The organism is Corynebacterium sp. ES2730-CONJ (genome assembly GCF_024834055.1).
GTDB lineage: Bacteria > Actinomycetota > Actinomycetes > Mycobacteriales > Mycobacteriaceae > Corynebacterium.
In genome coordinates, this window is record NZ_JANUXZ010000002.1 from 230,687 (window position 1) to 288,357 (window position 57,671).

Sequence of the window (57,671 nt, forward strand, 5' to 3'; positions counted from 1 at the left end):
GGAAGATGGTACTCACCTGCTAATTTCTGTCGCAGTGTACGATTTAATCCGAGGGAATTTTTCGTTCCACGAGCTGGTATATGGCTAATGTGCGGCGCTACACATCTCAAAGATTGGAATTTTCACAAGATTGACCAACACCAAGCTGGTACCAGCAGGTATAAGGTTATGGCAAGGCTCCAAAAACTCGCGCGATCAGCATTAGCCTTATTCTGTTAGGATTGTTGCGAGAGCTGGGAACAACAACTTTGTCGCCACAAGGGGCCGAGCCTTTAAACTTGTGGCCCAGCTTAATAGTAGCAGCAATGTTGCTGAGGGATAATTAGTTTTAACCAGGGGAAAAACGGATCCTGATACTTTATAAGGCTGGCTACTTGCAAGATCTCGGCTTTTAAAAAACTCAGAGTGATAGTGCTCGGTGGGAGACTTTTATTACCAGCCTCGGTTCACGTTATCCGTTAACCACACCGAACGGGGTTCGTTCCGTGTGAACCTTTAAAGCACTGTCGCAAACTCGTTTGTGACGCGCCTACTAACACCTTCTGAGCCAAGTAGGAAGAAGAAGCCAATTTGAAGAGAACACCCATTCGAACAAGAGCCAGATATCCTAAAAAATGTGCAGCACAGCGGAAATTTCGCCTAGTTGCTTTATCTAACTAATAAATCAGTAGATGCCAAGGTACTAACGAATTTTCTGAAATCTTCTTTAAACATTGAGATTGCCGGTGGACGGTGAAGGAGATATCTTGCGGGTGAGAAGGAGGGCGCCTCAGCACCATGCCGATTACACTACCGACCGTCAGCCATTTCAATGCTAAGGTCTAACTTAAATAACCTGACAACGGGGCTTTCCCTAAAAATAGACTGCAAAATTGGCCACCTAACAAAGGAGACCAGCGGCGGAGTTGAGCTATATGCCCACACTACGACCATTTCGTAGGCAGACTCGGGAATAGAACTATAATTATTGGGGCCTACTTCAGTAGGCTCGAGCTCAAGTGCCGTTGGAATGGTTTAAAGGCCCATTGCTGGCAACAAGTAACACCACACTAAACATCGAACCAGGGACACGGGGCGAGTACTCTATCCGTTAACAAGAGTAGTCCCAGTTATATTCCAAAAGTCCGACGATGCTATTTTGGGAAAATTTGATCCCTCCCAGTCACCTTCGTCAAGAGCAAAATGGAAAGTTGTTCGTCTCACGGTTAGCTATAGGGCCTACTCTAGACTACTTCCAGGTTACGGTAACTTCGTAGTCTTCCTTGTCTGTATGAAGGAGCAGGGATTTAATATGAGTATCGAGGAGCTGCTCAACGCGCTCCCCGGCGCGCTTGAGGATGCCATGCTCAATGGCCTGAGTTTCTGCCGCTTTACCTTCGACAGTAAGGAAGCGGGTCATATCGTCCACGCTGAGCTGGTTGAGGGGATTGTAGCTTTGATCGTAAACAATCACACTGTCGGGGTCGATCTTGGAGTCGATGATCTCTACGCGCGGTACTTTCAGCGTGACCTTCTTCGTGTTTTCACTCATATCAATAGCGATCTGGCTGAAGTCTTTGACCCCCGCTTTAACGGTGCCGTCGTAGGTAATGAGAAAATTCTTGCCCGTAAGTGGAACCGTCAGGCCGTAGATCTGGTGGCCTTCATCTGCAAATTTGCCCACATTGGTAAAGGTATATTCCTCCACAGCTAATTCCGCTATATCTTTGAAAGATGCGGCGATGCCGGTAGACGTTATGGTGGGTTCTTTTTGTCTGAATACCTGGCTTTGTGCATAAAAGAAGGCGGAACCCACAATAAGGAGCAATGTTAAAAGTGCTAAGCCGAGACCTATGAAAAAGCGGCGCATATGAATCCCCGATATTCTTTCTTTTTCTTGTGCGCCATAGCAGACGCGAATAAGGACACAGTACTGGCACAGTATTATTGAGACTGCAGTTAAACTTGAATTCCATATTACATACGCTTTATATCCGATTTCGACCTACGATAATCGACCATAAAATGAGCGGGCCTTAATGTGCGAGATCTTAAAGTGCCAGTGATGCTGCTCCTTGCACGCCATCTGGTGTGCCCCTTGCTTGCTAGCTCCTATGTGAGGCGAGGAACCACGATTGGGCGTCCACTCTCGGGATCTTTCACCAACCTGCAGTCCAGTTCATATACGCGCTTAATGAGCTCTTCGGTCACCACGTCTTCAACGGGTCCAGTGGCTTGAATTGCTCCGTCTTTCATCACAATTAAATGTGTGGCGTAGCGAAAAGCCAAGGTTAGTTCATGGAGGACCATGACTACCGTCACACCGTGGCGCTGCAAATCGCGAGCGAGGTTGAGCACTTCCACCTGGTGGGTGATATCCAGATAGGTGGTGGGTTCGTCAAGGAGCACTATGGGAGTGTCCTGGGCGAGCACTAAAGCAAGCCAGACTCGCTGGCGCTGACCACCAGAGAGTTCGTCGATACGCTTCTCGCGTAAATCGAGAACGTGGGCACGGCGCATCGCACTTTCTACCGCTTTTTCGTCAGCTTTGGTCCAGCGACCTAGGATATCTTGGTGCGGATAACGTCCACGTGCAATCAGATCGGCCACCACGATCCCATCGGGGGCCACTGGGCTCTGCGGCAGAAGACCCATCTTCCTGGCCACCTCTTTAGCCCCCAAGGAATAAATATCTGCTCCTTCTAGAAGGATGGATCCTTGGGAGGGGATGACGCGCACCAGCGAGCGCAACAGGGTGGACTTACCGCATGCATTGGGGCCAACGATAACGGTCAGTTCACCACGGGGAATAGTTAAAGTGAGATGAGAAATAATGGAATGAGATCCGTAACCAACGGATAGCTCACGCACTTGGAGGGCGCTATCCTTTGCGCTCGGTTGCCCTTCCTCGAAGATTTGCTGTTGATAATTCACGCTCATTGCCTCTTTATATAGATCGCCACTCTCATGGATAATTCTTTTGTCATCGTGCCGTCTGCCTAGGTGCGCCATTGTTGCACCAACAGCCAGATAAGATAGACCCCACCCAATAGTCCTGTGACGACTCCCACGGGTAATTGGGTGGGGGCAAAGAGCCGCTGGGCCAACAAATCGGAGACCATCACGAGGACAGCGCCCATGAGTGCAGCATTACCCATGCCCACCCCAGAACTGCGACTCATGCGCCGAGAGATCTGCGGGGCCGCGAGGGCGACAAAGGAAATGGGGCCAGCCACCGCAACAGCAAGCGCGGTTAAAAGGACACCCACCGCAATTAGTTGATTGCGTCGCACTTCCACCCGCACACCTAGCCCTGTTGCTAGTTCATCTCCACTGATGATGATGCTCAAGGGCCGGCTTAAGAAAAATGCTATGGGAATCAAGGTACCCATAGCTAGCGCAGCAACGCTCACATCGGACCAGGTTGTGGCGTTAAACGAACCCGCCAACCACTGCGCAGCAGTTTGAGCAGCGCTCAGGGAGGCCTTAACGATCATAAGTCCATTGAGGGCTTGCAGAATCGAGGCCATACCAATACCAACAAGGACCAGCCGAATGGCAGAGAGTTTTTTATGCTGCCTAGCAAGCAGATACACAATGCTTGCGGTGGCAACTCCACCCATCGCGGCTCCTACGGCAATCGCGGCCGGGGAGGCCGCAAAGAGAGTGATCATCAAAACCGCACCGGTAGCGGAGCCCACAGTAAAGCCGATGATATCGGGACTACCTAGGGGGTTGCCAGAGAGCTGCTGGAAAATACATCCCGACACTCCCAGACCTGCACCCACTAAAGTGGCGGCAATCACACGTGGCAAACGTTGATCGCGGACGAAGAATTGTCCCAACGGATCCTCGCTCATGCCCACGAGGTTAGCGACCGTTTCACTATAACTCATGGGGTATTCCCCCAAGCTCAGCGCGCCTATCATAGCGGTGGCAATCACCGCAGCAAAGATGGTGCCGACAATTACGGATCGTTTCTCTAACCGAATACCCTTAAGGGTATAAAACCGGGCATCGGATCGAGTTGGTGCTATCGCTGGCGTACTCATGAGAATGTCTCCAGATTCTTGCCCCGTACAATATAAAGGAATACTGGGCCACCGACGAGTGCGGACATAATTCCAGTTTGGATCTCCAAGGGGGCCACGACCAGACGCGCTGCGATATCGGCAAAGAGTAAGAATACTGGTGCCGCCACGACGCAGGTTGGGATCACAAGACGTTGATCCGCCCCACAGATAGCGCGTGCCATATATGGAACTGCGAGGCCAACAAACATAATGGGGCCGACCGCGGCTGTTGCGGCTCCACATAGGAAGGTCACAGAGATCACGACGAGAGTTCGAGTAAGCCCCACCTTTACACCGAGAGCTTTACCAGTTTCTTCCCCGAGGCTGAGAGCGTTCAGCGACGGTGCGACGAGCAAAGCAAGGAATAGGCCGAGAGCGATCATCCAGCTGATTGTGAGCAGCACATCCACCCCCCGCCCTTCAACGGATCCCGCTGCCCAGAACCGAAATTCATTAAAGGCATTCTGGTTGCTCAATAAGATCATTTGAACAAAGGCAGAAATAGCCATCGATATGGCCACACCAGCTAGTGTCAACCGGGCGGGGCTGACTGAGGCGCGCCCTACCCCACCGAGAACGTAGACACCGATACTGGCTAGTACCGCACCGATGAGTGAAAGCCAGATATAGCTGCCAATCCCTTGAATACCCAAAAATGCTACCCCGGTGACCACGGCCAGGGAGGCACCGGCATTGATGCCCAAGATGCCTGGATCAGCGAGCGGATTGCGGGTTAAGGCTTGCATGAGTGCTCCGGCCACACCGAGTGCTGCACCCACGAGCATCACCACGAGAGTGCGCGGAATTCGTTGATCGATCACAACGGTACGACTGATGGTATCTCCGCGCCCTGATAGCGCCTCGATGACTGCACTTAAGCTCAGAGGATTGGAACCCAGCGCTAAGGAAGCAAAAACCATGAGGACTAGCGCAGCAACGAGGAGCAGAAAACTCAGTCGCCGCCTATGCCTCGTCATAGATATCGCCATATAGCCATAGAGGGGAACGAGATCGCATATTTATTGACGCCTTTGAACCACGAGCCACGCATTAATTGCAGTCATGCCAACAAGGAGGATCGCCAGGCCAACAAAGAATCCCACATATGGGGCCGATGGAGAGCTGCCATTCGCTGCAGCTTGTGCCACATTTTGTTGCTGCTGCTTTTTCTTATCGAAGATTCCGGTGTTGGCAGGTGCTGAGGCTGCGGAGCCGGCGGCATGAGTATCTCCCGAAAACTCAGGGCGCGCAGCGGAATTATCCAGGTTCTGTGGGGCCTGGGCAGCTTGATTAGGCGAAGCCGCTTGAGCGGGGGCATCGACGTACTCGTCGACATAGACTACTTCTTCTCGAGGCTGCGCAGCTTGGCGATTACGTCCACCTGGTTGGGCGGATGCGCGATCTGAATTTCTTGATTGCCCCACGCGCCCCCGGGCGCTTTGGGTGGGGGTGGACTGAGTATTTTGATTAGTAGCGGGTGTCTCTACGGTGGCGGTGACTGTGAAGTAGGAATTGCCCACGCTGGTATAACCTAGGTTTTTCGTTCCTTCGGTGGCTAGATAGCGTAGGTAGTGCTCTCCGGGGGGCAGATCACATGGCACTGAGATGGATCCTGAGGCGGTACCGCTACTATCGATCTTTTGTCGTGCGATCACACCTTGACCTTGGACGCTCGCATCACCGCCGAAACCACGCCCGTCATCGATCTTGATATTGACCACTTCACCTGCGGGGTACCCGTTGACTTGGTAGCTCAGCGTCCCGCACTGTTCCACCACAGAGGGGGAAACCGAGGAGGATGTCCCTGGCGTATCAGGTCCTGCACCTCCTGGCGGGATCGCAAGAGCAGTAGGCAGGGCCACGGATACGATACCGCCTGTAACAGCAAGCACACTTACGCCCCAGCGCACTAGGCGGATACGAGATGAGGTGGCACAGTGGGGTACAACAGGAAAGATTGAATTCATAAGATATGTACACGTCCTTTTCGGCTCCAAGTTGATAGGTGAATTGCGATGGTTAGGCATGTTTTCTGCCCGCAGTCAATGAAACTCCAGCTGCAGTCAAAGCAGTGACGATGAGCGAGGCGAGGATTAACACCCAGTCGGTGGGGCCCATGAGCCCGTTAGCTTTAATGACTGGGCGAATGGTATCTGCTTGCGCATTCTGAGGAGCTAGGCCTTGTTGCTGAGCTTCAAGACTTGCAGAAGAACCAAGCCCGAGATCGAGCCATCCAACCAGATTCCCGCCGCGATCGCTGAGGCTGATGGCATAGTCACCATCGGGCAACCCGCTGGTATCCAGATAGACAGTTCCTGACTGATCTACCTGTACCCAGCCGGCGTCGATAGGTTCTTGGCCTGGAAGATCGGGGTAGACATAGAGATTCGCCCACTGTCCCGTCCATAAATCTGGAACCTTGATGGCTAGTTGCTCCCCCTCAACAGTGCCGGTGACATTGCCGGCATTCGAGAAATTCAATTCACCGATGCTTGTTACAGGTGGATCTACTGGTGATATTGGGCGGCTGTCGTAGCTCGGACCTTGTACCCTGTTCGTTGCCGTTGTGGGGGCCACTAAGCTACGGCGACGCACGATTCGGCGAGTAATGATCTCCTGCTCAGTTTCATCTGCACCAGCCGTATCACCCTGTGTGGCTTGATCCTCGTTATTATCTTGTTCATTGGGGGCAAGGAATTGAGTGTCGATGGTTTTTTCCAAGGTGGTCAGGCTGTTATTGAGAAGTCCTAATTCCCTAGCGATAACTCCATAAGCACTGGTTGGGGCGGTGGTTGTTGTCGTGGAGCTGATCGCTTTGAACTCATAGTCAACCCAGCCAATAAGCTCACCGCGCTGACCACGATTGCCATTTTGTACCACAAATTTCAACGGTCCCTCGGGAATGTCCTCGTTATTAGGCAGCAGTACACTCCTGGTATCGCTGAGTCTAAACCACTGATCTTTCCACGGAATTCTGGGGGAACCATCGGGGAGGTAGGTGGAAATATACACCCAATCCCCAGGCTGTCCCTCAGGTATCTCGATAATGAGGTCGGTATCGAAGGGGCGAATAGACACCCCGGCGCGATTAGCGGGTATCAGATCGGCCTTGTAATCAATAGGATCAGGGACTCCGTTGGGGCTGTACTCACCGTTGATAAAAGTCAGCGGAATGGACCGAGATATATCGCCACTTTGGAGAGAACCTGATAATACGTTGAGGGTGTGTTCCCCCTCGCTGAGCGGAGTGGGGGTTCCCCACTGCCCGCGGGTGTCTTCAGGCAGCCGCACGCGGTGTGAGAAGCTGCCGTCTGCGTCATTTGTGACAACGATATCCCATACAGTGAGGTTGGGGTGCACCGCAAATTCTTCGAAGTGTTTGATGCCACCGAAGTTAAATTTGATAACAACACGAGCTCCGCCGCCGTTGGGCAATGTATTGCAAAAACCGCGCCCTTCGACCAGCAGCGTATTATTCTCGTCGGGAAATTCCGAGACTATAGCCTCCGGTGAGGCGACAGGTGACTGGCAGGTGGGCTTATCAGATGGTGGTGCAATCCACTGCTGCCCCTCAACCCGAAGCGACGGGGTGACCACGGTTCGGGAAGTATCTCCCTCGACGAGACCAGAAGCGAAGTTAATCGTGAGCATCTGACCCGGGCTGAGATTGAGGGGAAGAGTTTGGGTGACATCAAAAGAACCATCCGGGTCGGCTACGAATTGCCAGAAGATCGTTCGATCTTTGACACCACTTTTGGGGTGGGAGAAGACATCGTCTGGGTCCGGATTGCCGGTATCTGAGCCACCGCGCTGGTACTGGGCAACTACTCCGTCTTTCAGATAATTCAATTTCACCGTAATAGTGGAACCGGTCCCTGCTTGGTTGGTCCACCCTGAACCCTTGATGCGTAGTTTGTCGCCAGATGTGGCATCTCTTTGTACGCTGAGCTGAGCATCATCGACGTCAATATCGATGTACTCGCTCTCGGCCTCGGCATCACTTACTGGCGTAGCCGTGGTTGATTCTTCATTGGCATAGGCCCATTGTGCTGGCGCGATGAGAGCAATAAGCCCCATGCTAAGCCCTACGCTAAGCCCTACGCTAAGCCTCAGTGCTGCGCTGCGGTAGATGGAAGTGTGAGTCATTATGGTCATGACATTTCTACTCTCTTAGACGAGTTTTTCTACGATATCGTCGATCAGGCGATTCATCAGGATCGGGCCGCCTGCGGATGTCCATACGGAGCCATCCACTGGGATGATATGGTCTTGCTGAAAAGCCTCGAGGGCACTAAAACCCGGAATATCTTTAGCTGCTGTAATGGCTTTTACGGCCTCTTCTACCCCAGCGCTACCGCCTGCTTGGGGGTTGTTAACGGCAGAGCCTCCGAGGGTGCCAAAGAATATATAGTCTGCGTCAATATCATGGAGATTCTCCAAGGAAACGGGGTCGGAGTGACCACGCCCTTCGCGATCTTGATTGGGTGGGCGTCGCAGTCCAACGTCCTCGAGGGCTCGACCAGCAGGGAGTTCCTTTAAGATCATGGAGGCGCTATTGCCCTGCCAGCGCACAACGCTAAAGGTGGAATCCGCGTAGGCGTCGAGTTCCTTAGATACTTTTTCAGTTTTTTTATCGTAGGCTGTGATCAATTTCTCGCCTTCATCGCTGAGGTTCATGGCGTCTGCAGTGATGCGGAGATTATCGCGCCAATCACCCCCCGCCCAACCGGTATAAACCACTGGGGCGATTTTGTTGAGGGCTGCAATCACAGGCGGATTGTTATTAATGCTGGTGCCGTCGACGAAAATAATATCGGGTTGAGCCGTGGCAATGGCTTCGAAGTTGGGTTGGGCAACATTTCCCAACAGCGGTACGTCACCTGCTATCTCAATAAGATAGTTGGGCAAGGTTGCTTGCCCGCGGCCTGCCACCGCCCCGACCGGGGTGATACCCAGGGCGAGGAGGTTATCTAAAGTAGGTTCAGATAGTGCTACCACGCGCTGAGGGGAAAGCGGTACGACAACGTTTTGACCATCGATATCGGTGATAGTGCGATTGGAGGATTGCGTATCCTGCGGCACGTCTTGAGATGAGCACGCTACTAATCCTGGGATCAGAAGGGCTGCGAGCCCCGCTAAGAGGTGGGGACGAAGCATGGATGGCAAGGCGTTCATGGATTCCTTTTTCATAAGCAGGTTGAGAGGGTACACATGATGCGGTCATCATGTAGGCGTAGGTCTTTATCTGCTGGAGAAGAAGACAGCACGAGGGGAATAGGGCCGCAACCCCATTCCCCTAGTGGATCAGTAATCCCGTACCTAGGTCTTCCTTTGATGAGAAGGAAAACCTAGGTAGGAATTTACGATCGCTTGGTGTTTTAGAAAGGCAGGCGGATGCCTAACTGCATCGCAAGGGTGCGTAAACCACCGAGGATCACGGCGAGTATTCCTAGCGATCCGACTATTGAGAGCACGATAGTCGCCCACTCAGGCAGACCGCTTTCGCTAGAGGTCCCATCGTTTCCGCTGGGGGATTGCGGTGGGGTTTGCTCCTTGAGCTTTAAAGCGTAGAAGCCGTCCTGCCGATCGTCGCCGACACCCGCGCGGGCCTTATTTGTCACATAGACGGTACCGTCGGGGCCGACATTCACATGGTTAGCTAAAGGCCCAACTGGAATCTTTGCAACGATATCCTTGGTTGCGGGATCAATAGCAATGAGGTTGCCATCACCACGGTTGGCCACATAAACGCGCTTGTCCACAGGGTTATAAGCGACACCAAGTCCGGTCGCACCAGTACGGATAGTCTGCTTCTTATTTCCGGTGTCCGCATCGAGAATCGTAGTCTCACCGGTTTTCTGGGATGAAATATATAGCTCGTTGCGTTCTGGATCGAGAGCCACTCCGGTTCCGCCAATTAAACCGTCAACCGTGAAGAGCTCAACGCCGTTAGTTTTCACGTTGATCTTTGCCACATGGTTGGAGTTTCGGGCAACGGTATAGAGATAACCCTTAGCCGAATCGAGTTCGAGATCCATCGCGAGTTTGAAATCCTCGGTCAAGGAAATCTCTACTGGATCTAGCTCGAGGTTTGGATCAGCGACCAAGACTTTGCCGTGGTCTCGATCTGCCAGGGAGAAGTACACCTTGCCGGTAGTTTCATCCACAATGGCATCGCGGGGATGCTGTGCGGTACCTACAGGCCATTGCTTTTTAAGTTCCAGTGTTGTTCCGTCATAGGCGGCAATGGCATCCTGGCGGGAGTTTGCAGCCCACAGCAGGTTATTTTCGGTATCGAGGGCGATACCAAAAGCAGCGAAGATACCATTTTCGTCATCGCGGTGAGCAATTTCGACTTCGTCCTTCTTGCTGAGATCCTGAGCATCCAGGCGGTAGAAGACGGAGTCATCAGTGCGGTTAGATCCATTAACGATCACTGTATCGGTACGAGAATCATAGACTGACTGGTAGAGACCAGTGGGGAGCATTACTGACTGCTGTTCGTAGTCACTAACATTGAGAGCCGCACTAGGGGCATTGATATTAGTGCCAGCCGAAATAGTGGTTTCGATTCCAGACGAGCTGTAGGTAACAGTTACTGGCTCCCCGAATGGGGCATCGGCGGGGACCATCACATTGTCTATCGCCACTTGGCCGCGATCATCAGCGCTAACAGGAGCACTCAACCAGTTAGCACCATCGGTGCCCACGCGTACGACCTCAGCTCCAAGTGGCAGGTTGGCCACGCTGACAGTCACAGGTGCGCCCTGCGGCGCTCCGTCGCTAACTTCAGCATATGCGGTAGTGACAAGTGTGAGTTCTTTGCTCATGCTGCCAGCGGTGACGACGATTTTGTGAACGCCAGCTAGCGCCTTAGGTTCCGTCATACGCAGGCTAGCTTTGAGAACTCCATCATCGCCCACGGTGAAGGTGCCGAGTGAGAAAGCATCTTCGCCTATGGTGACAGTTGCTTCTTCACCGGCGGTGAAACCGGGTACTTCCATCTTGATGCGGAGCAGGCCAGCTGGTCCATGGCGGTTGTCGGCGGCGTTACCTCGAACTGAAGTGATTTCGGGAGAAGATGTGGGGGCTTCAATGACCTTTGTCATGCAAATGCCATCATCTACGCCGGTGTTATTGACATCGAAGGTGAGGTGAGCAGAAATAGCGGTACCACCATCGGTGCCTCCGAGGACCGAAATGACATGCTGGCCATTTTCCAGGTTCCCAGGTAGGACGACGGAAACATCGAGGTTGCCATCGGCGAACATATCAGCGGGTATTTCTAAAGTATCGGAGCGCCCTTGAAAGCCTTGAAGTCCGGAAGCTTGTGATTGCGCAGCAAGGTCCCACTGTTTATCATTGCTGTCGATTTTCAGCACTAGGAATCCACCAGGGCGAGGGACAACGTCCGTTGCGGTGATACGGACAATATCGCCTGCGCGGAAGTTTTTCGTATCAGCGCCGACAATTTTCAGATCGGTTCCTATGATGCCGCGAGAAGCGCGCGGTTGGACGCTAGCGCACTCAGCATCGTTAGCGAAGGCAGGGGTGCTTGAGACGACTCCGAGACCGGAGCCGAGGAGAGCGGCACTCATGAGTCCTGCCAGAGCGCGTTGGGTGCCACTTATTCTTATTTTATTCATTGAAGTTTTATTCATTGAAGAAAAATTCCTTTGTTTGTAGATACCAAAATTTGTCAGGCGACTTATATAGGTTCAAGAAAATAGCGATCCCACCGTTGTCACCGATAAGTTGTAACTTATATTCAATCTTTCGATTGATATAACCAGTCCTTCGTTGCAAATCCTAAGGTAAGCCACAGCGCAAATCAACGCTTTTTCCCACTTCAAGCCAGCTTTTATAGGTAGATTCGGATACAGGTATCACATGGGAGGTAAATCTATCCTTAGCTAAACCTCTAATTAATGAGGTCACCCTTAGTGGAATGTGGCATGAGAGCTCGAACAGCTCCCAAATGTTAGATACGTCATATAATTTGGACTTGTTTATATGTCCATGCCGGTACGGGGGCGGGATCTACCCCCGTACCCAGTCAGCGAACTAGATGATGACAAGAGCTAGCAGCCTCAGAATGGCAACCGAATACCGAACTGCATCGCTAGATTGCGCAGGCCGCCTATGATCAATCCAAAGATACCCAGGATACTTGTGATGGAGATCAGAACTGTGGCCCACATTGGCAGCGGATCAGAACTCGACATGTCATCGCCTCGTTGCTCCTTTAGCTTGAAGGCGAAGAGTCTATCTTTGGCCTCTGGATCAGCTTGGCTTGCCTTATTGACCGCATAGACAGTGCCGTCAGCGCCGACCGAGATATGGTTCGTATTCATACCGGCGTCCAGACGGGCCACAACCGTATCGGTCTCCGTATCAATCGCTACTACCGTACCTGCCTTGCGGTGAGCCACGTAGATGCGACCATCGCTCGGATTGTAGCGGGCATTCAACGCTGATGCTCCAGTAGGAATCTCGGTAATGAAGTCCATGGTATCGGCGTCGAATACCACGGTATTACCGGTTCCCTGCGCGGTGATATAAAGCTTATTGTGTACCGGATCCAACGCGACACCCGATGCGGATTCCACTAGATCTGAATCCATGCTCTTTGTCGTCACCTGCTTATTCGCCGAGGCGATATCGATCTTGGCAATATTCGGGTTGACCCTCGAAGTGGTATACAGCAAGCCCTTGTCAGCATTAAGAGCAAGTGACATTGTGATGGCAAAATCTGGGCCGAGATCAATGGCTACGGGAGCATCAGCCTCGAGATCATAGATATGCACAGCGCCGGTGGCACGAGAAACCATGGAAACATAAGCCAAACCTGTTTTCTCATCGATAACAACATCGCGTGGATGCGCGGTACTCCCCTCGCTCCACGTCTTCACCAGACTGAGATCGCTTTGGCGATAGACACTGACGGTATCTTGCAGTGTATTGCTCACCCAGACGAGACCACGCTCATTATCTAACCCAACACCAAAGGCTCCACGCACGCTCTCACCTGTGGAATCACGATCTTGAATATCAAGAGTTTGCTCTATCGTGAAGGTCTTAGCATCAATCTTGTAGATCGAAGAATCCTCTCTGCGATTTGCCCGCGTGACAAATAGCTTGCCAGTCTTATCGTTGATGGCACTCTGGTATAAGCCCTTCCCTAGTTCCATCGACTGAGAATCATAGAGTTCCGTGGCTATGAGATCACGAGGGGCATTGACCCGCTCACCGGTGTCAACCGTGTAGTCGCGACCAGCTATGGAGTAGGTGGCCCGCACCTTCTCACGGAATGGTGCGTCGGCAGGAACCATCACTCCAGTTTGCTCCGCTATTCCACCCACGGCGCTTACCGGGGCGCTCAACCAGTTCTGCCCCTCCACGCCAACACCCGTAAGTTCAGTACCATCGGGGAGATTGACTACTCGCACAGTAGCTTGGGAGCCTTGAGCGGCATTCTCACTAATCATGGCATAACCAGTGGTCAGCAGACGGAGCTCCTTTGTGGTCGTACCATCGCTCACAGTAAGCATATGCGCTCCTGCAAGAGCACTGCCCACGGGTAGAGTCACGGTAGTTTTTAATACACCAGCAGGATCAACCACGAGATCATCGGGCAGAGTCAGCGCTTGGGTACCGATACTCATCGTGGGTGTGGCGCCTGCCATCATCCCCTCGACGACGAGGGAAACGCGGATCTCGCCGGCCTTGGCACGTCGAGAGTCCGTGGCATACCCGGTTACACTTTTAATCTCAGGAGATTGGATGGTGAGGGTGCCACACAAACCGTCGTCAGCTGCGGTGTTATCCACAAAGAAGGGGACAGAATAAGACAGTCGTTCGCCCCCTTGCCCTCCACCTAAGACGGTCAGGAAGTTTTGGCCATTAGGAAGATCCTGCGGAAGGACAACGTGGATATCCAATTCGCCATTAGCAAATAGATCGGACGGAACTATTAAGTTCGGGGATTCCGTTTCTGTTCCCGAAATTTCGAGGTTTGATCCCTGAGCCTGATCGGCGCGAACCCAATTATTAGCACCTTTATTAATTTTGATAACCAAAGGGTTTTCAGCGCTGCGAGGGGCGACCCCGCTGGCGGTTAGATGGATGGTATCTCCCGAACGGAAATTTTTGACATCAGCATTGTCAATGGTGAGGGTCATATCCTCGGGAGCCATATTGCCGGGCGCCTGCACAGAAGCGCAAACCTCGGTGGCAAATGCGGGAGTCGTAGCAACGACGCCGAGCCCAGAGGCCACCACGGTTATACTCATGAGTCCAGCGAGAGCGCGCTGGTGAGCTTTGGGGGCGAGAAGATTCTTCATATAATCACTTTCCGTTTTTTATTTGATCCATACCTGCAAGTGCAGACCGCTAATCTGTTATCTATTAAGGGGCCACATAGCTCGACTTGGGGGGAATAGATTTTCAGCATCACCGTGAGCAGGCCATGGAAACCAGAGGGTGTATCTGAGCATTTGGGGAGATCTGATATCAAGCTCGATATCACCTCCATATACGTAGAAAATCTGTAGAAAATCTTGGGGAGCCAGATGCAGAAGTCAACCTTTTGACTGATTTCTCAACCGTACTCTCGCTTGATGAGCTTAAGCCGGCCCCACTGGGCTCTCAACGGGGCAAATCCGCACTTGAGGCGATAATGGCACCTCGCGCTGAATGACGTAAAAGGTGACCAGTCTTTTTGTAAACGCCTAATTGATATGGTTAGCCAAAGCTTTTCAGAAGCCGGATAACCTCACGCGCCCCGATTGATTCTCAAAAAGTTGAATACCTCACAAAAACTCGGGGGTAAAAAAGCAGCACACCCACTAAATGGGCAGTCCATACCCATGACTATCCCTGGCCACCGGCTTGCAATCGAGTAATCATCGGATGATTCAGCCAGAAGGTGGAAAATAATTAGCCTCGATCGCATCGTCGTGCTTTAATGGGTACATCATTTTGGTTAGGCTTAGTTAACAAAAAGTTGTACTACGTTCTAGCTTAAGGCTTCGGCTGGAATGTAGACCTGATCACAAATCGGCTGCACCGGCGACGGCAAAAAGATGAATAGACGCCTGACACTGTCATTTTCTTTGCACACCGTACTTTTGAATTCCCTTAATCCCCTTAATCAGCATTCCTTTAATCAGCGAAAAGAACTCCACAGCTATGCATTCCCCATCACAACATCTCTGTGTCACCGGAGCAGCCGGAGGAATAGGACGTGCCGTCATCGCGCATGCCACTGCTCGCTACCGGGCGATCACCGCCATCGACCAAGACACCGTGGATATCCGCGATGAAGCACGGGTACGTCAGGTCGTTGCCCGCGCCGAAAATCAACACGGCCCAATCGATGCACTCATCCACGTTGCTGGCGTCATGCAGCCCGATCGCTGCTTAGAAGAAGACCATAGCTTCTTTGGCAACCAGAATTTTGAGGTCAATATAGGAGGCACCATCGCTGTAGTCTCACCCATAGCCCAGGCCATGTGCGCCCGGCGGCGCGGAAGCATTGTTGTGGTTTCCTCTAATGCCGCAACGACTCCACGCATCGGGATGGCCAGCTACGGGGCGTCAAAGGCAGCCGTGACAGCCTGGACTCGCACCTTAGGGCTCGAATGCGCTCGCTACGATGTCCGCTGCAATATCGTCTCCCCAGGGTCTACACTCACGCCCATGCTCACCGGTATGTGGCCAGATGGCGTTGATGCAAGCGAGCGCGTCATTGCCGGCACCGCTAGTGAGTATCGCCTCGGAATTCCGCTGCAGAAACTCGCCCAACCTGATGATATTGCCCATGCGTGCCTCTTCCTCGTCTCCCCTGAATCAGCTCATATCACGATGCACGATCTGCGTATCGACGGGGGCGCAACTCTCGACAGCTAGGCTCTACCGGTATCTTGCGATTGGACACTTTAATGGCTATCCCCCAGATTTCTCCTTACGGTCTGCCCCAACCGCCAGCTGTGCGCGCCGCAGATTGGCAACTCAATGTGTATCGAGCGGCCTTGCTGATTCACGATATGCAAAATTATTTTATCCGCGCCTATCACCCTGATCAGGAGCCCATCCGCACCGTCATAGCCAATATCGCAGCCCTCGCCGATCGAGCTCGTTCCCTTGACATCCCCGTCTTTTATTCGGCGCAACCCCCTCGGCAACACCCCCACCAGCGGGGTCTTCTTAACGAGGTGTGGGGAGTTGGAATGCAGACCGCTCATGATGCGGAGATCATCGCCCCCTTGGCGCCAGAAGCAGGAGATCATGTGATTGAAAAATGGCGCTACTCGGCTTTCGAACGGACCTGCCTAGCTGGAGCACTCTCGTACAGTGGGCGCGATCAACTCATCATTACTGGAGTCTACGGGCATATGGGATGCCAAGTCAGTGCCGGCGATGCCTTTATGAAAGATATTCAGCCGTTCCTTATCAGTGACGCCATAGCTGACTTCACCCGCGACGAGCATGAACAAGCACTATTATGGGTGGCCAAGCGGTGCGGCGTTGTTCTTCCTACCCGCCACGTGTTCAAACAATTAGATCCTGCGGGAGGAGAATAATATGCGCAGCTTTATTTTTATTTCACCAGAAGAAAACCTCAGCGCCCACGGGATTGCTCAGAAATTCTCCACCGTGCACGATGGAATTGACTACCTCAATAATGGCGGAGAAATTGTTCTAGGAGCTCTTTCCTTCCACCCTGATCGCACACCCTATCTTTTTGCTCCGGACAGTTTTCAGTTCTCTTCTACCACCCCTACCCTTACTGAGCAGGAATCACTCACCGTCGTATCCGTGACAGATTCTCCTAGCCCTAGCCAGCACTATGAATCAATCAACCGCGCTATTGGTGATATTAAAGCAGGGAAGGTTGACAAGATTGTGCTCTCCCGCGCGCAGCGTTACCGCCTCCTTCACGAACCGCACCCCGAGGCCATCCTGGCGCGATATATGCACAGTGCCGGCACCGGCTACGGCTATCTCAGCGCAGTAGGCAACGGCGAGTACTTCGTAGGACCCAGCCCAGAAATTCTCCTCCTCAAGCGCGGTAAAAGTTTCATCTCCTTGCCCTTGGCTGGCACTGCCCCGCGCAGTGAGGACTCTACAATCGATAACCAGCGTGCGGAGTTATTAAAAAACTCGCATAAGGATCATATTGAGCACGCCTATGTTACCGAAGGGCTCCGAGAGATTCTCGCTCCGCTAAGCCGCACGTTGGATATTCCACGCCACCCTTCACTCATTCGCACCACGCATACGTGGCATTTGGGGACCCGTATTCAGGGAGAACTAAAAGAAAATATGACTGCCCTTGAATTGGCCTCTCTATTACACCCCACGGCAGCAGTCAACGGTTACCCAAAAAACCGAGCTCTTGAGATACTCAAAGAGCGTGAACCGGATCGCGGCTTTTATGCTGGCACGGTGGGGTGGTCGGACCGCCATGGCAACGGTGAGTGGCGGGTGGCTATCCGGAGCGCGCTCATTGGTGGACGTGATGTCACCGCGTACGCTGGGGGCGGAATTGTAGCCGATTCGGTAGCTGCGGAGGAACTGGCAGAAACCTCCACGAAGTTGGGGCCGATCCGCGCGGTTCTCAATCTTGGTCCAGAAGTGGTGCATCCCGTGCCCCAAGGACCGCCTCATCAGAGCTCCGAGAAGGACTCGATATGATGACCTATACCCCCTACCCACCAGAGCGCGCCGCGTATTACCTCAGTAGGGGATATTGGACATCCGATACCTTCGCTGATTTCTTTGCGCACCAAGCGCAAAAATATCCACACCACACTGCACTCGTAGCCCAGGACAGTGGAGGAGACATACACCGCTCCAGCTATCTGGACCTCAACACACATATCGAAGCTACCGCCGCCTTTTTCGCCGAAAGTGGAATAAACAACGGCGATTTCGTGGTCGTGCAGCTTCCTAATATCTACGAATTTGCCGTCACTATTGGCGCCCTCTTCCACCTCGGGGCACTGCCAGTATTCGCCCTACCGGCACACCGTGGCCACGAATTACGGCATTTTATTAGTCAGAGCAAAGCTACAGCACTGGTGTGCGCCGCCGAATTTCAAGGATTTAATCACGCGGCACTCGCGGATTCTTTGCGCGAAGAATTTCCTACGCTCACCGTTATCATCGCTAGCCCACATGAGGACCACAGCGACAACCTCTACCTTCACTCCGGCGTGTGGCTCAGTGGTGCTACCTACCCGCGCCACGCTGTCGATGCCTTAGATCTTGCCTTTTTGCAGGTTTCCGGAGGAACCACCGGAACCCCTAAGCTCATCCCTAGGACCCACGCCGACTATCTCTATTCGGTGCGTGAATCCGCTCTCATATGCAGCCTCGACGAGCACACCCGCTTCCTTGTCATTTTGCCGGTGTCCCATAATTTTACGATGAGCTCCCCCGGGGTCTTAGGGGTTTGGCTCAAGGGTGGCACTGTCGTCTTTTGCACCGATCCCTCTCCCTCCACGGCCTTTAAGATTATCGCTCATGAGGCTATTACCATGACCTCATTGGTACCTCCCTTGGCACTCGCATGGCTTGCTGTTCATGCCAACACCAAACCCGATCTCTCTTCGCTGGAGATTCTCCAAGTAGGTGGGGCTAAATTCTCCAGCGCTGCAGCCAGCCGCATCGGCCCAGAGCTCGGGTGTCAGTTGCAACAGGTCTTCGGGATGGCCGAAGGTTTGGTGAACTATACCAGATATGATGATCCACCTGAGCTGGTCACCACAACTCAAGGCCGTCCCATCTCCGCTGATGATGAGATCAGGATCATTGATGATTCTGGCCAACCGGTAGCCCCAGGTGAACCCGGTATTTTGCTAACCCGCGGCCCGTATACCATCAATAGTTATTTCAACGGCGCGGACCCAGATTCCTTTAGCCCAGACGGCTTCTATATCACTGGCGATATTGTCCGCCAACTCCCCACAGGCCACCTGATCGTTGAGGGTCGTTCCAAAGATCAGATTAACCGCGGAGGCGAGAAAATCTCCGCCGAGGACATCGAAAACCACCTCATCACCCACCCCCTGATCCGCGACGCCGCCCTCGTGGGCGTAGCAGATGACATGCACGGGGAGAAAACCTGTGCCTTTATCGTGCGCGAAGTACTCACCACTGACACCGAGCTCAGCACTAGTGGTCCTAGTAGGCCTAGTAGGCCTAGTGGTCTCAGTGCTGCAGAACTACGGCAGTATCTACGCAACCGTGGTGTAGCAAGCTATAAAATTCCCGATTTCTTCGAATTCGCCCAGGAATTTCCACACACCGGGGTGGGCAAAACCAGCCGCAAAGAATTACGCGCTTTAGTACTCAAATATATCCAAAGCACTTCGGAGTCCACACCATCATCAGAGTAAGGAGCACACCAATGAAACTGACCGAGACACAATTAAAAGATGAACTCGCCACAGTTTTAGGCATTTCCCCTGAGATCATCACTGCCGACGCTTTAATGGTTGATCTCGGTCTTGATTCCATGGGGCTCATTATGTTGGTAGAGAAATGGCGAGCCGATGGCTACGAGGTGGAATTCAACGACCTGATTGCTGCCCCCACCTTTGGTCAGTGGCTCGACATTCTCAGCACCTAAAACCACAGGACATATAACCATCGTGCTGCCACTACTAGGCAGCCAAAAAGCTGGGAGTTATCAGTGTTTTATCGCGATGCAGAGATCATCGATGCCTGTGCGACAATGAACAACCCTGCGCACTTTTTATCCCAGCTTCTCACCCAGGGAACCCCACTACATCACCCCACCGGGATCGAGATGACTTTCCTTGTGGATCTCTGCGAGCTTGACCCCGCCTACGGGGTCTCTCCACCAGATGACGTTCATGTATGGATTAATCGCCTGACCGATAAGACACGCCACGCTCACGGGTTGATGCGCCAGGTCCCAGGAACATCCGTGTGGGTCCGCACCTTGACAATTCCCCCAACTGTGCGCGCTTCCTATTGCTTCCGCATCAATGCTGGCCACTATCGCCCTCCAGGGCACAATAATTATCCTCACTTCTTCGACCCCCACGCCCGATTCGGTCATCTCATTTCTGAAGGGAGAAAAGGGCTCTCGCTCATCCGCGGGCGGTCGGCTCCCCCACACCCTATATGGGATGCACTCACGCACCCACACCCGGCGCGCTTCGATTGCTCACCCGAGGGTATCTACTCCTATTTTCCGGCAATCCCTTGTGCTGATTTGCCCCTGCTGATTCTGCTCGACGCCGATATATGGTTTCAGCGTCTCCACCTTGAGGTGGCGCTCGATCAGGCCATCGCGCACGGCATGATTCCTCCGGTTGCTGTTATCGGCCTTGGTTTTTCCTCGCCCGATAAGCGTCGCCAGATGCTCACTGTAAATCCCGAGACTTCGCATTATATTGCTTCCCAATTACCTCTTATGGCCCAGCAATTGGCTAAGACCCGCGGCCATCGCCTCAGCAGCGCCAAGCCTCTCATTGCAGGTCAGAGCCTTGGGGCTTTTCAGGCGCTGTATATAGCTCTTAATTGTGCTGATCTTTTCGGGGCGGTTATTGCGCAGTCACCGTCGCTGTGGTGGCACCCAGGGCCGGAAGCCAGCCCGCGCGATCTAAATAACCAGGTGCTTCCATGGCTGGTCACCGAACTCTATGAGCTGAGCATTCCACAGCGCCTACCCCACTTCTATATCTCCACAGGACTGCGGGAGGATCAACTCCTACCGCATGTTATGTCATTAATAACAGCCCTCGATGACCTAGATTGGCCCCATTCATTTTCTCTTATCGACGGCGGCCATGACCTCGCGTGGTGGCGGGAGACGCTTTTCGACGATCTAAGCGCCGCCCTCAGCGAGTACCCACGCGCCCACCTCGATCCTCGCGCTTTTTCGACTACCTATCCCCGATAAGGACTCATCATGCATTCCCCCACTACCTACATCGCTCTGAGTCCCACGCAGCAATCTATGTGGTTCGCCCATATGCTTGACCCCACCAGCGCGCAGTACCAAACCGCGGAGCTCATTATTTTCGACGGCGAGGTAGATATCGATCTCCTCCGCACGGCCATCACGCAGTGTATTCAATCGGTGGAGGTTATCAATGCTCATTACGATAGTCCGCACCGCGCCGTGCTCCAGCCGAATCCGTGCCAGGTGACCGTGGTAGAGGCGCCCGTTGATTACCCTAGAAAGTTCGCCCGCACCATCATGCTTACCCGGCTTAATGGCGATCTCGTGGGAGAAACACTCTCTGCTCACTGGCTGTTTAGGGATCAAGATCATAGGGTGTACTGGCTGGCTCGCTTTCACCATATCTGCTGTGATGGTTTCTTTGTCAATGCTCTTATCCGCTGGATAGCGGATACCTACACCGCCTTCGTCAATCACGCGCACTTACCGTCGTCACCCTTTATTCCTCCTGACTATGTGGCAGCAGAATTCACCCTTGAACCGCCCACTCCGAGTGCGGCGACACGCGATTATTGGAGTGCGACTCCGCTGGTCACCCCACCCCCTTTGCTGGAACCGGCGGGAGATGAACTCATGGTCAGCGCTAGGGCCACTGTAGCTGCTTCGGCGCGCCGATCATTTATGGCTTTAGCGCGCGAGTATCACGCCCAGGAGCTGGAGTTATTATTGGCGAGCTTGGCTCATTATTGCGGTGTGCTCTCAGGCGTCACCGAGCGCATTAGTATCGGGGTCCCCATGATGAACCGCCCCCTAGGACAGGCGCTGGTAAGCCAGGGCCCCTTAGTCAATGTTCTAGGCCTCGACGTTGATCTTCATATCCCGCAGCCTGGAATCGATATCAACGAGGTATCTAAGGCGCTGAGTCTCCTCCGCGCCCATAGTGATATCAGCGCGGCCCAATTGCGAGCGCTTAAAGGGATCTCGGATCCCTATGAGCGTTTTATTGGGCCGCATCTAAATTTCCGGCCCTTTAGCCCGAGGTTTCAATTTGCAACGATCCAAGCACTCCTGGAGACCATTGCCGTGGGGCCGATTAATGATTGCGAATTCATCATTCAGTCCACACCATTAGCGGAATTAGAAATAATCGTCTTGGGTCGCGGCTCCAATAACGCGCACCTTGTTCGCGACCACGCCCAGCGCTTCGCTGAGTTTATCAGCACACTAGATATCTCGGGTGGCCCCCTCTTTGCGGGAAAATCTGTAGCTACGGCGCATGAACGTATTTCCATTGCTCATTACCAAGGGAAGCAACGAGCCATCGAGTACCAGACCCTCGGAGAGATGATCACCGCTGCCCGCAAGCGATATGGTCAGCTGGATAAACTTCTTGGTACCTTTGACCTCGGTGGGGAAGATCTGCGTTGGCTTAGTGCTCCCGAGGTATGGGCGAGAGTTGATAGGCGATGCGCGGCTCTGCGCAGCTACGGTCTCCAGCCCGGGCATATCGTCGTCCTGCATATAGAACGCGGAATGGAATTCCTTCTTACTGTCGCGGCTCTTGCTCTCATGGGAGTGACGTGGTGCCCAGTAGACCCCACCCTGCCGCTAGCGCGACGCACCTATATGATCGACGCCAGCGGAGCGGACGTGGTAATGTCTGCCACTTCGCTCGATCACCCGATCCCTACTATAAGGGTCACCGATTCCACCTGCTCAGCTCCTACGTCCCCTATCCGATCCCCCCATGCGCATCCACAGTGCGCCTATATCCTTTTTACTTCCGGATCCACTGGCGCCCCGAAGGCGGTAGCAAATTCTCAGGCAGGTATTGTCAATCGACTCAGCTGGATGTGCGAGTATTACCAGATAACACCTGAGGATATTGTGCTGCATAAAACACCCAGTTCTTTCGATGTGTCAGTATGGGAGTATCTCTTAGCTTTTACTCACGGGATCCCAACTGCGATTGCGACGCCACTAGCTCATAAGAATCCAGCCGTCATTGCCTCCCATCTCACTCTGGCGCACGCCACGATTTGTCATTTTGTGCCTGCCGCCCTCACATCCTTTTTAAGTTTCACTCAACACCCCTCGAAAAGAGACCAGTGGGACGCAGCTCGCTTTAATCTGCGCGCCCTTATCTGCTCAGGTGAGGCATTGGAGGCAAGCCTGGCATCTCGCGCTCAGGATTTCTTTGATGCTGATATTCATAACCTTTATGGACCCGCCGAGGCGGCGATTGATGTCACCGCCCATACCTTTACACCGACCGATCATCTGGTCCCCATTGGGGCACCGGTGTGGAATACCGATATCCATATTGTTGACCCCTATTTCGCGCCCCTGCCACCAGGCTTTAGCGGCACTGTACTGATTGGTGGCATACAGGTGGGATTGGGATATATAGGGCGCGAAGATCTCACCGCGCAGCACTTTATTACCCTCCCCCACCTGGGCCCCACCACGCTCTATAACACCGGTGACACGGCTTATTGGTTGAATGGGGAGCTGATCTATACGGGGCGAGCAGATAGCCAGGTGAAAATTCGCGGCCAGCGTGTGGAGCTCGCGGAGATCGAGAATACCCTATCGAAGCTCCCCGAGGTGCTCGCCGTGGCGGTCGTTATTGACCACAGCCATGGGGACCCCAAAATTGTGGCTTATTATATTCCCGCTGATCGAGAAGTTCCCGAATTACTCGATCGCCATGCACGCTCCTTCCTCGCGGAATATATGGTGCCCTCGTTCTATATAGCGCTTGACGCTTTCCCCATGACTCCCAATGGCAAACTAGATACCCAGGCCCTACCAGCCCCCGTCCCAGAGCACACAGGTGGCGCAATAATTTCACTCGATCCCACGGAACAGGCAGTCCACAAGGCTTTTGAAGAGGTTCTGGGGCAGCGTGTCAACGATGCTGATCAGAGTTTCTTTTCCCTAGGCGGTCATTCGCTTAGTGCGGTGGACTTGGCGCTGAAATTTCCGCAACTTAGTGTGGCAGATATATTTGCCCACCCCACGATTTCCGGCCTGGCTAAATGTCTGAACTATTCAACAGATGCTGGAGGTTTCGATCCGGTTATTACTCTGCGTCCGCATCACGGTGGGGCAGCTATTTTCTGCTTCGCTCCAGCAGGTGGACTCACCTGGTCCTATTCCCCCTTGGCGCACCTCCTGGAAGAGTACGATCGGCACTCAGGTAGCGGCATTTTTGGTATGCAATCTCTGGGTATTCTCGATACTGCGCACCGAGCAACCAGCATTCAGGCACAAGCGCGAGCTTCACTAGATAAAATTCGAGAGCTGTGGCAGATCCATCATTTTAGCTCTGTCGTGCTTGTCGGCTGGTCGGTGGGTGGCGTTGTGGCTCATGAAGTGGCCTGCCAACTTCAGCACAGCTGGGACGGTGTCGCTATCAGCGGACTCTATCTCCTTGATGCCTACCCTCCTCAGGTATGGCAATCTGTGCCGATCCCCTCTGAGGAGGAGTTATGGGCAGGAGTTCTCGCCATGGCAGGGCTCAAGCGCGCCGATGATACTCCCCTGAGCGCAGCTGAGATCATCGCGGCCATGAGGGATTCCCATGGAGTTTTTTCCCAGTTGCGTGACCACGAAATTGATGGCATTAGGACAATGGTGGCGCACAATGCATCGTTGATGCGTGAGCACACTGCAGGCTTTTACTCTGGGCAAGCGGTGCACTATACCGCGGGGCTAGATCGAGCAACCCGGTTACCGGAGATTACGGTGAGCGCTTGGGATCATCTGATTGAGCACCTGGAGTGCGTTGAGTATCCCGTCAATCATCCAGGGATGGTGGGAGTAGAGGTTCTAAATGACCTGGCTCAGCGGATTTCGCATTAAAAAAAGACCCTGTGAAGATATTTTTTTCACAGGGTCTTTCAACCACACAGATTTAGCGTGCCTTCTCGACGATTTCTACGAGACGGAAGTGCTTATCTTTTGAAAGTGGACGGGTCTCTTCGATGCGAACCAGATCGCCAATGCCGGCAATCTCATTCTCGTCGTGAGCCTTTACTTTCGAGTTGGTACGGATGGTCTTGCCGTAAAGAGCGTGCTGGTGACGGTCTTCGAGCTCAACCACGATAGTCTTCTGCATCTTGTCAGAGACGACATAACCGGTGCGTACTTTGCGTGCGCCCTTTTCCTTCTTGTTCACTTTTGCCTCACTCATAATTAAGCCTCAGCTCCTGGAACTACAGACAGGCCAAGTTCGCGCTCGCGAATGACAGTGTAGATACGAGCAATATCGGTCTTCACTGCACGCAGGCGGCGGTTATTGGTCAACTGACCGGTTGCGGCCTGGAAGCGCAGGTTGAACAGCTCTTCCTTAGCCTCAGAGAGGCGGGTTGCTAGCTCCTCGGCGTTCAGCTCGCGAAGCTCGTGTGCGGGGGTACCGTTAGCCATTAGAACTGGTCCTCCTTCTTAACAATACGAACCTTGCAAGGAAGCTTCTGGCCTGCACGACGCAGCGCCTCAAGAGCGGTTTCCTCATTTGGGTAGCTCATCTCGAAGAGAATGCGACCCGGCTTGACGTTTGCAATCCACTTTTCCACAGGGCCCTTACCGGAACCCATACGAACACCGAGTGGCTTCTGGGTCAGTGGACGGTCTGGGAAGATATTGATCCAAACCTTGCCACCACGTTTGACGTGGCGGTTAATTGCAATACGTGCAGACTCGATCTGACGGTTGGTGATATAGGCGGGCTCGAGAGCCTGGATTGCGTAATCACCGAAAACAATGCGGTTACCGCCCTTAGAAACGCCACTACGGTGTGGACGGTGCTGGCGGCGGTATTTCACGCGCTTTGGAATAAGCATAGGTCTTAGCCCTCCTGCTTCTGCTCAGCGCGCTGACGACGCTGGCCACCGCGACGCGGACGTGCGTTGCGGTCACCGCGGCCACGGCGCTCTGCTGGTGCGTTGATTTCACTCTCGCGACGGCCGCCGACAACGTCACCCTTGTAGATCCACACCTTGACGCCAATGCGTCCGAAGGTGGTGTGAGCCTCGTAGGTGCCGTAATCGATTTCGGCGCGGAGGGTATGTAGTGGAACGCGACCTTCGTGGTAGCGCTCGGTCCTAGACATTTCGGCACCGCCGAGACGACCAGAACATACAACCTTGATGCCCTTGACGTGAGGCTGACGCATAGCGCCTTGGATTGCCTTACGCATAGCACGGCGGAATGCCACACGGTTGGTGAGCTGTTCGGCTACCGACTGTGCAACCAGCTGTGCATTGGCGTCAACGTTCTTGACCTCGAGGATATTGAGGGCAACCTGCTTACGGGTGAGCTTCTCGAGCTCGCCGCGCAGACGGTCAGCCTCGGAACCACGGCGACCGATCACAATACCCGGGCGGGCGGTGTGGATGTCGATGCGGACGCGGTCGCGGGTGCGCTCGATAACAATATCGGCGATACCAGCGCGGTCGAGGGTTTTGGTGAGGAACTCGCGGATCTTGATATCTTCTGCGAGGTACTCTGCGTAATTCTTATCGGCGTACCAGTGGGACTTCCAGTCGGAAGTGATACCCAATCGGAGACCGTGTGGATGGATCTTCTGTCCCACGTTTATGCACCTGCCTTTTGGCTCTCGACAACCACGGTGATGTGGCTGGTGCGCTTGCGGATCGCGAAAGCACGACCCTGGGCGCGAGGCTGGAAACGACGCATGGTGGGGCCCTCGTCAGCATAGGCTTCAGAGATGACCAAGGTGCGTGGATCCAAGCCGAAGTTATTCTCAGCGTTGGCCGCTGCGGAATGAATCACTTTAGCTAGTGGCTCAGAAGCGTGCTGGGGAGCGTACTTCAAGATAGCCAGAGCTTCTTCGACTGACTTGCCGCGTACGAGATCGATAACACGACGAGCCTTCATAGGGGTTACGCGGACGAAGCGGGCGGTCGCGCGTGCGGAATTGATTTCGCTCATCGCTTATCGACGTCCCTTCTTCTTATCGTCTTTAATATGACCCTTGAAGGTCTTGGTTGGTGCGAATTCACCCAGTTTGTGGCCGACCATAGAGTCGTCTACGAATACTGGAACATGCTTACGACCGTCGTGAACGGCGAAGGTGTGTCCAATGAAATCTGGGAGAATGGTGGAACGGCGGGACCAGGTCTTGATGACCTGCTTCGTACCCTTTTCGTTTTGAGCGTCTACCTTCGCGAGGAGGTGCTCATCGACGAACGGGCCTTTCTTTAGGCTACGTGGCATCTTTCCTTACCTCCTCTTAGCGCTTCTTGCTCTTATTAGACCGGCGACGCTGCACGATCATATTGTTGCTGTACCGGTTCGGGTTGCGGGTACGGCCTTCCTTCTTGCCCCATGGGGACACTGGGTGACGACCACCAGAAGTCTTACCTTCACCACCACCGTGTGGGTGGTCGACCGGGTTCATAACGACACCACGGACGGTTGGGCGAACGCCCTTCCAACGCATACGGCCAGCCTTGCCCCAGCGCACGTTGATTTGATCAGCATTGCCAACCTCACCAACGGTAGCGCGGCAACGGATGTCGACGCGGCGGATTTCGGAAGACGGCATACGCAGTACAGCGTATTTACCAGCCTTACCGAGCAACTGGATGGATGCACCAGCAGAACGGGCGAGCTTGGCGCCGGCGCCAGGCTTGAGTTCTACGCAGTGGATAACGGTACCAGCTGGGATATTACGCAGTGGGAGGTTGTTACCAACCTTGATATCAGCATTGGCGCCAGCTTCGAGCATCTGCCCCTGCTTGAGGCCCTTAGGAGCCACGATATAGCGCTTCTCGCCGTCTACGTAGTGCAGCAGGGCGATATTAGCGGTACGGTTCGGGTCGTACTCGATATGAGCGACCTTAGCGGGGATACCATCTTTGTCATTGCGACGGAAGTCGATGAGACGGTACTGGCGCTTATGTCCACCACCCTTGTGGCGAACAGTGATGTGGCCGTGTACATTACGGCCACCCTTCTTGGGAAGTGGGCGAACCAGGGACTTTTCCGGGGTCGAGCGAGTGATCTCCTCGAACATGGAAACGGAGCTCTGGCGGCGACCCGGGGTTGTCGGCTTGTATTTACGAATAGCCATAGTTTTTCCTTACCTCGACTCTCTTAAGCGCTCTGGCCGAAGATGTCGATTGTGTCGCTGCCCTCACGGAGCGTCACGTAGGCGCGCTTGGTGGCTTTGCGGGAACCAAAACCGGAGCGAGTGCGCTTGCGCTTGCCCTCTCGATTAATGGTATTCACGGAAGCTACCTGAACGCCGAAGATCTGCTCGACGGCAATCTTGATTTCGGTCTTATTAGCGGTCTTAGCGACGTAGAAAACATAAGTGTTTTCTTCCATCAGACCATAAGACTTCTCGGATACAACCGGTGCGAGGATAATATCGCGGGGATTTGCGATCTTAGCCATTAGTTCTCCTCCTTAACCGCACCCTGGGTGCGGGTGATGAAGGTATTGAGAGCCTCGACGGAGAATACTAGATCATCAGACTTGAGCACATCATAGGTGTTCAGCTGATCAGCGAATAGCACCTGGACATGCTCTAAGTTGCGAGCACTCTTTTGGGCAGTAATATCCTCACGGCCGACGACGAACAATACGTTGCGACGATCGGTGAGACGCTCGAAGAACGTCTTTGCGGACTTGGTCGAAGGGGTTTGACCAGGAACGAGCTCTTCCACCACGTGGATGCGTGCGTTACGTGCACGATCCGACAGGGCGCCGAAGAGAGCGGCCTTGATCATTTTCTTCGGGGTGCGCTGCGCATAATCGCGTGGCTTAGGGCCGTGCGAAATGCCACCACCGGCGAAGTGAGGTGCGCGGATCGAGCCCTGACGAGCACGACCGGTTCCCTTTTGACGGAAAGGCTTACGCCCACCGCCACGGACTTCACCGCGAGTTTTGGTGGAGTGGGTACCCTGGCGCTTAGCAGCGAGCTGAGCGTTGACTACCTGGTGCAGCAGCGCGATTGAGACTTCACGATCGAAGATCTCTGCTGGCAACTCAACGGTGCCATTGGTGGCACCTTGAGCGGTGTGGACGTCCAATGTTAAATGGCTCATGCGTGTGCACCGCCCTTCACTGCGGTCTTAACGGTCACGATGCCTCCACGGTTGCCCGGGATTGCACCCTTGATCAGGATGAGGTTAGCATCGGCGTCAATCTTCTGAACCTTGAGGTTCTGGGTTGTGACGCGGTCGGAACCCATGCGGCCAGCCATGCGCTTGCCCTTGAAGATGCGGCCTGGGGTAGCGCAAGCACCAATACCACCGACACGGCGGTGAGCTGCTTGGTTACCGTGGGATGCACCCTGTCCGGCAAAGCCGTGGCGTTTCATGCCGCCGGCGAAGCCTTTGCCCTTGGAGGTACCGGTGACGTCGACGAAGGTGGTGCCTTCGAAGATATCAGCGGTGACTTCCTGGCCGACTTCGTAACCAGATACATCATCCATGCGAATTTCGGCTACGTGACGGCGCGGGGTAACTCCGGCCTTGTTGAAGTGGCCGGTGCCTGGCTTGTTTACTTTGCGTGGGTCGATATCGCCAAAGGCGATCTGGATGGCGCTATAGCCATCGATTTCGGGGGTACGAATCTGGGTTACAACGCATGGCCCAGCTTCAACGACGGTCACCGGTACTACGCGGTTCTCTTCGTCGAAGATCTGGGTCATACCGAGCTTGCGGCCCAGAATGCCCTTGATCTCAGTTTCACTCATTATTTATTCTCCGGATGCCAAGAAAGTCGTCGATTACACAATATTCACATCGACGCTGGCCGGAAGATCGATGCGCATGAGCGCGTCGACCGTCTTCGGCGTCGGGTCGAGGATGTCGATGAGGCGCTTGTGAGTGCGCATCTCGAAGTGCTCGCGAGAGTCCTTGTACTTATGGGGAGAACGGATAACGGCATATACGTTCTTTTCGGTTGGCAATGGCACTGGGCCTACCACTCGTGCACCCGTACGGGTGACGGTCTCGACAATTTTGCGTGCAGACGCGTCAATTGCTTCGTGGTCGTAGGCTTTTAGCCGAATGCGGATCTTTTGTCCCGCCACGCTTTCCTCTTCCTCGCTTGTCCCACTTCCACAATGGATTGGTGGGAATCGCTTCATCTTATTCTCTATAACGTTGTCCAGGAGTTCTTGGGATACCTGGGCGCAACGCCAGTTTCTTACTTGATTGTCTATTCCAGACTTGCTAGGAAAATGTCGAACATGTCGATGTGGCTACAAAGCTCACAAACTTTGGCCTTTTCACTAGCCCTCGGGGTACAAGACCCAAGAAGTCAAGCCGGAAGGGATCGGGCGCTAGGTTTTCACCTAGGTGATCACTTACGTACTGCCGCTGTTTATTTGCCATGCATCCACGTCACTTATCCTGGCCTTCAAATAGAACTCGCGTGAGCTCATTCTCCTTGAAGAAACCTCCTAGATGCTTCAGTAATAACAAGGCCGCTAACCCTCGTAAGGAGGATCCGTACCTCTTAAATACTAAAGTCACCTTAAGTGAAGGTGTCATGTTTGCTTTGCCAGCCTCACTGAAACCGCTTGAGGGCGATACCAGTGCACCTGTCAAAGCAACCTGATCATTAAAACATGTATGAAGGAAAGTTGCAAGCTAGATTGCCAATTTGTTTCAGCACTTGGCACACCACCTTTATCACTTCATATCCCCCTTGAATGCCGATCGGCTCCCTAACGTAGCTGCGGCGGCGGAGATTCTATATAACACCGGATGACAGGTCGCGCAATCTACCGCGCAATCTACCGCGCAACCTACGAGGTGGAAAATTGTACGAATGGCACAGAAGCCCCCCTCGTGGGTCTATATGCTCGCCACGAGGGGGGATTCGGCTACTCTCGTTTTGCTCCTAGGGTGGACCTTTAAGAGTGTAGATCACGCGGGGTGCGGCCATTCTTATAGGCTTCAAGCCTAGAGTCGTCGCATTCTAGTTGGGTACGCGGCCATTTCAAGAGAGTGGCTCCGGCCTCGTAGGTGCTCTGTAAGAAGGCAAGGACTGCAGCGCGAGGATCGGCCGACTGGCGAACTACCCCATAGGGAAGCAGGAATTGCTGGAATTCCTCACTATAATAAGCGCCTTCGGGGGCGATAGCTGCGCGCTCGAATCCTTCGGGCACGGGGTAGGCGTAGGCATAGAATGCTCCCTCATCTCCCCCACCCGGCCAGAAGCCGCAGCTGGATAGTTCGTGCGAATAACCTTCAACCATGACCCAGTCGCCACAGTTGGGCGCGCCGCCCGGGTGGCGGGGGGCGAGTTCTCCACTAAAGCGCGTGCATGCAAGATCAAAGGAACCAAAGAAGAAGTGAACGGGACTGACCTTGCCAATATAGTCGGCACGGAATTCACCGATGAGATTATTCGCCTGCACAAGTTGGTGGAAAAATGCCTCGATTGCGCTCTTATCGTAGGCAGCGTCGGTCTCATTTGTGCGGAAGTCAGGTGCGGGGTCTACTTCGGTTGGGATAGGTCGAATATCGAATGGGACCTCGATCGCCTCCATTGCCTCTGCCACGAGACGGTAGAACGCGGCCACGCTCATGGATTGCAAGGCAAAATGTGCCCGCTTTCCATTTGAGCGACGGAAGTGGATCTCATGGGCGAGAAAGTCGAACTCAATATCAAAGGATCCGTCTTCAAAGGGGATCGCGGATGTACTTAGACCCGCTGGGGTGACATAGAGCGCCACTTGCCACCAGTGATTGACGAGGGGTGCGTAGGCCATGCGGATCTTACCGATGATTTGTGTCCACATATGAACAGTCGTGCGGGTTTCCTCCCAATCGGCAACTTTGAGCGCAGGCCAGCCGGAGTGGAGAGAGTGGTTCATGATTTAAGCTACTTTCGCGTACGTGATGGATAGGAAAGTTGATAAGTCAACTACTTATAGTTTAAGCCACCCCACACCTCGGCGCCAGCCGCTGCACCGGGGCTTTTAGCACTATGCTCTCGATCACATACACACATCGCCAAAGGATGATGAGAAGTCACTAAGGAGTACCTCCTATGAGATCCAATGAATAAAATTGGATCATCATCACCCGCAGCTCCGCCCTAGACCTCACTACCTAGCCCCGGAAGGATGCTCATCAACCCGATACCACAAAACAACTGGGAGAAGACTTGATTTATCCAGTTCAAGACTAAGAAAACCGGTATTTTTGGCCCCTAAACCTAGCTTCAATAGGGAGAAAATCCAGCAGCAATAATCCTCACATCACCGCTGTGGGGGTAGTGGACGGATCGAATATTATCGAAATTTTTTTAGCTTCTGCGAGCTGTAATTATTAAAAGTCCGCGTAGAGCCGTAAATTATAAGCACAACAATTGCAATAATTCCGCAGGCTCCGTATTCACAATGCCGGAGTAGATGTGGGATACTGTCGTTTTACGCACCAACGCCGGTTTTAAGCCTCCTGGAGAACTTTAAAGCCCTGTGACTTTCGCACGTGATGGAGAAAACCATTGTTCAAATATCTACTGAGGAAAGCAGCTAGCTGGACGCTCATCGTCTTTCTGGCAACAAATATTACTTTCTTCCTAGCGTCGGCCTTCCTCGACCCTCGCTCGAATTATATTGGGCGGAGGCCACCGTTAACCCCCGAGCAGATTGACACACTCCTTGTGCCCTATAATCTCAGCCCCACCATCCCCTTGTGGCAGCGGTGGTGGAATTGGTTAAGCGATATCCTGCTCCACTGGAACTGGGGCTATTCTCCAACTGGATCCCTCGTTAATGATGAAATTAGTTTCCGCATCTGGGTATCCGCTCAACTGATGCTCGTCGCTACCCTCATAACCATCGTCCTTGGAGTGTCGGTGGGCGTGTACACAGCGTCTAGGCAATACCAGCGAGGTGACCGAATCTGGCAGGCTATCTCAATCGTGGCCATGAATGTCCACGTCGTCGTCGCATCGATTATCGTTGTAGCCGCAGCGATTAAGATCAACGACCTAGTAGGAGCTCGTATCCTCTATGTCACCGGGGCCTCGAACCCCAGCGTGGAGGGATTCTTTCCCAAGCTCGTCGATTATGCCCAGCACCTCATTCTGCCAACAATCGCTCTCGTAATTATTGGCTATGCTGGCTACCACTTCATGCAGCGCTCCCTGCTACTCGACAATATTAACGCCGACTATGTACGCACAGCCCGAGCTAAAGGGCTGACAAAGGGACAGGCTATTCGCCGGCACGCATTGCGCACCTCCATCATCCCGGTCGCCACCTCGGTCGCCTTCGCTGTTCCCGGCATCTTTACGGGCGCGGTACTGACTGAAAAAATCTTCGCATGGAACGGCATGGGCGTGTATTTTGTGGAAACCATATCGAAAAATGATGTCCACGGTGCCGTGGCCGTTGCCGCCTTCGGGGCTGCACTCACCGGCGTCTCCGCAATTTTGGCCGATCTAGTCGTCGTTGCCCTCGATCCTCGAGTACGAGTGAGTTAATACCATGAACGATAATAATCAACGCCCCACAGGCGATATCGACGAGGCCACCTCAACGGTGATGCCGCCAGCAAACCTCCACGTCGGTGCAACTGTGCCCCATGGCTCAGAGATTCGTTCCGATGAGAACGAATCCCAACCTACCCCTCCCGAGACACCGGAACTCGTCCGCGGCACCTCCCGTCTCACACTCTACGCACGCCGCTTCATGCGCAATAAGGGTGCGGTCATCGGCTCGGTCATTTTTGGGCTCCTCGCTCTCTTCGCAGCCTTTGGTGGCCTGCTCACCCCGTGGTCGTTTACAGAACCTGATTTCCTTAACCTGTCAAGCGCTCCATCGTCCGAGCACTGGTTTGGCACCACCGACGGTGGCCAAGACCTTTTTGCACAGGCCGCCCATGGTCTGGGACGCTCTCTCATTATCGGCGTGAGTGTTGCACTGTCGACCACCATAATCTCCGCCATCGTTGGTGCCGGAGCGGCCCTTCTCGGCGGCTGGGTAGAAAAGATCATTCTAGCGATTATTCACTTCCTCCTCGCGGTTCCCAGCTTCCTCATTTTGGCGCTGCTGGTTTCTGACTCCGGCGGCGACTGGAAAGTGCTCATCTTCGTAATGATTCTCCTCGGCTGGATGTACTCGGCTCGCGTGATTTGGTCACTATCCATCTCCGTGCGTGAAAACGACTTTGTTCGGGCTGCTCGCTATATGGGCGTATCCAAGTCACGAATTATCGTCCGCCATATGCTCCCCAATATCAGCTCGCTGTTAGTGATCCAATTTGTTCTCGGCACGGTATCGACAGTTATGGGCGAGACTGGGTTGTCCTTCCTCGGCTTAGGTGTCAAACTCCCCGATGTGTCTTTGGGAACCTTATTATCAGGCGGCACCGCCACTGTTCTCACTGCTCCGTGGCAGTTTTATATCCCAGCCACGATCTTGACCCTACTGACGGTCTCGTTAGCGCTTATTGCTGACGGATTGCGCGATGCCATCGATCCCAACTCAAAGTCCGGAGGAAACGCATGAGTTCGCCTAGCTCGTATTCCCTCGAAGGCACAACTGCCTTAAATACCCCAATACTCTCAGTCCGCGACCTTAATGTCTCTTTCCCGTCCGAAGCCGGTGTTGTCAATGCTGTGCGCGGTGTGTCTTTTGACCTCTTTCCTGGTCAAACTCTAGGAATTGTGGGCGAGTCCGGATCGGGGAAGTCGGTCACCTCACTGTCTGTTATGGGTCTCCTTCCGGATTATGCCAAGATTGCAGGCTCGGTTCGTTTCGCCGGTGAAGAACTAATTGGCAAAACCGACAGTGAAATGTCACGGATTCGCGGTAACGGCATCGGTATGATCTTCCAGGATCCGCTCTCGGCACTGACCCCCGTCTTTGATATTGGCACCCAGCTTGTAGAAGCGTTGCAAGCGCACCAAAGGATTTCCAAAGCCGATGCACTCAAGCGGGCCATAGAGTTATTAGATCTTGTCGGTATTAAAGAGCCGCACAAACGGGTGAGGTCCTTCCCCCACGAATTTTCTGGTGGTATGCGCCAGCGCGTGGTCATCGCCCTTGCGATTGCAAATAATCCTCGTGTGCTCATTGCGGATGAGCCCACCACCGCGCTCGATGTCACCATCCAAGCGCAAATCCTCGATGTCATTAAACTCGCCCAACGCGAGACTGGTGCCGCCACTATCATGATCACCCATGATATGGGTGTGGTGGCCGAAACCGCCGATGACGTCCTCGTGATGTACGCGGGGCGGCCTGTGGAAAAAGGTAATGTCTTTGAGGTCTTTGCCCAACCGCGGATGCCCTATACCGTCGGCCTCCTCGGATCAACCCCCCGCCCTGATATTTCCTCAGACGAACCCTTAACACCTATCGTGGGCAATCCCCCCGTGCTCGTGGGACTGCGCGATCGCTGCCAATTCGCCCCCCGATGCCCAGTGGTACAACCACGCTGCCACGAAGAAGAGCCCTCCCTCAATCTCGTGCCAGGAACCCAGGCTCATCAATCGGCTTGCCTTCGCTCTCAAGAGATCCTCGATGGCAGGATCGATGGTGAGCGCATGTACCAACTACCCCCACTGAGCCCGGATATTCTTGCTGAAATCCCACGCGACGAACGTCCAGTTACGCTCAGTGTCAAGGATCTTCGCAAGGAATTCCCGCTGACTAAAGGTGCTCTCATTAAGCGCAAAGTTGGCACCGTGAAGGCGGTCGACGGATTGACCTTTGATATTCACCAGGGTGAGTGCATGGCTATTGTTGGTGAATCTGGTTGCGGTAAAACCACAACTCTCCTTGAGATCATGGATCTTGATCCAGCCCACGGCCACGTGATTCTCAATGGTATTGATGCATCATCGATGACACGCACCCAGCGTCGAGAAGCGCGAAAACAAATCCAGATTGTCTTCCAAGATCCCATGAGTTCGCTCAACCCCCGGTTGACGGTAAAGGAAGTTATCGCTGAACCGTTATATGCGCTCGGCTTCGACGGCGATATTGATCGCCGAGTCCAAGAACTCATGACTTTGGTCGGCCTGGATACCTCCCAAATTGATCGCTTCCCCGGGCATTTCTCTGGCGGTCAACGCCAGCGTATCGGCCTCGCTCGAGCCTTGGCGACCAATCCCAGTGTGATCGTTCTCGATGAACCGGTATCTGCCCTCGACGTTTCGATCCAAGCGGGTGTAATTAACCTTCTTGAAGACCTCAAACGCAAGCTCGGTTTATCGTATCTTTTCGTAGCCCACGATCTCTCTGTCGTGCGCCATCTTTCCGATAGGGTCGCAGTGATGTACAAAGGCCGCTTCGTGGAAGAGGGTGAGGTGGATGATATCTTCGATCATCCGCAACACGAGTACACCAAGCAACTGCTCGAGGCGATCCCCATCCCCGATCCAACGGTTGCGCGTCGATAAAGACTTTGCCCCTGTGGTGTCAGGATTATAAAGTATCAGCAATATACATGAGTACTAAGATCCTGGCACCACCTCTATAGTTTGCTTAGAGAGCGAAAAGGTTTCTGCACGAGGTTGCGGTCGATTGATCCGTCGTATCGCAGTCTCGTGCAGAGATTTTCTTCATCATGAGAAAGGCTCTGGACTCACGGGCATGATAACCCGGTGCCCTCTTGACGTCCGCTTATACCCACCCTCACACGATCAATGAAGGAGATTTTTTCCTTATGAAGAAGAATATCCGCATTGCAACGATGGCTGCGCTATCTGTTGCTGCTCTGACCCTCGGTGCGTGCGCCGACGGTGCCACCACGGGCACTGGCTCCCAATCAGCCTCCGGCCAAGGCTCAGCCGAGTTCGAGATCAAGGCTGCTGGCGATTATAACCCGCTCGAGCGCGATCAGATCAAGGATGGCGGCGAGCTGGTCTTGCCTATCTCAGAAATTCCCGAGCAACTCAATCGTTTCCACGGTAATAGCTCGGCTGATACAACCAGGATCTGGCGCTATTTCAACCCACAGATCGCCCTTTTCGACGGTGATGGCACCTGGCACGCCAATCCCGCCTACCTCACTGATGTCAAGGACGATATCGTAGATGGGAATTTGGTACTCACCTGGGATATTCACCCTGATGCAACCTTCAACGACGGTACCCCCATTGACTGGACCGCCTTTGAGAACACCTGGAAGATGAATAACGGCTCTAACCCTCAGGTGGTTCCTAGCGGCACCGATGGCTATGAGCGCATTTCCGCTGTCACCCGGGGTGACGATGATAAGCAAGTAATCATCACCTTCGATGGCACCTACCCGTGGTGGCAGGGCTTGTTTAACTCGATCCTGCACCCAAAGGTTAACGATCCCGCGACTTTCAATGAGAGCTATATCAACACTCTGCATCCTGAATGGGGTGCCGGTCCATTCATCGTGGACAGCTTCGACCCGAACGCCAATACCGTAACCTTCGTTCGCAATGATAAGTGGTGGGGCGAGACCGCCAAACTTGAGAAGCTGACGCTGCGCGCCATGGAGAATCTGGCAACGATCAATGCCTTCAAAGCTGGCGAGATCGATGCCGCCGGCGTGAGCAGCAAAGACAACCTTGCCACCGCTCGCGGGCTGGGTGATGCTATTGATATTCGTTCCTCGGTACTTACCTCCAATGCTTTGATGATGCTCAACGCCCAGGCACCACAACTGGGCGATATTAAAGTTCGCGAGGCTATTGTGAAGGGCATCGACCGCGCACTAATCTCAGAGATCCGTTTCAATGGTCTGGACTATACTGAGGAACTGCCAGGCTCACTGACCTATTTCACCTTCCAGCCGGGCTACGAAGATAACTTTAGTTCTGTAGGGGCTTTCGACCCAGAAAAGTCTCAAGCGTTGCTCGACGAAGCTGGGTGGGTTGCTGGTAGCGATGGGATCCGCGAGAAGGATGGCCAAAAGTTCAGCATCCGCTACACCATGCTGGGCGACTCCGCAATTGATAAGGCATTTGCCTCTGCTTTGCAGAAGATGATGAAGGATATTGGTGTGGATCTTTCCATCCAAGAGCGCCCGTCATCTGATTTCTCCAAGATTATGGCCGCCAAGGACTTCGATCTCTTCTTCCTTAGCTTTAGGTCTTCTGATCCTTTTGGAGCCGCGTACTTCGGTCAGCTCTATAATACCGACTCCGAGCTGAATATCTCGGGCACGGGTTCTGCTGAACTCGATGCCAAGATTGACAAGCTCCAAAAGCTACCCACCGCTGAGGAGCAAATTAAGGAAGCGAATAAACTAGAAGAGGAAGCTTTTGCTACCTACGGTGTTGTCCCTATGTACAACGGTCCTCAAATGGTTGGCGTAAAGAAGGGTTTGGCTAACTTCGGCGCCACCGCTTTCGCTGATCTTCCGGTAGAGAATATCGGCTGGGCTAAGTAATAAGATTCTTTTTTAGTATTCTCCTGTCGGCATAATGCCGGCAGGAGAATTTCTCTATTTAGGGGTAGAGATACTCCACACCAGCCACCCCTTTGAGAAGATCGGGATCTACGGGAATACCGACCTTGAAAACTGTAAGGTCCCCGGTTGGTTCTAGAATCATCAGCTGCACCATAGAGAGTGTCGGTATACCTGCTCTGCGTAGTGCAGAGCGAATATCAGAGGGGGATACATGAGTTTTGCGTAGCTGATCGTCGATCATCTCTCCGTTGGCGACGATGACCTGGGGGTGGCTATTGATGACTCGCTTGATATACCGACCGTCGCGGATCATCCCAAAAATGGATTCCATGACCATAAGCGTGCCGAGTCCCACTATTCCCGCCATTAAAGTGGGCGGGTGACCGATAACTGCACGTCCTGCCACCGCTCCAAACATGACAATAACAACGGCATCGAAGGTGTGCATCTTGGAGAGCACCCGGGCTCCAAAAATCCGAACCAATACGATAAAGCCGAGGTAGGTAAAAATCCCCGAAAGAATCACCACGGGGATACGCCAGGGATCGATCGTTAACTGCTCGTACATATAGAGCCTTAATTGGTCCATAAAAACTCAGCTTAGCAGCCTTTGGTATAAGCGCTTGATCAGTTTCATCAAGCCCGTTATGGGCCTGGAAGACATCACCAGCAATCTGAAATCTTAGCCTGGGAGGTTCAGCATTTCTGAGCGTTATAATCTCGCAGAAGTAAATGCCTGTAGGAATGCCAAAAACCGCCCCATCCCCTAAGCGGAGATAAGGCGGTGATTAGTGCGCACCTTTTAGGGTGCGGTGATCATTACTTGATGATCTTGGTAACGCGGCCGGCGCCAACGGTACGGGAGCCCTCGCGAATAGCGAAGCGCAGGCCCTCGTCCATAGCAACAGGCTGGATCAGGGTGACGGACATGTCGACGTTGTCGCCAGGCATAACCATCTCGGTGCCCTCAGGAAGCTTCACAACACCGGTCACGTCGGTGGTGCGGAAGTAGAACTGTGGACGGTAGTTGTCGAAGAATGGGGTGTGGCGGCCGCCTTCGTCCTTGGAGAGAACGTAGACAGAGCCCTCGAACTCGGTGTGAGGAGTATAAGCGCCTGGCTTTACAACAACCTGGCCGCGCTCAACGTCTTCGCGCTTGATGCCGCGGAGAAGAAGACCGCAGTTGTCGCCAGCTTCGGTGTAGTCAAGGAGCTTACGGAACATCTCGATACCGGTAACGGTGGTGGAGGTGCTCTTCTCGCGGATACCGATGATCTCAACATCCTCGTTAACCTTGAGCTGACCGCGCTCGACACGACCGGTGACCACGGTGCCACGGCCGGTAATGGTGAAGATATCCTCGATAGGCATGAGGAATGGCTTGTCGGTCTCGCGCTCTGGGTCTGGGATGGACTCGTCGCAGGCGTTCATGAGCTCAACGATGGACTCGGTCCACTTAGCGTCGCCCTCGAGAGCCTTCAAAGCGGAGATGTGAACGATAGGAGCTTCCTCATCGTAATCCTGCTCAGCGAGAAGTTCGCGAACTTCCATCTCCACGAGCTCGATAATTTCCTCATCATCGACCATATCGCACTTGTTAAGAGCAACGAGGATATAAGGAACGCCAACCTGGCGAGCAAGAAGAACGTGCTCACGGGTCTGAGGCATGGGGCCGTCAGTTGCAGCTACAACGAGGATAGCGCCGTCCATCTGGGCAGCACCGGTGATCATATTCTTGATGTAGTCGGCGTGACCTGGAGCGTCAACGTGAGCGTAGTGGCGCTTCTCGGTCTGGTACTCAACGTGGGAAATGTTGATGGTAATGCCGCGCTCTTTTTCCTCAGGTGCCTTATCAATGGCATCGAAGGCGAAAGCCTGGTTCAGATCTGGGTAAGTATCAGCCAGAACCTTGGTGATAGCAGCGGTAGTAGTGGTCTTACCGTGGTCAACGTGACCAATGGTACCAATATTTACGTGGGGTTTAGTGCGCTCAAACTTGGCCTTTGCCACAGTGTGTCCTCCTGGACTTTTCGTGGTGGCCACGAACCTCGCAGCCACAAAAATTGATGGTGCTGATCCTTCTCACCTCGGGGATGATCTGGCGCTCAGCGATTACTTATGCCAGTTACATGATCCTAAGGTTCCACCGCATTTTTTTCAAACCGCTAGTGAAATCTCGTGGATATAGGATCTACTAGGGTAACGGCCACCTTAAGCCACTTTTAGAATTATATCTAAGAAAAATGACTCAAGGAAGCCACTACCCTAGTTACCCAGATAGCCTCCCATGTACTGGACTTTCAACGGAGGCTACCTGGGTGAGCGTCTAGCTACCGTTGCGCTCCGCGATAATCTCGGCGGATACGCTCGCAGGAACCTCAGCGTAGGAATCGAAAATCATCGAGTAATTGGCACGACCCTGGGTCTTAGAACGCAGGTCACCAACATAACCGAACATCTCCGATAGCGGCACACGTGCCTTAACAACCTTCGCACCGGCGCGGTCATCCATGGCGTTGACTTGACCACGGCGGGAGTTGATATCGCCGATCACGTCGCCCATATACTCTTCCGGAGTGATCACTTCGACGGCCATCACTGGCTCGAGCAGGACTGGCTTTGCCTTAGCAATGCCTTCCTTGAGAGCCTGGGAACCAGCCAATTTGAAGGCCATTTCAGAGGAGTCAACGTCGTGGTAGGCGCCGTCGAGCAGCGTGGCCTTGATATTAACCAAGGGGTAGCCAGCGAGGTAACCGTACTGCATGGCATCTTGGATACCTGCGTCGACGGACGGGATATACTCGCGAGGCACGCGACCACCGGTCACGGCATTCTCGAAAGCATAGGTAGCAGATTGGCCCTCTTCGAGGGTCTCTGGGTCTGGGGTATAAGGTTCGAAGGCAACAATGACCTTTGCGAACTGGCCGGAGCCACCGGTCTGCTTCTTGTGGGTGTATTCCACACGATCGACGGCCTTGCGGATGGTCTCGCGGTAAGCAACCTGGGGGTTACCAACGTTAGCTTCCACCTTGAATTCGCGCTTCATGCGGTCCACCAGAACATCTAGGTGGAGCTCGCCCATACCACCGATAACGGTTTGGCCGGTTTCGTCGTCGAGTTCCACGGTGAAGGTTGGATCCTCTTCAGCGAGCTTTTGAATAGCAACGCCGAGCTTCTCCTGGTCAGACTTGGTCTTAGGCTCGATGGATACCTTGATCACAGGATCCGGGAAGTCCATGGACTCCAAGATGATCTGGTTATTGGCATCGCAGAGGGTATCACCGGTGGTGGTTTCCTTGAGCCCGATGAAAGCGTAGATATTTCCAGCGCGAGCCTGGTCGACAGGGTTCTCCTTGTTGGCGTGCATCTGGAAGAGCTTGCCAATGCGCTCCTTCTTGCTCTTTGTGGAGTTAGCAACCTGGGTGCCAGGCTCCACAATGCCGGAGTAGACGCGCACGAAGGTGAGCTTACCGAAGAAGGGGTGAACAGCGATCTTGAAAGCGAGAGCGGAGAAAGGCTCGTCGATAGAAGGCTTACGGGAGACCTTGGTGGACTCGTCGCCCACAGCGTGGCCGATCACTTCGCCAATATCGAGAGGATTCGGGAGGTAATCAATGACGGCATCGAGCAAAGGCTGAACGCCCTTATTGCGGTAAGCAGTACCGCAAAGCACTGGATAAACCTCAGAGGCAACGGTCAGCTTACGGATCGCAGCCTTGATCTCCTCAACGCTGAGTTCTTCACCGCTGAAGTACTTGTCCATGAGGGATTCATCGGACTCAGCAACGGTTTCGAGCAGCTTCTCGCGGTACTCCTCAGCCTTCTCTTGCAGATCAGCTGGGATTTCCTCGATGGTTGGCTCAGCGCCTGTCTCGACTTTGCCGCGCCAGGTAATAGCCTTCATCTCGAGCAGATCAACAACACCGTCGAAATCATCTTCTGCGCCGATCGGCAGCTGCAAAACCAATGGCTTGGCGCCGAGGCGGTCGATGATGGTTTGCACGGTGTAGTAGAAGTCAGCACCGAGCTTGTCCATCTTGTTGATGAAGCAGATACGAGGAACATCGTATTTAGCGGCCTGACGCCACACCTGCTCGGACTGGGGCTCTACGCCCTCTTTGCCGTCGAAAACGGCTACGGCACCGTCAAGCACGCGCAAGGAACGCTCCACCTCAACGGTGAAGTCAACGTGACCTGGGGTGTCGATGATATTAACCTGATTGCCATTCCAGAAACAGGTCACAGCAGCGGAGGTAATGGTGATGCCGCGCTCTTTTTCCTGCTCCATCCAGTCGGTGGTCGAGGCGCCATCGTGGGTCTCGCCTACCTTGCGGTTGATACCGGTATAGAAGAGGATACGCTCGGTGGTGGTGGTCTTACCGGCATCGATGTGAGCCATGATGCCGATATTGCGGACCTTGTGGAGGTCCTTAAGCACTTCTTGTGGTGCCACGGTATTCCTAACTTATGTAGCTGAAGGGATAATAGTTCTAATAGTAATCCACATATTGGGCGCCTTAATAGCGCCCGCAAGCGTTAAGATTACCAGCGGTAATGAGCGAAGGCACGGTTAGCCTCAGCCATTTTGTGGGTATCCTCACGACGCTTCACAGAAGCACCCAAACCGTTTGCGGCATCGAGGATCTCGTTAGCAAGACGCTCAATCATGGTGTTCTCACGACGCTGACGAGTGAAGGTCACCAACCAGCGCAGGGCGAGAGTATTGGCGCGAGCGGCACGAACCTCAACAGGAACCTGGTAGGTAGCGCCACCGACACGACGGGAGCGAACCTCGAACTCAGGCTTGATATTGCCCAGTGCCTTTTCCAAGGTGAGCACCGGATCGGTGCCGGTCTTTTCCTTGCACTTATCAAGGGCACCATACACGATGCGCTCGGCAGTGGACTTCTTGCCATCAAGAAGGACTTTATTAACCAGCTGGGTCACAACTTCGGATCCGTAGACTGGATCCTTGATAACTGGACGCTTGGGAGCTGCATTCTTACGCATTGTTTACTTCTCCTTCTTTGCGCCGTAACGGGAACGGGCCTGCTTACGGTCCTTCACACCCTGAGTATCGAGGGCGCCACGGATGATCTTGTAGCGAACACCTGGGAGGTCCTTCACACGACCGCCACGCACGAGCACCATGGAGTGCTCTTGGAGGTTGTGGCCCTCACCTGGGATATAAGCGGAAACCTCGATGCCGGAGGTTAGGCGCACACGGGCGACCTTACGCAGAGCGGAGTTAGGCTTCTTAGGGGTGGTGGTGTACACACGGGTGCACACGCCACGACGCTGAGGGGAACCCTTTAAAGCTGCAGTTTTTACCTTTGCAGTCTTATCATGGCGACCCTTGCGGACCAGCTGCTGAATAGTTGGCATGAACAGTCTTTCTCTTCGATTGATCCTCATCCATCCGGAGGAGGAAATTTCGCTCACTATCTGGAATTTTCTTGACGATTGCGACAATCCCTATATGCCCCTAAACAAACAAAAATAGGGGCTCTTTCCGGGGCCGCTACCGTTTTTCTTGAAGAATCTTGAAGATCTAACTAATTGCTAGAATCCAGGCTCCCAGTAGACACTGGGCAAAATTCCAAGACTCCCACATATGGGACTATTGGACACTCTAGTCCCACGGACATGGGCTCGTCAAATTCTAAAACCCAGCAATGATCAGTGCCACCGGGTACGCCGCTAGTATCCACGCGGGTGGAAACTGCGGCTCAATCTCCACGCTAGGGGCACGGTAGTGCAAAAAGACCACACCGAAAGCCGGAGCGACGGCAAAGGTAGCGCCCATTAAGGCAGCGGAGAGCATCATAGTATTTTCACGGCCTTTGAGGTAGAAGAATACGAGGAAGAACACAAGGAGGATGGCCCCTGGCACGAACCCACTAAAACGCACTCCCAGTTGGGCGATAAACGCCCATAATAAAGCGGCCACGATGATGGCCACGGCCACTAGCGGACGCGAGCGCACCTTTTTAGACTTCAGCGCTTGGTAGCAAATGATGCACAATACAAAAGCCCAAACAAAACTCTGGGAACGCATATCGATCAGCCGCCCACTACGGGCAAAATCCTCTGCACATTCACTCACAACGCTTAGCCCTAGGGTCAACAAAACAAGGTCCCGCGTAACCGTAAGATGCTCAAGTGCAATAAGGAAACAAAAGGCCAGAAGTGGATAGGCGGCCCAGCTGAGGATCTCAAGGATGATCACAAAAGAAAGATTCCCAAAACTCGCTTGGGCAATATCCGGTACCAAGCGACGCTCGATACCGAGGCTGATCACGTGGAAAAGCAAGAAGATGCTCGCAATGATGAGAAGGCCGCGGATTTTGAGCCCTTTGGCTGCGAAATTACTGGTCATCATAGCCCCTAATCATAGTAATGAAGGGCGCCTTACTTATATATAGTAAGGCGCCCTGAAAAAATCTGTGCGCTATTCTTAGCCCTTGACGGAGCCCGCCATAGACTCCTGATAGTAGCGCTGCATGACGATGAAGAGGATCACGATAGGAATCGAAACGCACACTGCACCAGCAGCGAACCGAGCGAACCAATCGTGGATATATTCCTTCTCCAGCATCTTCCACAATCCAAGAGCTACCGTGTAGTTATCCTGGGTGCGTGCGATTGCCTTTGCCAGCACGAAGTCGAGCCATGGTACCAGGAAGCCAATAATAGCTTGGTAGACAATCATGGGCTTGGCAATAGGCAAAATGATCATATAGAAGACCTGCCACCGCGAGCAGCCATCTAGATAAGCAGCCTCATCCAAGGACTTAGGAATGGTGTCCATATAGCCCTTCATGATGTAGAAGCCCATACCGGAGCCAGCGGAGTAGACGATGATCAAGGCGATATTGGTCATCGAACCACCCGTAAGACCCATGGCCTTCAAAATGAAGTAAATAGCAACGACGGCCATAATGCCTGGGAACATGCCCAAGGTCAGCGCGAGGTTCATATAAACCTTGCGGAACCTAAAGCGCATACGCGAGAGGGAGAACGAGACGATCAAGACGAAGAATACCGAAATCAGCATGGTGAATACCGCGATGACAAAGGTATTGAGGAACATCCTCGGGAAATCGAGAACATCGCGTTCGGTAAAGAGCGCAATATAGTTATCGAAGGTGTACTCCGTGGGGAAGAACGTCGAGGAATAAGGTGCCGTATTCTTATTAAAAGAGTTGGCAAAAATCCAGATAATGGGCATGACCCAGATTATGGAGAGCGTGCCTAATAATGCGTAGCTTAAGATATCCCCCACCCGGCGGGCAGCCCGCTGGTCGGTCATCTTGGCATCAGTGTGATCAAGGGTCTTACTCACTGGAAACCCTCCTCATTGCGGTAAGAGCCGGAACGGCGATAGGTAATTAACGCCACGGTGGACAAAACGATGAAGGTCAAGATACCGATGACGGCACCAATATTGTAGTCGCCCTTGTCCACAGTGAGCTTGTACAACCAGGTAATCAAGAGGTCAGTCTTACCAGCCGAGGCTCCGACTGGGGTCGGATCACCACCGGAGAGCAGGTAGATAACGTTGAAGTTGTTCACATTGGCCGTGAAGGTAGTAATGAGGTACGGGGTCATCACGAACAACATATAGGGCATGGTGACACTGCGGAAGGTCTGCCACCAGCTGGCGCCGTCGAGGCGCGCTGCCTCGTAGAGCTCACCGGGAATATTCTGCAGAATGCCGGTGACCTGCATGATGGTATAAGGAATACCGATCCAAAGGTTGATAACAATCACCGTGACACGGGCCCAGGTGGTATCGGTGAAAAATGGCAGCGCCGAATCGATAAGACCATAATCGAGTAGCAACCGGTTGATAGCACCCTGAGGCTGCAGCATAGAGCGCAGCACCAATAGCGATACGAACTGTGGAACAGCTACCGAGAGCGAGAAAATCGCCCGCCAGAAGGATTTACCGCGGGTGGTACGGCGGTTAATCACCATAGCCAAGAACATGCCCAAGAAGTAGTTCAAGAAAGTAGCGAAGAAAGCCCAGACGAGGGTCCAGATCAACACACCAATGAACAGGTTAAAGTTCACTTGGCCGCCGTCGTTGCTAAATACTTGTCCGAAGTTTTCGAAACCGACCCACTTGAAGTTTTGGGAATTATTGGAATCGAAGCTGGTAAATGCCATCGAAATCATGAAGATCAGTGGCAAGACGGTGAAGATGAGAATGCCGGCAGTTGGCAAGGTCATAAACAGAATAGGTGCATCTGTATTCAGCAGTGCTTTCAGATCGCCCTTGAAGCTACGAGCTTGACCGTAGTTTTCAATCTGTACCTGAGCTTTGAAGGCGCTGCGCAAAGCGATGGTGGCAAACCATAAGAAGGCGAGGACTCCGACGACGGAGACAATGCCGTTTAGCAGCACAACGATCGATGGCTCTGAGGTGACGTAGGTCCAGAAACCGTCTACCTTCACCCGGGTTTGACCGCCCTCGCCACCAAGCTCGGGCAGCGCAGCGATCTTAGAAAAGCCTTTGGTAATAAAGAGAGTGACGCTTAAGATCTCGATGGCCAGCAGCATCACACCTTTGACGTACTGCTTGCGCGCGAGATTGCCTAAACCGAAGACAAAAAGGGATAGCTTGGTGAGGATATCGCCATCGCTCCACGCTTGCCCAATCTTGAACTCGGCTTCTTGGCCGCGGTGCTTCATTGGAATTCTCCTTTGTGAAAAGAGGGGTACTCCCAGCGTCGTCAGTATCTCGATTCGACAAAAGCCCTGAAGCAGATCGTGCTATGGAGGCAGAGCGCTTCAGGGCTTGTTATCAAGTAGCTATCGAACTACTTGGAAGCTAGGAAAAACGTGCAGCCTTATTTGTAGGCGCTGAACCAGGCTTCGGTCTTCTCAGCTGCATTAGCCTCGGTGACCTCACCGTTAGCAAGAGCCTTGCCGAAGTTATCAGCGGGCTCCCAGAAATCGCTCATCTCTTTGAAGGTAGGCTGCAGCACGGAGGCATTAGCAACGGTCTCGAAGAGAGCGACGGCCACTGGATCCTGAGAAATCTCGGGGTCATCAACGAGGGTCTTATCAGCAGGGATCACACCGTTGAGCTGGTAGTGAGCCTTCTGAGACTCGCTGGAGGCGAGGAACTGAGCGAATTTAGCAGCTTCAACCTGGTTCTTAGAGGTTGGGTTATAACCCACAGCCTTAGAACCGGAGAAGGCCTTGATCTGCACATCTGCACCGTTGAGCTTGTAGGTTGGCAGAGCAGCGACAGCGTAGTCATCGCCTAGAGCCTCTTCAGCGGCCTGCGCATCCCAGGCGCCGGAGAAGACCACGTCGACGGAGCCGTTTGCGAGTCCGCCCATGCCGGCGCCATCAGCGTCGTTAATGAAGTTCGGGTTCTTGGCAACGCCTGCGAGGTACTCGGTAACGGCGGCTGCGTTATCGCCGGCCTTAATGCCGTCAGCCTCATCCAGGCCGTCAGCACCAAAGAACGTGGTGCCAGCACCTGCATAGAAGCCTGAGAGGTACCACGAGTTAGAGATTGGGAAGGAAACCTTAGCCTTGTCCAACATGGTGTCGAAGCTCTTGACATCTTCGGTGCTCAGCTTGGACTTGTTGTAGTACATGAACCAGGTATTTGGCTCATAAGGCAGCCCGTAGAACTCTCCATCGCTACCCACGACGGAGTCAGCCAGGGACTTTTCAGCCTGCATATCGAGCTGTGCCTTGCCATCGTCGGACAGTGCGCCAATAGCATTAGCGGCCATCAGCGAGCCGAGCTGATCGTTGGCGAATACGTACACGTCAGCAGCAGCGGATGGGTCCTGGGTCACGGTGGTAGCAGCATCAGCCGAGGACACCACGGAGTTCTTCCAGGTGATATTCAGATCTGGATTAGCCTCTTCATAAGCCTTCTCCATGGACTGTAGCCAGGCATCGGAGTTGGTCTGATCTTCTTGGGAGGTCCATACGGTTAAGGTGATATCGCTGCCGGATGCGGAACCTGCGGCATCATTGGTCGAAGCGTCGTCATTAGAGCAAGCAACCAGGCTAGCGGAGCCCAAGGCCACAGCAATTACTGCTGCGAAGGCTTTGCGAGTGTTCAGCACTGTACAAACACCACTTTCTTGTAGAAGATTCTCTCCACTTTTGAACAAAAGGGAGAACTTTTAAGATATGTGCGATATGCAATGTTCTTTTTCCTACCAAAGGAAAAGGATCCTGCTAAAGCTCAATAATCATATCTAAACACAGCGCACCACCTGAACAAAGACGAAGAAGGCTGTTAGCAGAGCATGAAGGGGGCTTATGCTGTGAATTTAGAATCACGTCTGCTAAAAAAATGAAGATAATCACATTTTGACCCGCAGTTAGTCACAGTAAAGCCCCCTTCCGTCGCCCGAAAAAGCCCACGAAAGGGGGTAGAAATTAGGATGCTGCGAAGCTCTCTAAACTCCTCAGAGCACCAGCAACGATGATGATATCGCCCGACTCGATGCGCTGGCCGGGAACGGGGCGAGTGAACCTACCCCCCTGCTTACGCACGGCCACAATATCGACCCCCTGAGGAGTTTCCTCCACTCTTAAACCCAAGAAATTTACCGGCGGAGCCAATTTGATCATGGAAAAATCGTGATCGAATTCCACATACTCCTCCGCCGCTCCCCCAATCAGATGGGCAATCCTGCGGCCAGTATCGCGTTCGGGGCGAATGGTGTGGTGCACCCCAATCCGTTTGAGTATCTTCTCGTGAGCGTCTCCATCGGCCTTAGCCCACACATTTGGCGCCCCTAAATCTAAAATGGATTGCGCAGCAAGAACACTGGCCGCCAAATCGGATCCGATGGCAATCACGACCCGGCGCGCCTCCTGCACGCCCAATTGCTTAAGGGCCGCCTCATCGGTGCCCGAGCCCACCACGGCATGACTAAGTTTCTCGGTCGCCCGCGCCACCACCTCGCGGTTCATATCGAGGCCGAGCACTTCCACACCCTGCTTTTCCAATTCTTCAGACAATGCCATACCAAAGCGACCTAAACCAATAACCACCACGGATTGGCGCCGAAATAATTTAACCAATGAACGGCCTTTCTTCAGGGAAAGAATAATGTCGCTGCTGGTCGCGGGCTGCCAACGCCGCCACCACGGTAATCGGCCCAATCCGTCCAGCGTACATCAATATAATGAGCACAATCTGAGCGCCTTGGGGCAGGGCTGAGGTGATACCAGTAGACAGTCCTACCGTAGAAAAGGCACTAATGACCTCAAAGACCAATTGATCAGTGGCGAAGTCTGGTGCCAAGACTATTACGATCATAATGGAGGAAAAGACCAGAAATGCCGCTATGGTTACCACGGCCAACGCCTGCCGTAAGGTACGGTCAGGCAATTTGCGACCATAAATAGCCACCTCATCGTCGCCTTTGATCTCTGCGATCAACACAGCAACTAAGACTCCAACTGTGGTTATTTTCACCCCACCGGCGGTCCCCCCAGATCCGCCTCCAATGAGCATCAAAATATTGGTAGCCATGAGTTCATTGGGGTGAAACATCGATAGGTCGATGGAGTTAAACCCTGCCGTACGCGAGCTCACCGAGTGAAAGAAAGCGGAGAAGAGCTTATCCCCTGGGGATAGGTGCGCGAGCGCCCCATTCCACTCAAAGAAAGCCGTCACAATCATGCCAGCGGACAATAGGATGGCCGTGCCATAGAGGGTGAAAATCGTCGTCAAGCTCAGGTGTCCGCGCGTACGCACCCGCTTGGCTAACTCTAGGAGCGTCGGAAAACCCAGACCGCCTAAAATTATGGCTAGCGCGATTGGCCAGAGCATGACTTCGTCGCGGACATACGGCACGAGGTTATCGGAGGCGAGCCCGAAACCAGCGTTATTAAAGGCAGAAATGGCGTGGAAGCTCCCCTCCCAGATAGCGGCCGGAACACCGAGGCCATAGTGGTGATAAAAACGCAAGCTGAGACTCATTGCCACCACTATTTCTACGACGAGCGTAAATCCTATCGTGGCTGCGAGGAGTCCCTTGACTTCACCAAGATGCAATCCCCGGCCCTCTGCGGATGCATTAAGTCTGGAGCGAACCCCCATTCTGCCGGCTATTGCCCACGAGGCTAGGGTTGCCAAGGTCATAATTCCCAGTCCGCCGAGCTGCACGAGGCCGATAATGATAAGTTGACCCAGATGCGTCCAATAAGTGGCAGTATCAACCACCACGAGACCGGTGAGACAGACCGCGGAGGTGGCGGTAAACAAAGAAACTAGGATGCTCGACTCCTCGGTGGCATGCGAGAACGGCATGCTTAGAAGCACCGTACCCAGCACAATGAGGCCCAGAAAAGACTCTGCCACCAAGCGGGCCGGCGACCGTCGAAAACGCCTCATGAATCACATCCTAGTCACTACTAACATGGTATTTATGGAAACGCACAGCGGAAAAAGCTGGCTGGAAAAAGCCACATTTTATCAAATCTATCCCCAATCCTTTGCAGACTCCAATGGTGACGGCATCGGAGACCTGCGCGGCATCATCGACAGGATCCCCTATTTACAACAGCTTGGCATCTCCGCCATTTGGCTCAACCCCATCTTCGACTCCCCCTTCAAGGATGCCGGCTACGATGTGCGCGATTACTACCAGATAGCGCCTCGCTACGGCACCACCAACGATCTCAGCGCGCTTATCGACGCTCTCCACGCCGCAGGTATCCGCCTCCTGCTCGATCTTGTACCCGGCCACACCAGCGATGAACACCCCTGGTTTATCCAATCCTCCTCCCCTGATAAGACCCCTGAGGATGACCGCTATATCTGGACGAACTCATGGTTTGGCGACGCCGATTCTTTGCCTTTCGTCGCCGGAGTAGCTCCGCGCAACGGTTGCTATGTGCTCAACTTCTTCCACTCCCAACCGGCTCTGAACTACGGCTTCGCCACACCGAAGACCCCGTGGCAGCAGCCTACATCCTCTCAGGGGGCGCAGCGCAACCGCGAAGAGATGGCGAAAGTAATCACATTCTGGCTCGATAAGGGTGTTGATGGATTCCGTGTCGATATGGCTGATTCCTTGGTCAAACACGATCCAGATAAGAGCGCAACCATAAGGGCGTGGCAGGAGATCTTCACAAACGTCAAGAAAACGCACCCCGATGCGATCTTTGTTGCCGAGTGGGGAAACCCCAGCCAGTCCCTGGAAGCCGGGTTCGATATGGATTTCTACCTCGATTGGCCGGGGAACGGCTATAACCTACTGGTTCGTGCCGATAACGCTTTCTTCTCGGCCGTGAGCTCGAGAGCAGCCAGCGACTTCATCGACCAGTACCTCCCGCACTACCGTGCCAGCGTCGGCGCGGGCCATTTCAGCCTGATTACGGGCAACCATGACAATCCACGTATCTCCCACTACCTCACCGACGCTGAGTTGCGGCTCTATTTCACTTTCCTGCTCACCATGCCAGGTATTCCGTTTATCTACTACGGCGATGAAATCGCCATGGACTATCAAGATCTTCCTACCCATGAGGGCGGCTATACCCGCACCGGCGCGCGCACCCCTATGCAGTGGTCAACGAAGCCACAAGCGGGATTTAGCACGAACCCAAATACTTACCTGCCCACTTTCGCTAATCAGGGCCCTGAGAAGACGGTGGAGCGACACGAGCAGAATCCCCAATCGCTGCTGCACGTGGTGCGCACCCTGATTAAATTGCGCCGCGATACCCCGGACCTCCACGCCTCAGGGGGTTTAGAATTCCTCTCCGATATCTCCTCCGATCGGGTGCTACGCTATCGCCGCTCATCGGTAGTGGTCACCATCAATATGTCTACTGAGCCAATAGAGATCCGCGATGAAGGCGAGATTCTCTTTGCTCTCAACGCTGACCTAAATTCGGGTAAGTGGTTGCCACCTGCGAGTGCGGTGATCGTCGGCCAGTAAAAACACAGCGTAGTGGGGCGGGAAAAGGTTATCCACAGGGGTCTAAAGCTCGCCGCGCGATAACAGCCGGCTCAGGTTAGGCTGAGGGCATGAGCTACCGCACATGGATCACCGCACAGCGCTCCGGCGCCGCGATGTTGAACCATGTGCGCACGCACTCCATCACACCCGAGGAGCTTGAAGCGGGTGCGGGGATCGATTTAAGCCGCGCAAAACACCTCCATTGGTTGGCACGGCAATTCGATCGTAAGCACTTAGCGCTCGCCGCTCGCTTGGAGCTGAGCGTCGATCAGGTTGATGTGATCAATAAATATATAAAGAAGATCTCAGCATCTATCGATACTCACGTTTTACGCGAGGAATTCATCCGCCGAGCACCCTCCATGCTGCTTCGCGATTTGCGAACTTTCATGACCCGGCGGGTGCGCGAAGAAAACGCCGGGATGGAGAAACCGATGCCGCAGGCACGCTTTTCCATGGGTACCGTCCCCGACGCCCACGGGCGAATCCACTTCTCTGGGTGGTTAAGTGAAGATCGCGCTCACATGCTGCGGGTCAGGCTCGCCGCCGATGCCCGCGCCCTACGCGCCGCACACGAATCACTGACGCTTCTCGACGCCATCGGCCAAGCCGCCATCAACCGCCTTATCACGGGATCACCGGAGAAAAAGCCCATCCACGAGCCCTGTTTTATTCTTCCGCTCGAGGCTGGAACCAGGTATTTTTCCGATGGGCGCATCGCTACCAGTGATGGCGCGACAATTAACCTCAGCCAGTTCATCAACGAGAAGATCGGCACATTCGGCTACGTTATCTGCTGGGGGCTGGATGCCGAAGGTCGCCCAGCACCTGTCAGCTCTGCTCGAATTCAGCGCACCATACAGGGCCGCTACTTTAATCCTTATCAAAAATATATTGCCGCGATTGAGCATCTAAGCTGCGTGCATCCGCGTTGCGATATCGCAGCGATCAGCTGCGATGGACACCATATCGAGGCCCATTGCCGCGGGGGACCGACCACCTACGACAATTTAGCGCCCCTGTGTCGGGTGCATAATCGTCTTAATTGCGACGTGCCAGGGATCAGTTCGAGGCACGGGCGAATCGAGAAAGATCCCAAAACTGGGGTTCCCGGGCTGCGCCGTTCTAAACGCGGAAAGCTCGAATTTCGGACGCACCCCAAAAGCGTCTCCCAGTGGGCACTCGAGTACTACGGAAAGCAATCCTAGAAAGGCCGCTACGCATATCGCTTAGTGGCCTACTCGACACACTCCAAAACCGTTCCACTCAGGGGGCCCACCACATATTCATGGCTTAGGTTTATAGGAGCGGGGTTGTGGAATACCACACCTTGGTTGATATGCACTCGGTAAGCTCCTGAGGTAACAGGGTGTAGCCAGTGCCTATTTTCCCCATTTAGCATAACAATCGCGTGCCGGCCAGGGCCGAAGGCATCGTTAACCCGATAGCTTAGGCGCCGCCCCTCAGCGCTCATGAGCTCCATGAGATACTGCGGATCGTAGGTCCACGAGTACTTTTTACGAAAAGTATTTAGGTGGCGAACAAAACCCGCTTCCTTGGCGAAAAGCTGGGCACGGTCGTAGTCAAATTCGTTGACGGAATCAGGGCTCTTATAGGAATTTTCATCTCCACCCTTGGTACGTAGAAATTCCTGACCTGCGTGAAGGAAGACCATGCCACGCGCTAGGTATTGGGTGAGGGTGGCTAGAGTGTGGCGTTGAGCGATCTCCTCCTCAGGGGCCTGTTCCAAACCGGTGGTACCACGTAGTTTGTCGTACATTGTCCAATTATCATGGGCCTCGTTGTAGACCACTGAGTGACTGGGATCCAAGGGATTGAGGGCGTCAAATAACTTGCGGGCATCATCCCCGCTAGCCCCTGAGATGAAGCCACTGCCAGTGCGGATGAAGTTACTCCCCTTCACCACATCGCGATAGAAATCATTGAACATACCCACACCTGGCATGAGGGCAGCATTGCCCTGATGAGCGCCACGTACCCCCTGAGAGTGGTTGCCCATCTCCCAGCCTTCTCCGATGATAATGATGCCTTCATCCACCGTATCGAGCGCCCGGCGCACGGCGTTCATGGTGTCTACGTCGTGAATGCCCATCAAATCAAAGCGGAATCCGTCGAGGCCAAAGGTGCGGGCCCAGTAGAGAACAGAATCGACGATATATTTACGCATCATCGACCGCTCGGATGCTGTTTCATTGCCACAGCCGGTGGCATTGCAGAATGCGCCTTCACTGGTGGTGCGGAAATAATAGCCTGGAACGGTGAGTTCGAAGGGGTGCCTTTCGGCCTCGTAAACGTGGTTGTAGACCACATCCATGATTACCCGCAGCCCGCGCGCGTGCAGGGCGTCGATGAGTTTTTTCAGCTCGGTCAGCCTCAGCAGTGGGTCGCCGGGGATGGTGGCGTAGGAGCCTTCCGGGGCATTGTAGTTCTCTGGATCATATCCCCAGTTGTACTGGGCGTTGTAGCTGAGATCGCCGGCTTCGTCGACGCTGCCGAAGTCGAAGATGGGCAGTAGTTGGATATGGGTGACTCCGAGGGAGCTGAGGTAGTCGAGCCCTGAGAGGTTGCCCCGTGTGGTGCGGGTGCCAGCTTCGCTGAGGCCTAGGAATGCGCCTTTATGGGTGATTCCATTGTTCGGCCCGATGGTGAGGTCGCGGATATGAGCCTCGTAGATGATCGCGGTGCGCGGATCTGTGAAGCTGTCGAGTCGTTGAGCTGGTCCGAGTAGCGTGTCGACGTCCACAACAACGCCCCGCTTACCGTTGATGGTCACGCTGCGGGCATAGGGGTCCACGCTCGTCGTAGTTGTGCCATTTGGAAAGCTGAGGCCGAAATGGTACTCGGCTCCGTGGAAGTCACCGTGACATATAGTTTCCCACTCCCCGTGATCCCCTTGGGTCATGGGGTAGGCCTCGGAGCGAAGATAGAGGGTAACCGTAGCGGCAGTTGGTGCCCAGAGCCTAAAGGTGGTGGCTGAAGGGGTATACAGGGCGCCAAGTTGTCCGTCGTAGTGGGGGTACTGTCTCACCAATTTCTCCTTGTATTGTTCCTGGATCACTATAACAATTTGCTTCGTGGCTAGCTATCGGAGTCGAGGTGAGTGATATCCATACTGGCTTTCTGCGGTAAATCGATCAGCATCTTCTCATCACGGTGGCCTGGTAGCACCTTGTCGTAGTAGGAGTGAGCGGCCTCGTCCATGGGGATAAAGCGCGCTTGTTCCTGGCTTAAGAAGTAGCGGTGATCGAGGATTTCATGGAAAATCTGTGCCGGCTCGAGCTTATCGGTGAGCTCAGGGGGCATAGCGTGAATGGTGGGCAAATATTCTTCGCTGTACCATGAGCGCGCCGCTTGTTCGATGGGTTGCCCGGGCGCGTAACGACGAATCTCAGAGAGCAATCGGCGAGCCTGCTGCTCTTCAACCTCAAGACCCAAAAGGCTGATGAGTTGGTTGGAGTGGTGGCCGGCGTCCACGCTTTTCGGCCGTGCTGTGATCGTGCCACTCGACCCGGAGATTTGAAATTCTTCGATATCGAAGCCCATTTCGGCGAGTTTTTCTACACGTTCTTTTACGCGCCAGTACTCGCTGGCGGGTACTTCGATTTCCTCGGTGAGTTGGGACCAGAGATCGAGGTAATAGGTTTCGATGGAATTACCCAGGGCGATGGGGTCGATTTGCTCGTCGAGCGTACCCCCTGAGGCGAGGTCCATGAGTTCGCCGATCACATTCACCCGGGCCACCTCGAGATCATGCAGGCGGCGGTTGGTTGACAGTTTGGGCTGGAATTCTCCCGTTTCGGCGTCGACCAGGTAGGCGGAGAAGGTCTCTGCATCGCGCCTAAATAGGGTATTCGACAAAGACACATCGCCCCAGTAGAAATTCAACAGGTGTAGGCGTACCAAAAGGATTGCGAGGGCGCGGATGAGCTTATCGGCCACCGCGGGCTCGAGGGTTTGGGAGAAGATTTCGCGGTACGGGAGAGAAAAGCGGAGGTGTTCTGTGACCAAGGCTGCGGTGAGTTTCTCGCCGTTTTCATCACGTCGCCCTGTGATGACGGCGATGGGGGTGACTGCGGGCGCTTTGACGCGGCGCAATTCGCGCAGCATGGCGTATTCGTGGTGCGCGGTGCGGCGTCCGATTTCTTTAATGGCGGCGATGATACCCCCTGAGAGGGCTTGGGTGGCGTAATCGGTTCCAGTGGCGTCGCCGAGGTGAACGAAGCGTACCACGTGGCGGGAAATGCCGCGGGGTAGGGTCACGACAACGTCGTCGCCCCATTCTTCGAGCGGGGTGCTCCAGGGCAGGGGCAAGAGGCTCGCGGAGTAGGCGGAGCCGTCGATGTGCATATGGCTGGTCATATCCGGATTCTTCCTGTGTATAACAGTGATAGCGCCCGCACCCCCCACCAGGCGTGGGGAGTACGGGCTAAAGGTGAGGGTCTGTCTAGGTTACGCGGGCAGGCGAGTGCCTGTCGACGCGGAGAAATTGTGCTGTCCCTCAGGGGTCACGCGCACGTGAATGGTGGTGCCGCGTGGAGGTGCGATATTAGGAGCTGCGCGGATAACGAGCTGCTTATTGTCGGTGCCCTCGATATGACCGTAAAGGAAGGAATCGGATCCTAGTTCCTCAACGAAGTCGAGGGTGACTGGGATGGTGTCGCCGGAGGCGTCGACAAGCTCGAGGGCCTCGGGGCGGAAGCCAATGGTGATACGACCCTGGTCCTCAGGGGTGATGGCGGCGCGGGTGATATCGGTAATTGGGATACGTGCATTGCCGATGGTGGCCACGTTGCCCTCGAGGGAGCAATCGAGAATATTCATCGCTGGGGATCCAATGAAGCCGGCGACGAAGACATTTGCTGGGGTGTCGTAGAGTTCGCGGGGGCTGCCGACCTGCTGGAGGAAGCCGCCGTTGAGAACGGCAATGCGGTCACCCATGGTGAGGGCCTCGGTCTGGTCGTGGGTGACGTATAGCGTGGTCACACCAAGTTTGCGCTGCAGGGAGGCAATCTGGGTACGGGTTTGCACACGCAGTTTGGCGTCGAGGTTCGACAGTGGCTCGTCCATGAGGAAGACCTGGGGCTTACGCACAATGGCGCGTCCCATGGCCACACGCTGACGCTGACCACCGGAGAGGGCCTTTGGCTTGCGGTCGAGGTATTCGGTGAGGTCGAGGGTGGCGGCGGCTTCGTTGACGCGCTGATCAATTTCGGCTTTGTCCATGCCCGCGATCTTGAGGGCGAAGCCCATATTTTCACGCACGGTCATATGTGGGTAGAGGGCGTAGTTCTGGAAG

49 protein-coding genes (1 of these 49 cut by a window edge) are annotated in these 57,671 nt (G+C 53.9%); 14 read left to right on the plus strand and 35 right to left on the minus strand.

From position 1 onward, the window contains the following. Nucleotides 1-1,228: 1,228 nt before the first annotated feature. From NXS13_RS03310 to NXS13_RS03350, 9 genes are all read right to left on the minus strand, one after another. Nucleotides 1,229-1,849, minus strand: a complete 621-nt coding sequence (locus NXS13_RS03310) for a DUF4230 domain-containing protein (protein WP_259158001.1) — start codon at nt 1,847-1,849, stop codon at nt 1,229-1,231. Between the two features lie 242 nt (nt 1,850-2,091). Next, complete coding sequence (locus tag NXS13_RS03315; protein ID WP_259158000.1) at nt 2,092-2,919, minus strand: ABC transporter ATP-binding protein; 828 nt, start codon at nt 2,917-2,919, stop codon at nt 2,092-2,094. A 59-nt stretch (nt 2,920-2,978) separates the two neighbouring features. After that, complete coding sequence (locus NXS13_RS03320; RefSeq protein ID WP_259077357.1) at nt 2,979-4,031, minus strand: iron chelate uptake ABC transporter family permease subunit; 1,053 nt, start codon at nt 4,029-4,031, stop codon at nt 2,979-2,981. Then, nucleotides 4,028-5,029 (minus strand): iron ABC transporter permease, encoded by a 1,002-nt coding sequence (locus NXS13_RS03325; protein WP_259289361.1) that lies wholly within the window; start codon nt 5,027-5,029, stop codon nt 4,028-4,030. The genes NXS13_RS03320 and NXS13_RS03325 overlap by 4 nt, the downstream gene beginning before the upstream one ends. 42 nt (nt 5,030-5,071) lie before the next feature. Further along, a complete protein-coding gene (locus NXS13_RS03330; protein ID WP_259289362.1) occupies nt 5,072-6,019 on the minus strand; it encodes a hypothetical protein in 948 nt (315 codons plus the stop codon). Nucleotides 6,020-6,071: 52 nt separating this feature from the next. Further along, a complete protein-coding gene (locus NXS13_RS03335; protein ID WP_259289363.1) occupies nt 6,072-8,198 on the minus strand; it encodes a hypothetical protein in 2,127 nt (708 codons plus the stop codon). Nucleotides 8,199-8,222: 24 nt separating this feature from the next. Beyond that, nucleotides 8,223-9,227, minus strand: coding sequence for an iron-siderophore ABC transporter substrate-binding protein (locus tag NXS13_RS03340; protein WP_259077377.1), 1,005 nt, complete (start codon nt 9,225-9,227; stop codon nt 8,223-8,225). Between the two features lie 203 nt (nt 9,228-9,430). Beyond that, nucleotides 9,431-11,713: a YncE family protein gene (locus tag NXS13_RS03345; protein ID WP_259077379.1), complete on the minus strand. Its 2,283-nt coding sequence runs from the start codon at nt 11,711-11,713 to the stop codon at nt 9,431-9,433. A gap of 429 nt (nt 11,714-12,142) precedes the next feature. Then, nucleotides 12,143-14,395 carry a YncE family protein gene (locus NXS13_RS03350; protein WP_259289364.1) on the minus strand — a complete coding sequence of 751 codons (2,253 nt, stop codon included), beginning with the start codon at nt 14,393-14,395 and terminating at the stop codon, nt 12,143-12,145. Nucleotides 14,396-15,242: 847 nt separating this feature from the next. Here NXS13_RS03350 and NXS13_RS03355 point away from each other — a divergent pair. The 7 genes from NXS13_RS03355 (at nt 15,243) to NXS13_RS03385 (ending at nt 24,861) form a co-directional block, all read left to right on the plus strand. Beyond that, nucleotides 15,243-15,962, plus strand: a complete 720-nt coding sequence (locus tag NXS13_RS03355; protein ID WP_259077383.1) for an SDR family oxidoreductase — start codon at nt 15,243-15,245, stop codon at nt 15,960-15,962. Nucleotides 15,963-15,994: 32 nt separating this feature from the next. Then, a complete protein-coding gene (locus NXS13_RS03360; protein WP_259077393.1) occupies nt 15,995-16,636 on the plus strand; it encodes an isochorismatase family protein in 642 nt (213 codons plus the stop codon). 1 nt (nt 16,637) lies between these two features. After that, nucleotides 16,638-17,750, plus strand: coding sequence for an isochorismate synthase MenF (locus tag NXS13_RS03365; protein ID WP_259077396.1), 1,113 nt, complete (start codon nt 16,638-16,640; stop codon nt 17,748-17,750). Next, the gene (locus tag NXS13_RS03370) at nt 17,747-19,456 is read left to right on the plus strand and encodes a (2,3-dihydroxybenzoyl)adenylate synthase (RefSeq protein WP_259077397.1); all 1,710 of its coding nucleotides are present in this window, start codon (nt 17,747-17,749) and stop codon (nt 19,454-19,456) included. Before NXS13_RS03365 ends, NXS13_RS03370 begins: the two co-directional genes overlap by 4 nt. Before the next feature lie 11 nt (nt 19,457-19,467). Next, the gene (locus tag NXS13_RS03375; RefSeq protein ID WP_259077398.1) at nt 19,468-19,689 is read left to right on the plus strand and encodes a phosphopantetheine-binding protein; all 222 of its coding nucleotides are present in this window, start codon (nt 19,468-19,470) and stop codon (nt 19,687-19,689) included. Nucleotides 19,690-19,752: 63 nt separating this feature from the next. Further along, nucleotides 19,753-20,991, plus strand: a complete 1,239-nt coding sequence (locus tag NXS13_RS03380) for an alpha/beta hydrolase-fold protein (RefSeq protein WP_259157985.1) — start codon at nt 19,753-19,755, stop codon at nt 20,989-20,991. A gap of 9 nt (nt 20,992-21,000) precedes the next feature. Continuing rightward, nucleotides 21,001-24,861, plus strand: a complete 3,861-nt coding sequence (locus NXS13_RS03385; RefSeq protein ID WP_259289365.1) for an AMP-binding protein — start codon at nt 21,001-21,003, stop codon at nt 24,859-24,861. A 52-nt stretch (nt 24,862-24,913) separates the two neighbouring features. Here NXS13_RS03385 and rpsQ read toward each other — a convergent pair whose 3' ends face one another. From rpsQ to rpsJ, 11 genes are read right to left on the minus strand one after another with little or no spacing between them, the layout of a single operon-like run. Then, nucleotides 24,914-25,192 carry a 30S ribosomal protein S17 gene (gene rpsQ / locus NXS13_RS03390; protein WP_259077418.1) on the minus strand — a complete coding sequence of 93 codons (279 nt, stop codon included), beginning with the start codon at nt 25,190-25,192 and terminating at the stop codon, nt 24,914-24,916. A 2-nt stretch (nt 25,193-25,194) separates the two neighbouring features. Beyond that, the gene (rpmC, locus tag NXS13_RS03395; RefSeq protein ID WP_259077419.1) at nt 25,195-25,425 is read right to left on the minus strand and encodes a 50S ribosomal protein L29; all 231 of its coding nucleotides are present in this window, start codon (nt 25,423-25,425) and stop codon (nt 25,195-25,197) included. Then, on the minus strand, nt 25,425-25,841 hold the full coding sequence (rplP, locus tag NXS13_RS03400; protein WP_259077427.1) for a 50S ribosomal protein L16: 417 nt from the start codon (nt 25,839-25,841) through the stop codon (nt 25,425-25,427). The genes rpmC and rplP overlap by 1 nt, the downstream gene beginning before the upstream one ends. Before the next feature lie 5 nt (nt 25,842-25,846). After that, on the minus strand, nt 25,847-26,593 hold the full coding sequence (gene rpsC / locus NXS13_RS03405) for a 30S ribosomal protein S3 (RefSeq protein ID WP_259077429.1): 747 nt from the start codon (nt 26,591-26,593) through the stop codon (nt 25,847-25,849). A 2-nt stretch (nt 26,594-26,595) separates the two neighbouring features. Continuing rightward, nucleotides 26,596-26,952, minus strand: a complete 357-nt coding sequence (rplV, locus tag NXS13_RS03410; protein ID WP_259077431.1) for a 50S ribosomal protein L22 — start codon at nt 26,950-26,952, stop codon at nt 26,596-26,598. A gap of 3 nt (nt 26,953-26,955) precedes the next feature. After that, nucleotides 26,956-27,237, minus strand: a complete 282-nt coding sequence (gene rpsS, locus NXS13_RS03415; protein WP_207118735.1) for a 30S ribosomal protein S19 — start codon at nt 27,235-27,237, stop codon at nt 26,956-26,958. Between the two features lie 16 nt (nt 27,238-27,253). Further along, on the minus strand, nt 27,254-28,096 hold the full coding sequence (rplB, locus tag NXS13_RS03420; protein WP_259077437.1) for a 50S ribosomal protein L2: 843 nt from the start codon (nt 28,094-28,096) through the stop codon (nt 27,254-27,256). 23 nt (nt 28,097-28,119) lie between these two features. Next, nucleotides 28,120-28,422 (minus strand): 50S ribosomal protein L23, encoded by a 303-nt coding sequence (gene rplW, locus NXS13_RS03425; RefSeq protein WP_259077439.1) that lies wholly within the window; start codon nt 28,420-28,422, stop codon nt 28,120-28,122. After that, the gene (gene rplD / locus NXS13_RS03430) at nt 28,422-29,075 is read right to left on the minus strand and encodes a 50S ribosomal protein L4 (RefSeq protein ID WP_259077441.1); all 654 of its coding nucleotides are present in this window, start codon (nt 29,073-29,075) and stop codon (nt 28,422-28,424) included. Before rplD ends, rplW begins: the two co-directional genes overlap by 1 nt. Further along, complete coding sequence (gene rplC, locus NXS13_RS03435; protein WP_259077442.1) at nt 29,072-29,728, minus strand: 50S ribosomal protein L3; 657 nt, start codon at nt 29,726-29,728, stop codon at nt 29,072-29,074. Before rplC ends, rplD begins: the two co-directional genes overlap by 4 nt. A 33-nt stretch (nt 29,729-29,761) precedes the next feature. Further along, complete coding sequence (gene rpsJ, locus NXS13_RS03440) at nt 29,762-30,067, minus strand: 30S ribosomal protein S10 (protein ID WP_259077445.1); 306 nt, start codon at nt 30,065-30,067, stop codon at nt 29,762-29,764. A gap of 679 nt (nt 30,068-30,746) precedes the next feature. Here rpsJ and NXS13_RS03445 point away from each other — a divergent pair. Beyond that, on the plus strand, nt 30,747-30,899 hold the full coding sequence (locus tag NXS13_RS03445) for a hypothetical protein (protein ID WP_259289366.1): 153 nt from the start codon (nt 30,747-30,749) through the stop codon (nt 30,897-30,899). Here NXS13_RS03445 and NXS13_RS03450 read toward each other — a convergent pair. Continuing rightward, a complete protein-coding gene (locus tag NXS13_RS03450) occupies nt 30,896-31,861 on the minus strand; it encodes a DUF5996 family protein (RefSeq protein ID WP_259289367.1) in 966 nt (321 codons plus the stop codon). The genes NXS13_RS03445 and NXS13_RS03450 overlap by 4 nt on opposite strands. Before the next feature lie 635 nt (nt 31,862-32,496). On the opposite strand from NXS13_RS03450, the gene NXS13_RS03455 reads away from it, so the two are divergent. The 4 genes from NXS13_RS03455 (at nt 32,497) to NXS13_RS03470 (ending at nt 38,372) form a co-directional block, all read left to right on the plus strand. Continuing rightward, nucleotides 32,497-33,480: an ABC transporter permease gene (locus NXS13_RS03455; RefSeq protein WP_259077448.1), complete on the plus strand. Its 984-nt coding sequence runs from the start codon at nt 32,497-32,499 to the stop codon at nt 33,478-33,480. A gap of 4 nt (nt 33,481-33,484) precedes the next feature. Then, nucleotides 33,485-34,507 carry an ABC transporter permease gene (locus NXS13_RS03460; RefSeq protein WP_259157982.1) on the plus strand — a complete coding sequence of 341 codons (1,023 nt, stop codon included), beginning with the start codon at nt 33,485-33,487 and terminating at the stop codon, nt 34,505-34,507. After that, the gene (locus tag NXS13_RS03465; RefSeq protein ID WP_259289368.1) at nt 34,504-36,405 is read left to right on the plus strand and encodes an ABC transporter ATP-binding protein; all 1,902 of its coding nucleotides are present in this window, start codon (nt 34,504-34,506) and stop codon (nt 36,403-36,405) included. Before NXS13_RS03460 ends, NXS13_RS03465 begins: the two co-directional genes overlap by 4 nt. Nucleotides 36,406-36,671: 266 nt before the next feature. Then, nucleotides 36,672-38,372 carry an ABC transporter family substrate-binding protein gene (locus NXS13_RS03470; RefSeq protein ID WP_259077457.1) on the plus strand — a complete coding sequence of 567 codons (1,701 nt, stop codon included), beginning with the start codon at nt 36,672-36,674 and terminating at the stop codon, nt 38,370-38,372. Between the two features lie 58 nt (nt 38,373-38,430). Here NXS13_RS03470 and NXS13_RS03475 read toward each other — a convergent pair whose 3' ends face one another. From NXS13_RS03475 to NXS13_RS03525, 11 genes are all read right to left on the minus strand, one after another. Then, entirely contained in the window at nt 38,431-38,982 is a 552-nt protein-coding gene (locus NXS13_RS03475) for a DUF421 domain-containing protein (protein WP_259077460.1), read from the minus strand. Nucleotides 38,983-39,212: 230 nt separating this feature from the next. Then, nucleotides 39,213-40,403, minus strand: a complete 1,191-nt coding sequence (gene tuf, locus NXS13_RS03480) for an elongation factor Tu (protein ID WP_259077461.1) — start codon at nt 40,401-40,403, stop codon at nt 39,213-39,215. A 316-nt stretch (nt 40,404-40,719) separates the two neighbouring features. Beyond that, on the minus strand, nt 40,720-42,792 hold the full coding sequence (gene fusA, locus NXS13_RS03485) for an elongation factor G (RefSeq protein ID WP_259077795.1): 2,073 nt from the start codon (nt 42,790-42,792) through the stop codon (nt 40,720-40,722). Nucleotides 42,793-42,935: 143 nt separating this feature from the next. Further along, nucleotides 42,936-43,403 carry a 30S ribosomal protein S7 gene (gene rpsG, locus NXS13_RS03490; RefSeq protein WP_259077463.1) on the minus strand — a complete coding sequence of 156 codons (468 nt, stop codon included), beginning with the start codon at nt 43,401-43,403 and terminating at the stop codon, nt 42,936-42,938. A 3-nt stretch (nt 43,404-43,406) separates the two neighbouring features. Beyond that, nucleotides 43,407-43,778 (minus strand): 30S ribosomal protein S12, encoded by a 372-nt coding sequence (gene rpsL / locus NXS13_RS03495; protein ID WP_025251882.1) that lies wholly within the window; start codon nt 43,776-43,778, stop codon nt 43,407-43,409. A 277-nt stretch (nt 43,779-44,055) separates the two neighbouring features. Continuing rightward, entirely contained in the window at nt 44,056-44,775 is a 720-nt protein-coding gene (locus tag NXS13_RS03500; protein ID WP_259077465.1) for a hypothetical protein, read from the minus strand. Nucleotides 44,776-44,850: 75 nt separating this feature from the next. Then, nucleotides 44,851-45,705, minus strand: a complete 855-nt coding sequence (locus NXS13_RS03505) for a sugar ABC transporter permease (protein ID WP_396124724.1) — start codon at nt 45,703-45,705, stop codon at nt 44,851-44,853. 29 nt (nt 45,706-45,734) lie between these two features. Then, entirely contained in the window at nt 45,735-47,090 is a 1,356-nt protein-coding gene (locus NXS13_RS03510) for a carbohydrate ABC transporter permease (RefSeq protein ID WP_259077469.1), read from the minus strand. A gap of 158 nt (nt 47,091-47,248) precedes the next feature. Next, on the minus strand, nt 47,249-48,493 hold the full coding sequence (locus NXS13_RS03515) for an extracellular solute-binding protein (protein ID WP_259077472.1): 1,245 nt from the start codon (nt 48,491-48,493) through the stop codon (nt 47,249-47,251). A gap of 319 nt (nt 48,494-48,812) precedes the next feature. After that, nucleotides 48,813-49,463 carry a TrkA family potassium uptake protein gene (locus NXS13_RS03520; protein ID WP_259077474.1) on the minus strand — a complete coding sequence of 217 codons (651 nt, stop codon included), beginning with the start codon at nt 49,461-49,463 and terminating at the stop codon, nt 48,813-48,815. Continuing rightward, a complete protein-coding gene (locus NXS13_RS03525; RefSeq protein ID WP_259289369.1) occupies nt 49,456-50,781 on the minus strand; it encodes a TrkH family potassium uptake protein in 1,326 nt (441 codons plus the stop codon). Before NXS13_RS03525 ends, NXS13_RS03520 begins: the two co-directional genes overlap by 8 nt. A 34-nt stretch (nt 50,782-50,815) precedes the next feature. Between NXS13_RS03525 and NXS13_RS03530 the strand changes: the two genes are divergently transcribed. Next, complete coding sequence (locus tag NXS13_RS03530; RefSeq protein ID WP_259289370.1) at nt 50,816-52,333, plus strand: alpha-amylase family glycosyl hydrolase; 1,518 nt, start codon at nt 50,816-50,818, stop codon at nt 52,331-52,333. Between the two features lie 89 nt (nt 52,334-52,422). Next, the gene (locus NXS13_RS03535) at nt 52,423-53,562 is read left to right on the plus strand and encodes an HNH endonuclease signature motif containing protein (RefSeq protein WP_259077480.1); all 1,140 of its coding nucleotides are present in this window, start codon (nt 52,423-52,425) and stop codon (nt 53,560-53,562) included. 29 nt (nt 53,563-53,591) lie between these two features. On the opposite strand, the gene pulA is transcribed toward NXS13_RS03535, so the two are convergent. From pulA to NXS13_RS03550, 3 genes are all read right to left on the minus strand, one after another. Further along, on the minus strand, nt 53,592-55,403 hold the full coding sequence (pulA, locus tag NXS13_RS03540) for a type I pullulanase (protein WP_259289371.1): 1,812 nt from the start codon (nt 55,401-55,403) through the stop codon (nt 53,592-53,594). 50 nt (nt 55,404-55,453) lie between these two features. After that, the gene (locus tag NXS13_RS03545; protein WP_259077483.1) at nt 55,454-56,734 is read right to left on the minus strand and encodes a DUF4032 domain-containing protein; all 1,281 of its coding nucleotides are present in this window, start codon (nt 56,732-56,734) and stop codon (nt 55,454-55,456) included. 90 nt (nt 56,735-56,824) lie between these two features. Then, nucleotides 56,825-57,671: the 3' portion of an ABC transporter ATP-binding protein gene (locus NXS13_RS03550; RefSeq protein ID WP_259077484.1), read on the minus strand. It continues 245 nt past the right edge of the window; the window shows 847 of its 1,092 coding nt (coding positions 246-1,092); its start codon lies beyond the right edge, outside the window — the gene reads right to left on this strand; it ends in the stop codon at nt 56,825-56,827.

Excerpts from the sequence above, each read along its gene's own strand:
- NXS13_RS03505 (WP_396124724.1), bottom strand. The coding sequence starts at position 45,705 with ATGACCGACCAGCGGGCTGCCCGCCGGGTGGGGGATATCTTAAGCTAC.
- NXS13_RS03355 (WP_259077383.1), top strand. The coding sequence starts at position 15,243 with ATGCATTCCCCATCACAACATCTCTGTGTCACCGGAGCAGCCGGAGGA.
- NXS13_RS03465 (WP_259289368.1), top strand. The coding sequence starts at position 34,504 with ATGAGTTCGCCTAGCTCGTATTCCCTCGAAGGCACAACTGCCTTAAAT.
- NXS13_RS03475 (WP_259077460.1), bottom strand. The coding sequence starts at position 38,982 with ATGGACCAATTAAGGCTCTATATGTACGAGCAGTTAACGATCGATCCC.
- NXS13_RS03315 (WP_259158000.1), bottom strand. The coding sequence starts at position 2,919 with ATGAGCGTGAATTATCAACAGCAAATCTTCGAGGAAGGGCAACCGAGC.
- NXS13_RS03335 (WP_259289363.1), bottom strand. The coding sequence starts at position 8,198 with ATGACTCACACTTCCATCTACCGCAGCGCAGCACTGAGGCTTAGCGTA.
- NXS13_RS03470 (WP_259077457.1), top strand. The coding sequence starts at position 36,672 with ATGAAGAAGAATATCCGCATTGCAACGATGGCTGCGCTATCTGTTGCT.
- rplD (WP_259077441.1), bottom strand. The coding sequence starts at position 29,075 with ATGAGCCATTTAACATTGGACGTCCACACCGCTCAAGGTGCCACCAAT.
- NXS13_RS03545 (WP_259077483.1), bottom strand. The coding sequence starts at position 56,734 with ATGACCAGCCATATGCACATCGACGGCTCCGCCTACTCCGCGAGCCTC.
- NXS13_RS03460 (WP_259157982.1), top strand. The coding sequence starts at position 33,485 with ATGAACGATAATAATCAACGCCCCACAGGCGATATCGACGAGGCCACC.
- NXS13_RS03510 (WP_259077469.1), bottom strand. The coding sequence starts at position 47,090 with ATGAAGCACCGCGGCCAAGAAGCCGAGTTCAAGATTGGGCAAGCGTGG.
- rplW (WP_259077439.1), bottom strand. The coding sequence starts at position 28,422 with ATGGCTAAGATCGCAAATCCCCGCGATATTATCCTCGCACCGGTTGTA.
- NXS13_RS03330 (WP_259289362.1), bottom strand. The coding sequence starts at position 6,019 with ATGAATTCAATCTTTCCTGTTGTACCCCACTGTGCCACCTCATCTCGT.
- NXS13_RS03340 (WP_259077377.1), bottom strand. The coding sequence starts at position 9,227 with ATGAACGCCTTGCCATCCATGCTTCGTCCCCACCTCTTAGCGGGGCTC.
- rplV (WP_259077431.1), bottom strand. The coding sequence starts at position 26,952 with ATGAGCGAAATCAATTCCGCACGCGCGACCGCCCGCTTCGTCCGCGTA.
- rplB (WP_259077437.1), bottom strand. The coding sequence starts at position 28,096 with ATGGCTATTCGTAAATACAAGCCGACAACCCCGGGTCGCCGCCAGAGC.
- NXS13_RS03320 (WP_259077357.1), bottom strand. The coding sequence starts at position 4,031 with ATGAGTACGCCAGCGATAGCACCAACTCGATCCGATGCCCGGTTTTAT.
- NXS13_RS03525 (WP_259289369.1), bottom strand. The coding sequence starts at position 50,781 with ATGAGGCGTTTTCGACGGTCGCCGGCCCGCTTGGTGGCAGAGTCTTTT.
- NXS13_RS03375 (WP_259077398.1), top strand. The coding sequence starts at position 19,468 with ATGAAACTGACCGAGACACAATTAAAAGATGAACTCGCCACAGTTTTA.
- NXS13_RS03370 (WP_259077397.1), top strand. The coding sequence starts at position 17,747 with ATGATGACCTATACCCCCTACCCACCAGAGCGCGCCGCGTATTACCTC.
- NXS13_RS03365 (WP_259077396.1), top strand. The coding sequence starts at position 16,638 with ATGCGCAGCTTTATTTTTATTTCACCAGAAGAAAACCTCAGCGCCCAC.
- rpsL (WP_025251882.1), bottom strand. The coding sequence starts at position 43,778 with ATGCCAACTATTCAGCAGCTGGTCCGCAAGGGTCGCCATGATAAGACT.
- NXS13_RS03360 (WP_259077393.1), top strand. The coding sequence starts at position 15,995 with ATGGCTATCCCCCAGATTTCTCCTTACGGTCTGCCCCAACCGCCAGCT.
- rplP (WP_259077427.1), bottom strand. The coding sequence starts at position 25,841 with ATGCTTATTCCAAAGCGCGTGAAATACCGCCGCCAGCACCGTCCACAC.
- NXS13_RS03385 (WP_259289365.1), top strand. The coding sequence starts at position 21,001 with ATGCATTCCCCCACTACCTACATCGCTCTGAGTCCCACGCAGCAATCT.
- rpsG (WP_259077463.1), bottom strand. The coding sequence starts at position 43,403 with ATGCGTAAGAATGCAGCTCCCAAGCGTCCAGTTATCAAGGATCCAGTC.
- NXS13_RS03535 (WP_259077480.1), top strand. The coding sequence starts at position 52,423 with ATGAGCTACCGCACATGGATCACCGCACAGCGCTCCGGCGCCGCGATG.
- NXS13_RS03345 (WP_259077379.1), bottom strand. The coding sequence starts at position 11,713 with ATGAATAAAACTTCAATGAATAAAATAAGAATAAGTGGCACCCAACGC.
- rpmC (WP_259077419.1), bottom strand. The coding sequence starts at position 25,425 with ATGGCTAACGGTACCCCCGCACACGAGCTTCGCGAGCTGAACGCCGAG.
- NXS13_RS03445 (WP_259289366.1), top strand. The coding sequence starts at position 30,747 with ATGACAGGTCGCGCAATCTACCGCGCAATCTACCGCGCAACCTACGAG.
- NXS13_RS03310 (WP_259158001.1), bottom strand. The coding sequence starts at position 1,849 with ATGCGCCGCTTTTTCATAGGTCTCGGCTTAGCACTTTTAACATTGCTC.
- NXS13_RS03350 (WP_259289364.1), bottom strand. The coding sequence starts at position 14,395 with ATGAAGAATCTTCTCGCCCCCAAAGCTCACCAGCGCGCTCTCGCTGGA.
- rplC (WP_259077442.1), bottom strand. The coding sequence starts at position 29,728 with ATGAGTGAAACTGAGATCAAGGGCATTCTGGGCCGCAAGCTCGGTATG.
- NXS13_RS03450 (WP_259289367.1), bottom strand. The coding sequence starts at position 31,861 with ATGAACCACTCTCTCCACTCCGGCTGGCCTGCGCTCAAAGTTGCCGAT.
- NXS13_RS03500 (WP_259077465.1), bottom strand. The coding sequence starts at position 44,775 with ATGATGACCAGTAATTTCGCAGCCAAAGGGCTCAAAATCCGCGGCCTT.
- NXS13_RS03325 (WP_259289361.1), bottom strand. The coding sequence starts at position 5,029 with ATGACGAGGCATAGGCGGCGACTGAGTTTTCTGCTCCTCGTTGCTGCG.
- rpsQ (WP_259077418.1), bottom strand. The coding sequence starts at position 25,192 with ATGAGTGAGGCAAAAGTGAACAAGAAGGAAAAGGGCGCACGCAAAGTA.
- rpsS (WP_207118735.1), bottom strand. The coding sequence starts at position 27,237 with ATGCCACGTAGCCTAAAGAAAGGCCCGTTCGTCGATGAGCACCTCCTC.
- NXS13_RS03530 (WP_259289370.1), top strand. The coding sequence starts at position 50,816 with ATGGAAACGCACAGCGGAAAAAGCTGGCTGGAAAAAGCCACATTTTAT.
- fusA (WP_259077795.1), bottom strand. The coding sequence starts at position 42,792 with ATGGCTCACATCGATGCCGGTAAGACCACCACCACCGAGCGTATCCTC.